The 56,937-nt window shown below is 72.2% G+C and carries 51 protein-coding genes and 3 pseudogenes (1 of these 54 only partly in view); 18 read left to right on the forward strand and 36 right to left on the reverse strand.

The genetic code is table 11. The features are described 5' to 3' along the window. Positions 1-143: pseudogene (locus AC07DA_RS33140) on the reverse strand (amidinotransferase); the annotation flags it as partial. Positions 144-701: 558 nt separating this feature from the next. Between AC07DA_RS33140 and AC07DA_RS33145 the strand changes: the two are divergent. From AC07DA_RS33145 to AC07DA_RS33165, 5 genes are all read left to right on the forward strand, one after another. After that, positions 702-1,346, forward strand: coding sequence for an MBL fold metallo-hydrolase (locus AC07DA_RS33145; RefSeq protein ID WP_479131949.1), 645 nt, complete (start codon positions 702-704; stop codon positions 1,344-1,346). Beyond that, the gene (locus AC07DA_RS33150) at positions 1,343-1,594 is read left to right on the forward strand and encodes a hypothetical protein (protein WP_479131950.1); all 252 of its coding nucleotides are present in this window, start codon (positions 1,343-1,345) and stop codon (positions 1,592-1,594) included. The genes AC07DA_RS33145 and AC07DA_RS33150 overlap by 4 nt, the downstream gene beginning before the upstream one ends. Further along, the gene (locus tag AC07DA_RS33155) at positions 1,576-2,064 is read left to right on the forward strand and encodes a fumarylacetoacetate hydrolase family protein (protein WP_479132007.1); all 489 of its coding nucleotides are present in this window, start codon (positions 1,576-1,578) and stop codon (positions 2,062-2,064) included. The genes AC07DA_RS33150 and AC07DA_RS33155 overlap by 19 nt, the downstream gene beginning before the upstream one ends. A gap of 100 nt (positions 2,065-2,164) precedes the next feature. Then, positions 2,165-2,590 carry a MarR family winged helix-turn-helix transcriptional regulator gene (locus tag AC07DA_RS33160; protein WP_479131951.1) on the forward strand — a complete coding sequence of 142 codons (426 nt, stop codon included), beginning with the start codon at positions 2,165-2,167 and terminating at the stop codon, positions 2,588-2,590. Between the two features lie 50 nt (positions 2,591-2,640). Continuing rightward, positions 2,641-3,645 (forward strand): D-cysteine desulfhydrase family protein, encoded by a 1,005-nt coding sequence (locus AC07DA_RS33165; protein ID WP_479131952.1) that lies wholly within the window; start codon positions 2,641-2,643, stop codon positions 3,643-3,645. A gap of 61 nt (positions 3,646-3,706) precedes the next feature. Here AC07DA_RS33165 and AC07DA_RS33170 read toward each other — a convergent pair whose 3' ends face one another. Continuing rightward, the gene (locus AC07DA_RS33170) at positions 3,707-4,297 is read right to left on the reverse strand and encodes a TetR/AcrR family transcriptional regulator (protein WP_479131953.1); all 591 of its coding nucleotides are present in this window, start codon (positions 4,295-4,297) and stop codon (positions 3,707-3,709) included. 68 nt (positions 4,298-4,365) lie between these two features. On the opposite strand from AC07DA_RS33170, the gene AC07DA_RS33175 reads away from it, so the two are divergent. From AC07DA_RS33175 to AC07DA_RS33190, 4 genes are all read left to right on the forward strand, one after another. After that, the gene (locus AC07DA_RS33175; protein ID WP_479131954.1) at positions 4,366-4,755 is read left to right on the forward strand and encodes an ester cyclase; all 390 of its coding nucleotides are present in this window, start codon (positions 4,366-4,368) and stop codon (positions 4,753-4,755) included. A 21-nt stretch (positions 4,756-4,776) separates the two neighbouring features. After that, on the forward strand, positions 4,777-4,923 hold the full coding sequence (locus AC07DA_RS33180; RefSeq protein WP_479131955.1) for a hypothetical protein: 147 nt from the start codon (positions 4,777-4,779) through the stop codon (positions 4,921-4,923). A 254-nt stretch (positions 4,924-5,177) separates the two neighbouring features. After that, positions 5,178-5,816 carry an HD domain-containing protein gene (locus AC07DA_RS33185; RefSeq protein WP_479131956.1) on the forward strand — a complete coding sequence of 213 codons (639 nt, stop codon included), beginning with the start codon at positions 5,178-5,180 and terminating at the stop codon, positions 5,814-5,816. A gap of 149 nt (positions 5,817-5,965) precedes the next feature. Next, entirely contained in the window at positions 5,966-6,988 is a 1,023-nt protein-coding gene (locus tag AC07DA_RS33190) for a GlxA family transcriptional regulator (protein WP_479131957.1), read from the forward strand. 329 nt (positions 6,989-7,317) lie between these two features. Here the strand turns inward: AC07DA_RS33190 and AC07DA_RS33195 are convergent. From AC07DA_RS33195 to AC07DA_RS33210, 4 genes and pseudogenes are all read right to left on the reverse strand, one after another. Then, a pseudogene (locus tag AC07DA_RS33195) lies at positions 7,318-8,567 on the reverse strand (aldehyde dehydrogenase family protein). A 6-nt stretch (positions 8,568-8,573) separates the two neighbouring features. Next, complete coding sequence (locus tag AC07DA_RS33200; RefSeq protein ID WP_479131958.1) at positions 8,574-8,735, reverse strand: hypothetical protein; 162 nt, start codon at positions 8,733-8,735, stop codon at positions 8,574-8,576. 33 nt (positions 8,736-8,768) lie between these two features. Further along, positions 8,769-9,594, reverse strand: a pseudogene (locus AC07DA_RS33205) (AraC family transcriptional regulator). 161 nt (positions 9,595-9,755) lie between these two features. Then, entirely contained in the window at positions 9,756-9,983 is a 228-nt protein-coding gene (locus AC07DA_RS33210; protein WP_479131959.1) for an MmyB family transcriptional regulator, read from the reverse strand. Positions 9,984-10,335: 352 nt separating this feature from the next. On the opposite strand from AC07DA_RS33210, the gene AC07DA_RS33215 reads away from it, so the two are divergent. Continuing rightward, positions 10,336-10,911 (forward strand): dihydrofolate reductase family protein, encoded by a 576-nt coding sequence (locus tag AC07DA_RS33215; protein WP_479131960.1) that lies wholly within the window; start codon positions 10,336-10,338, stop codon positions 10,909-10,911. Here AC07DA_RS33215 and AC07DA_RS33220 read toward each other — a convergent pair. The 4 genes from AC07DA_RS33220 to AC07DA_RS33235 form a co-directional block, all read right to left on the reverse strand. Then, positions 10,893-11,603, reverse strand: coding sequence for a helix-turn-helix domain-containing protein (locus AC07DA_RS33220; RefSeq protein WP_479131961.1), 711 nt, complete (start codon positions 11,601-11,603; stop codon positions 10,893-10,895). The two genes, AC07DA_RS33215 and AC07DA_RS33220, sit on opposite strands and share 19 nt — an antisense overlap. Positions 11,604-11,861: 258 nt before the next feature. Beyond that, positions 11,862-13,007 carry an SDR family NAD(P)-dependent oxidoreductase gene (locus AC07DA_RS33225; RefSeq protein ID WP_479132008.1) on the reverse strand — a complete coding sequence of 382 codons (1,146 nt, stop codon included), beginning with the start codon at positions 13,005-13,007 and terminating at the stop codon, positions 11,862-11,864. Then, positions 12,896-14,170 carry a zinc-binding dehydrogenase gene (locus tag AC07DA_RS33230; RefSeq protein WP_479131962.1) on the reverse strand — a complete coding sequence of 425 codons (1,275 nt, stop codon included), beginning with the start codon at positions 14,168-14,170 and terminating at the stop codon, positions 12,896-12,898. The genes AC07DA_RS33225 and AC07DA_RS33230 overlap by 112 nt, the downstream gene beginning before the upstream one ends. Beyond that, positions 14,133-16,223: a polyketide synthase dehydratase domain-containing protein gene (locus AC07DA_RS33235; protein ID WP_479132009.1), complete on the reverse strand. Its 2,091-nt coding sequence runs from the start codon at positions 16,221-16,223 to the stop codon at positions 14,133-14,135. The genes AC07DA_RS33230 and AC07DA_RS33235 overlap by 38 nt, the downstream gene beginning before the upstream one ends. Before the next feature lie 246 nt (positions 16,224-16,469). Here AC07DA_RS33235 and AC07DA_RS33240 point away from each other — a divergent pair, with 246 nt between their 5' ends. After that, the gene (locus AC07DA_RS33240) at positions 16,470-16,886 is read left to right on the forward strand and encodes a CBS domain-containing protein (protein WP_479131963.1); all 417 of its coding nucleotides are present in this window, start codon (positions 16,470-16,472) and stop codon (positions 16,884-16,886) included. 98 nt (positions 16,887-16,984) lie between these two features. Here the strand turns inward: AC07DA_RS33240 and AC07DA_RS33245 are convergent, their stop codons facing one another. Next, the gene (locus AC07DA_RS33245; RefSeq protein ID WP_479131964.1) at positions 16,985-17,176 is read right to left on the reverse strand and encodes a hypothetical protein; all 192 of its coding nucleotides are present in this window, start codon (positions 17,174-17,176) and stop codon (positions 16,985-16,987) included. An 88-nt stretch (positions 17,177-17,264) separates the two neighbouring features. Beyond that, positions 17,265-18,326: an alpha/beta hydrolase family protein gene (locus AC07DA_RS33250; RefSeq protein ID WP_479131965.1), complete on the reverse strand. Its 1,062-nt coding sequence runs from the start codon at positions 18,324-18,326 to the stop codon at positions 17,265-17,267. 101 nt (positions 18,327-18,427) lie between these two features. Here AC07DA_RS33250 and AC07DA_RS33255 point away from each other — a divergent pair, with 101 nt between their 5' ends. Further along, positions 18,428-19,105, forward strand: a complete 678-nt coding sequence (locus tag AC07DA_RS33255) for a GNAT family N-acetyltransferase (protein ID WP_479131966.1) — start codon at positions 18,428-18,430, stop codon at positions 19,103-19,105. After that, the gene (locus AC07DA_RS33260) at positions 19,102-20,034 is read left to right on the forward strand and encodes a PaaX family transcriptional regulator C-terminal domain-containing protein (RefSeq protein ID WP_479131967.1); all 933 of its coding nucleotides are present in this window, start codon (positions 19,102-19,104) and stop codon (positions 20,032-20,034) included. The genes AC07DA_RS33255 and AC07DA_RS33260 overlap by 4 nt, the downstream gene beginning before the upstream one ends. Before the next feature lie 194 nt (positions 20,035-20,228). On the opposite strand, the gene AC07DA_RS33265 is transcribed toward AC07DA_RS33260, so the two are convergent. The 3 genes from AC07DA_RS33265 to AC07DA_RS33275 form a co-directional block, all read right to left on the reverse strand. Further along, entirely contained in the window at positions 20,229-20,618 is a 390-nt protein-coding gene (locus AC07DA_RS33265) for a hypothetical protein (RefSeq protein WP_479131968.1), read from the reverse strand. A 57-nt stretch (positions 20,619-20,675) separates the two neighbouring features. Continuing rightward, positions 20,676-21,752, reverse strand: a complete 1,077-nt coding sequence (locus AC07DA_RS33270; protein WP_479131969.1) for a hypothetical protein — start codon at positions 21,750-21,752, stop codon at positions 20,676-20,678. Positions 21,753-21,976: 224 nt separating this feature from the next. Beyond that, complete coding sequence (locus tag AC07DA_RS33275) at positions 21,977-22,954, reverse strand: MerR family transcriptional regulator (protein WP_479131970.1); 978 nt, start codon at positions 22,952-22,954, stop codon at positions 21,977-21,979. Positions 22,955-23,095: 141 nt separating this feature from the next. Between AC07DA_RS33275 and AC07DA_RS33280 the strand changes: the two genes are divergently transcribed. Next, positions 23,096-24,619 carry an alpha/beta hydrolase gene (locus tag AC07DA_RS33280; protein WP_479131971.1) on the forward strand — a complete coding sequence of 508 codons (1,524 nt, stop codon included), beginning with the start codon at positions 23,096-23,098 and terminating at the stop codon, positions 24,617-24,619. Positions 24,620-24,682: 63 nt separating this feature from the next. Here AC07DA_RS33280 and AC07DA_RS33285 read toward each other — a convergent pair whose 3' ends face one another. From AC07DA_RS33285 to AC07DA_RS33305, 5 genes are all read right to left on the reverse strand, one after another. Beyond that, entirely contained in the window at positions 24,683-26,437 is a 1,755-nt protein-coding gene (locus AC07DA_RS33285; RefSeq protein ID WP_479131972.1) for an amylo-alpha-1,6-glucosidase, read from the reverse strand. Between the two features lie 79 nt (positions 26,438-26,516). Continuing rightward, positions 26,517-27,341 carry a carbohydrate ABC transporter permease gene (locus AC07DA_RS33290; RefSeq protein ID WP_479131973.1) on the reverse strand — a complete coding sequence of 275 codons (825 nt, stop codon included), beginning with the start codon at positions 27,339-27,341 and terminating at the stop codon, positions 26,517-26,519. Beyond that, positions 27,338-28,321 carry a carbohydrate ABC transporter permease gene (locus AC07DA_RS33295; protein WP_479131974.1) on the reverse strand — a complete coding sequence of 328 codons (984 nt, stop codon included), beginning with the start codon at positions 28,319-28,321 and terminating at the stop codon, positions 27,338-27,340. Before AC07DA_RS33295 ends, AC07DA_RS33290 begins: the two co-directional genes overlap by 4 nt. Positions 28,322-28,342: 21 nt before the next feature. After that, entirely contained in the window at positions 28,343-29,590 is a 1,248-nt protein-coding gene (locus tag AC07DA_RS33300) for a sugar ABC transporter substrate-binding protein (RefSeq protein WP_479131975.1), read from the reverse strand. A 154-nt stretch (positions 29,591-29,744) separates the two neighbouring features. Next, on the reverse strand, positions 29,745-30,791 hold the full coding sequence (locus tag AC07DA_RS33305; protein WP_479131976.1) for a LacI family DNA-binding transcriptional regulator: 1,047 nt from the start codon (positions 30,789-30,791) through the stop codon (positions 29,745-29,747). A gap of 466 nt (positions 30,792-31,257) precedes the next feature. Here AC07DA_RS33305 and AC07DA_RS33310 point away from each other — a divergent pair, with 466 nt between their 5' ends. Further along, positions 31,258-34,911, forward strand: coding sequence for a LamG-like jellyroll fold domain-containing protein (locus tag AC07DA_RS33310; protein ID WP_479131977.1), 3,654 nt, complete (start codon positions 31,258-31,260; stop codon positions 34,909-34,911). Between the two features lie 586 nt (positions 34,912-35,497). Next, positions 35,498-35,959 (forward strand): SPW repeat protein, encoded by a 462-nt coding sequence (locus AC07DA_RS33315; protein ID WP_479132011.1) that lies wholly within the window; start codon positions 35,498-35,500, stop codon positions 35,957-35,959. 245 nt (positions 35,960-36,204) lie between these two features. Here the strand turns inward: AC07DA_RS33315 and AC07DA_RS33320 are convergent, their stop codons facing one another. Beyond that, positions 36,205-36,675: a VOC family protein gene (locus tag AC07DA_RS33320; RefSeq protein WP_479131978.1), complete on the reverse strand. Its 471-nt coding sequence runs from the start codon at positions 36,673-36,675 to the stop codon at positions 36,205-36,207. A gap of 74 nt (positions 36,676-36,749) precedes the next feature. Here AC07DA_RS33320 and AC07DA_RS33325 point away from each other — a divergent pair, with 74 nt between their 5' ends. Next, positions 36,750-37,352 (forward strand): TetR/AcrR family transcriptional regulator, encoded by a 603-nt coding sequence (locus AC07DA_RS33325; RefSeq protein ID WP_479131979.1) that lies wholly within the window; start codon positions 36,750-36,752, stop codon positions 37,350-37,352. Between the two features lie 681 nt (positions 37,353-38,033). Here the strand turns inward: AC07DA_RS33325 and AC07DA_RS33330 are convergent. The 3 genes from AC07DA_RS33330 to AC07DA_RS33340 form a co-directional block, all read right to left on the reverse strand. After that, complete coding sequence (locus tag AC07DA_RS33330; RefSeq protein ID WP_479131980.1) at positions 38,034-38,357, reverse strand: alpha-amylase; 324 nt, start codon at positions 38,355-38,357, stop codon at positions 38,034-38,036. Positions 38,358-38,795: 438 nt separating this feature from the next. Next, complete coding sequence (locus tag AC07DA_RS33335; protein WP_479132012.1) at positions 38,796-40,097, reverse strand: RICIN domain-containing protein; 1,302 nt, start codon at positions 40,095-40,097, stop codon at positions 38,796-38,798. Between the two features lie 100 nt (positions 40,098-40,197). Continuing rightward, a complete protein-coding gene (locus tag AC07DA_RS33340; RefSeq protein WP_479131981.1) occupies positions 40,198-41,628 on the reverse strand; it encodes an endo-1,4-beta-xylanase in 1,431 nt (476 codons plus the stop codon). 819 nt (positions 41,629-42,447) lie between these two features. Here AC07DA_RS33340 and AC07DA_RS33345 point away from each other — a divergent pair. Continuing rightward, positions 42,448-43,914: a non-reducing end alpha-L-arabinofuranosidase family hydrolase gene (locus AC07DA_RS33345; protein WP_479131982.1), complete on the forward strand. Its 1,467-nt coding sequence runs from the start codon at positions 42,448-42,450 to the stop codon at positions 43,912-43,914. 82 nt (positions 43,915-43,996) lie between these two features. Here AC07DA_RS33345 and AC07DA_RS33350 read toward each other — a convergent pair whose 3' ends face one another. The 12 genes from AC07DA_RS33350 to AC07DA_RS33405 form a co-directional block, all read right to left on the reverse strand. Continuing rightward, positions 43,997-44,386 carry an ABC transporter permease gene (locus AC07DA_RS33350; protein WP_479131983.1) on the reverse strand — a complete coding sequence of 130 codons (390 nt, stop codon included), beginning with the start codon at positions 44,384-44,386 and terminating at the stop codon, positions 43,997-43,999. A gap of 329 nt (positions 44,387-44,715) precedes the next feature. Continuing rightward, the gene (locus AC07DA_RS33355) at positions 44,716-46,467 is read right to left on the reverse strand and encodes an ABC transporter ATP-binding protein (protein ID WP_479131984.1); all 1,752 of its coding nucleotides are present in this window, start codon (positions 46,465-46,467) and stop codon (positions 44,716-44,718) included. Continuing rightward, a complete protein-coding gene (locus AC07DA_RS33360) occupies positions 46,464-48,203 on the reverse strand; it encodes an ABC transporter ATP-binding protein/permease (RefSeq protein WP_479131985.1) in 1,740 nt (579 codons plus the stop codon). The genes AC07DA_RS33355 and AC07DA_RS33360 overlap by 4 nt, the downstream gene beginning before the upstream one ends. Beyond that, positions 48,200-49,351, reverse strand: a complete 1,152-nt coding sequence (locus AC07DA_RS33365) for a SagB/ThcOx family dehydrogenase (protein ID WP_479131986.1) — start codon at positions 49,349-49,351, stop codon at positions 48,200-48,202. Before AC07DA_RS33365 ends, AC07DA_RS33360 begins: the two co-directional genes overlap by 4 nt. 8 nt (positions 49,352-49,359) lie before the next feature. Continuing rightward, positions 49,360-50,739: a YcaO-like family protein gene (locus AC07DA_RS33370; protein ID WP_479131987.1), complete on the reverse strand. Its 1,380-nt coding sequence runs from the start codon at positions 50,737-50,739 to the stop codon at positions 49,360-49,362. Then, entirely contained in the window at positions 50,736-52,217 is a 1,482-nt protein-coding gene (locus AC07DA_RS33375; RefSeq protein ID WP_479131988.1) for a CocE/NonD family hydrolase, read from the reverse strand. Before AC07DA_RS33375 ends, AC07DA_RS33370 begins: the two co-directional genes overlap by 4 nt. Beyond that, the gene (locus AC07DA_RS33380; RefSeq protein ID WP_479131989.1) at positions 52,214-53,068 is read right to left on the reverse strand and encodes a hypothetical protein; all 855 of its coding nucleotides are present in this window, start codon (positions 53,066-53,068) and stop codon (positions 52,214-52,216) included. The genes AC07DA_RS33375 and AC07DA_RS33380 overlap by 4 nt, the downstream gene beginning before the upstream one ends. 91 nt (positions 53,069-53,159) lie before the next feature. Beyond that, positions 53,160-53,273 carry a streptamidine family RiPP gene (gene amiA, locus AC07DA_RS33385; RefSeq protein ID WP_479131990.1) on the reverse strand — a complete coding sequence of 38 codons (114 nt, stop codon included), beginning with the start codon at positions 53,271-53,273 and terminating at the stop codon, positions 53,160-53,162. A gap of 57 nt (positions 53,274-53,330) precedes the next feature. Next, positions 53,331-54,152, reverse strand: a complete 822-nt coding sequence (locus AC07DA_RS33390) for an ABC transporter ATP-binding protein (RefSeq protein WP_479131991.1) — start codon at positions 54,150-54,152, stop codon at positions 53,331-53,333. A 20-nt stretch (positions 54,153-54,172) separates the two neighbouring features. Continuing rightward, complete coding sequence (locus tag AC07DA_RS33395) at positions 54,173-55,180, reverse strand: FecCD family ABC transporter permease (protein WP_479131992.1); 1,008 nt, start codon at positions 55,178-55,180, stop codon at positions 54,173-54,175. Further along, complete coding sequence (locus AC07DA_RS33400) at positions 55,177-56,322, reverse strand: FecCD family ABC transporter permease (protein ID WP_479132013.1); 1,146 nt, start codon at positions 56,320-56,322, stop codon at positions 55,177-55,179. The genes AC07DA_RS33395 and AC07DA_RS33400 overlap by 4 nt, the downstream gene beginning before the upstream one ends. A gap of 104 nt (positions 56,323-56,426) precedes the next feature. Beyond that, positions 56,427-56,937, reverse strand: partial view of an ABC transporter substrate-binding protein gene (locus tag AC07DA_RS33405; RefSeq protein ID WP_479132014.1) — the 3' portion only. 419 nt of this gene lie beyond the right edge of the window; only the last 511 of its 930 coding nucleotides appear in the window; its start codon lies off the right edge, out of view — the gene reads right to left on this strand; the stop codon is at positions 56,427-56,429.

Here is a 56,937-nt window from a genome sequence, read left to right on the forward strand (position 1 = left end):
GGCACGTTGCAGGTGACCACCTCGTGGTCGGACGGGATCGTCGCCCCCTCCAGACGACCCACGATGATCTCCTCCAGCGGGTCCCACTCGGTGTGGGAACAGACCGGTGAAATGAGCGGCTTCGCCCGACCGCTGTCGGCCATCGCCACAAGCCGCCGGTGCGAGGCGTCCACGCTTCGGTCGGCAGCGTCAGCGCGCAGGTCACCGAAGGAACGCCGGCCATCCCTCACAGAGCACCCCGGTCCTCGTCGTAGGTCATATCCCCCATCATCTACAGGCCCCGGCCGGATGCGCCCCGGATGCTCCGAATGGCGGGCAGCGCGTGGGCTCTCGTCGGGATGCGGTGCGCGGCTGCGAGGCTGGTGCGGCCCGTCGACGGCAGCGATGCCGTCCGCAACACCGGCGGACCCACGCCGTGAGGCGTGCTCCGGGCCCGCCGGACACCTGCGGTGATGAGCCAAGCGTTCACGGTCACAGGCCGCAGCCCCGCTCCGCGAGGGTGAGGACCGGGCCGCCTGCGGGGGCCCGGTCCGTGCGCCCCCGCGTGCACCGCCGGAGCTCACGAGCGCGCACCGCGGCACGCCGCCCGCGGACAGCGTCCAAACCACCCCGGACTCGACGCCCACGAGTGCCAAAAACATGTCATGCAGCCATGTTGTACAGTCTAGTTGTAGACCGCTGGTTCCGGGAAAGGACCTTCCATGCGCTTCACCAAGTACGCCCACGCCTGCGTCGGCCTGGAAAAGGACGGCGTCCGTCTCGTGATCGACCCCGGCACCTTCACCCCGGAAGCGGCCGAGGCCGTCTCGCGGGCCCACGCCGTACTGATCACCCACGAGCACTTCGATCACTTCGACGAGGAGACCGTCGCCGCAGCCCTGCGGGCCCAGCCCGACCTGCGCGTCTACGCACCGGCCGCGGTCGTGGACACGCTCGGCGGCCACGACGGCCGCGTCCGAGCCGTCGCCGCCGGTGACACCTTCACCATCGGTTCCTTCACCGTCGCCGTCCACGGCCAACGCCACGCGCTGATCCACGTGGACATCCCCTGCCCCGACAACGTCGGCTACCTCATCGACGACGGAGCCCTCTACCACCCGGGGGACGCCTACTTCGTCCCGGCCGCCTCGGTGCACACGCTGCTGCTGCCGACGAGCGGCCCCTGGACCAAACTCGGCGAAGCGGCCGACTACGTCCGCGCGGTCAAGCCCGAGCAGGTCATCCAGATCCACGAGCTCATGCTCAGCGACCTCGGCCGGCAGTCCACCGCCACTCTCCTCGGCGAGAGCGGCCTGACCGGCATTCCCCTCACATGCTTGACCCCCGGCACCACCATCCAGCTGTGACCCGGACACCACGAGGAACAGCCGTGCGCTTCGCCACCCTCCGCATCGACGACACCCTCACCGCGGCCCGCGTCGAGGGCGACCGCGCCGTCCTCGTCGACGCCGCTCATGCCGTCGACGCCTGCCTTCGGCGCGAACACCTGACGGAGACCGGAGAGGTCGACGCGCGAACCGCTCACTACGCCCGCGGATCAGCGACCGCATCGACGGCGAAGCCGAACTGGCCGTCATCGCCGGACGACGCCTGAGCCGCGCCGGCGTGACGGAGGCGAACGAGGCCATCGCCGGTTATACCGTCGCCAACGACATGTCCCTGCGGGACTGGCAACACCGCACCACCGAAGCGCTCCAGGGCAAGGTCTTCGATCGCTCGACCCCGCTCGGCCCCGTGCTGGTCACACCCGACGAACTCGACAACGCCGCCGACCTCACCGTCACCTTCACCGTCGACGGCGTCGAATGGCAACGCGGCTCCACCAGCGACCTCCTGTTCACCCCCGCCGAACTGCTCGCCTACTGCAGCACCTTCCTCACCCTGGAACCCGGTGACGTCATCCTCACCGGCACGCCCGGCCGGACGTCCGCAGCCGAGGCCACCCTCTCCCCCGGCCAGACACTGGTCACCGCGGTGGAAGGCATCGGAGCGGCCGTCAATCCCACCACCACCGACCCCCTTCCCGACACCCGCGCCCTGTGGCACGAGCACGGACCGCGATGACCCCACAGCCGGCCACGTCACCCTCGGCTGCCGCCTCACCCGGGCTGGAATACAACCCAGTTGTACACGCTGGTTGCACGACGCGCATAGGATGCACCCCATGAACGAGGAGGACACCCTGGCAGAAGACCTGCGGCAGGTGATCGGCGAACTGGTCCGCGCCGTACGAACCGTGGACACCATGCCCTCCGGCGAAGCCGCCATCCTCGGCCATCTCGACCGCACCGGTCCGCAGACCACGGCCGAACTGGCGCACCGCCGGGGAGTCACGCACCAGTCGTCCGCCAAAACCGTCAAGGACCTGCGCGCCGGCGGACTCGTGCGCACCGAGCCCCATCCGACCGACCGGCGCAAGCTCCTGGTGCACATCACCGACACCGGACGAGCCCGCCTCCGCAGGGAACGGGGCCAGCGCTCCGACCGGCTCAGCAGCGCCATCAACGAGACACTCAACCCAACGGAACAGCAGCAACTACGCGACTGTGTCTCCCTCTTGGCCCGCCTGACCACCCACCTACGGACCTGAACGGCGACGGCTGCACCGCCACTGGGCCACTCCACGGACAGGAGACACATATGGACTCTGGTACCACCGAACCAGAGGACGGCCGCACAACCCACCCGGCCGACCCTCCCTTCCCACGTCTGCGCCTGGGCACCTGGCCCACTCCTTTGGAACCGGCTCCCCGGCTCGCGAAGGCCCTCGGACTGCGCACTGAGGACCTGTGGATCAAACGCGACGACCTCACCGGGCTCGCGGGAGGCGGCAACAAGATCCGCAAGCTGGAATGGACCGTGGCGCAAGCGCTCGCCGAGCGCGCGGACACTCTCGTCACCACCGGCGCCGCCCAGAGCAATCACGCCCGCCTGACCGCGGCGGCCGGAGCCCGTTTCGGCCTGGACGTGGTGCTCGTCCTCCAAGGCGAACCGCCGGCCGCGGCCTCCGGCAACCTCCTGCTCGACAGCCTCCTCGGCGCCCGTCTGGTCTGGGCCGGTGACGTGGACGGCGAGGGTCTTGAGGCGACGGCCCACGAGGTCGCCGACGAGCTGCGCAGGGCGGGCGCGGCTCCCGCCATGATTCCCTTCGGCGGCTCCAGCGTCCTGGGCGCCCGAGGGTACCTGGACGCCGGCCGGGAACTGCTCGAGCAGTGCCCCGACGTCCGGCACATCGCCGTGGCCCTCGGCTCGGGCGGCACCATGGCCGGGCTGGTCGCCGCCGTGGGAGCCCGGCGTGTCCTCGGAGTGGACACCGGCGCCCGGCGGGGCGCGGAGGCGGTTGTCCACGAGTACGCAGCGGCGCTGACGCAGGCCCCTCCCGCCGTCGAGGAACTGAGGGTGCGCAGCGACCAGATCGGCGCGGGTTACGCGACACTGACCCCGGAGACGGCCGAGGCCCTGTCGCTGGCCGCCCGGTGCGAAGGCGTGGTCCTCGACCCTGTCTACACCGGCCGGGCCCTCGCCGGGCTCCGTGCCGCCGTCCGCGACGGGGACGTCCGCCCCGGTGAGACGACCGTGCTGGTGCACACCGGCGGACTTCCTGGGTTCTTCGGCCACTCCGGGATCCCAGCCGTGCTCTCCTGACGCATCGCTGCCGCCGTACCGGCGGCAGTCCGTCCAGGCCGACGCGGGAGCCGGTGGACGCTCATCGGGGTGGGTACAGCGTGGCGGTGGCCGTGTGGCGCAGGAATTGCTCAGCGCGGTCCCACGGCCAGCCGTTGTCGACCACGAGGGTGCGCCAGCCGGACGGGCCGAACCAGAACCACAGAGCGTCTGCCGTCTCCCGCGGTGTGCCCAGCGGTGGGGTCGGCAGTGAGTGCAGGTGGTGCGCCACCGCGACCAGGGCCTCCCGGTACGCCGCTGTGGCGCGCTCCCACAACGTCGCGCCGTTCTCGTGCACCGGCAACGCCTTGTGGATCGCCTCGTGCACGAGGAAGTGCCCCTCGTTGCCGGCTCGGGTGCCCCGCGCCAGTACCTCCAGGACGGCCTCGGGCCGCTCCAGGCCGAGCAGGTGCCGTACGGCCTGCTCGTGGCCGGACGCGGCCACGCCCTCGTCCACGATCCGGTCCAGGATGTCGCTCTTGCTGCCGACGCTTGCGAACACCGTCTTGGGTGAGACACCGGCGGCCGACGCGATGTCCGCGACGGTCACCAGTCCGTAGCCGCGGTCAGCGAACAGCTCGGTGGCTCGCTGGAGGATCTGCTCCCGCGTCCGCGCGGCGGCCTGGGAGCGCAAGAGGGAGACGTCGCAGCGTGCGGCTCACATGGCACGAGACGACACGAGAGGCATGACCGATCATGGGAATGACCAGCACCGAGCTCGCCCACGGGCTGTTCAGCGTTCTGGACACCGGAGACGTGAAGCTGGCCGCCGACGTGGTCGCGGCGGACTTCCGCAACCGCGAGGCAGCCGTGGCGCCCTCCGCCTGCTCAATCCCGGGCCCAGCGGGCGTGCTCGCATCAGGGGCCTGGATGCGCGCCGCTTTCAGCGAGTTGCGCTTTCCCGTCACCGGCACAGCGGAGAACGAGGGACAGGTGTGGGTCCGGCTGCGCATGCAGGGGCGCCACACAGGTCCCTTCGTACGCTTCCGCAACGGTTCACTGGACCAGGCCGTCCCCGCGACCGGGCGAGAGATCGACTTCGAGCAGATCCACGTCCTCACCCTGCGTGAGGGCAAAGTGATCAACCACTAGGCAGTACGCGATGACATCACCATGCTCGGGCAGCTCGGCGTCTTCCCACCCGGTCCGGCAACCGCCCTGCGCATGATCGCCTGGAAGCTGACCGGACGCGCCGCTCGCGCCGCAGCCGACGTCACCGCGCAGGCAGCGGCGGCCGCCCGCACGGCAGCGAGCCGCTGAACCACCTCGGCTCGTCCCACACCACTGGGCGCGACCGCGCGGGGCACACTGAACAGCGGCGATCGGCGGAGTCCCGTGTGCCTGATGGAACGGCGAGGAGTTCTCGCGGCGACGGCATTCGAGGGCTGTCACCACTCGCACGGCGTGTCCGGATCTGTGGGACACATGTCCCCTCGGACGCTACCCGCAGGGGCACCGGTGAGGAACCGTGGAGGTGAGTCGGAGCAACCGACGTCAGACCTTCAGGAGGAACAGTGCCCGAAACGATCGCCGGGATCACGGTCCCGGACACCACCCTGGCCCGCGAGGCCACCCAACTGGTGCGCCGCTCAGCCGACGACACGCTCTTCCACCACTCCCACCGAGTCTTCCTGTGGGGGATGCTCAAGAGCGCTGCCCGAGGAATCCCAGTGGACCCCGAACTCGCCTACGTCGGAGGCCTGTTCCACGATCTCGGGCTGACTGCCGACTACCGCACGAAGGACCGCCGCTTCGAGCTCGACGGTGCCGAGGCCGCGTACGCCTTCCTCCGCGACCACGGCAGAAGCGAGGAGGAGGCGCGCAACGTCTGGTTGGCCATCGCACTGCACACCACGCCGGAGGTACCCCTCCATCTGGCACCCGAGGTTGCCGTCGTGACGCTCGGTGTCGAGACTGACGTCCTGGGTCTGGCACTCGACGAGATCACCCCCGAACAGCGTGCGGAGGTCGTGGCCGCCCATCCGCGACCGGATTTCAAGAACCGCATCCTCAAGGCCTTCTACGACGGCATGGCCGACCGGCCCGACACCACCTTCGGCACCATGAACGACGACGTCCTCGCGCATTTCGACCCCGGCTTCCAGCGCCAGGACTTCGTCCGGACCATCCAGGCGAACGCGTGGCCCGAATGAGCTGATCCGCTCGGTCCGGCGACATCGCGGGTCCACGGCGGTCGGACGGGACAGGTCGGGCCGGCCGGCAAGGCAAGGCAAGGCAAGGCATGCAAGGAACTCTGCGCTCCTGGACGCGTCGGAGCCACTCAAGAAAGGAGCCGTACAGCATGACGGTCCACCGTGTGGCCTTCCTCGTGTTCGACGGCATGAAGCTGCTCGACGTCTCGGGACCCGCTGAAGTGTTCGCCGAGGCCAACCGTCTCGGCGCACGCTACTCGCTGTGCTACGCGTCGCCGTCCGGCGGTCCGGTCAGTACGTCGATCGGCACGCGTCTGTCCGTGGACGCGTCCGCGGCGGAACTCGACGCCGAGACACTCGTCGTCTCGGGCGGCGATGCCCTCGTCACGGAGCCGATCCCGCCCGCTCTGACGGAGGCCGTCCGACACCTGCACACCCGCACGCCCAGACTCGTGTCCATCTGCACCGGCTCGTTCGTCCTCGCTGCGGCAGGCCTGCTGTCAGGACACCGTGCGACCACGCACTGGCGCCACACCGAGCTGCTTGCGCGCGCCTACCCCGATGTCGACGTCGCCGTTGATTCGCTCTTCGTCGAAGATCGTGGCATCTTCACCTCCGCGGGCGTCACAGCGGGTATCGATCTCGCGCTGCACCTGGTCGAGCGTGACCATGGCGCCGATCTGGCTCGCGACGTCGCCAGGAATCTGGTCATGTTCATGCAGCGCCCGGGAGGGCAGTCCCAGTTCTCCGCACCACTGACCGTGAGCGTTCCTCGCACGCCTGCGCTCAGAGCGGTCACCGAACTCGTCTCGGCGCAGCCCGCACTCGAACACACCACGGATTCGCTGGCCGTTCTCGTCGGTGTCAGTCCCAGGCACCTCAGTCGGTTGTTCAACGCCGAACTCGGCATGACACCGTCGAGATTCGTCGAACGCATGCGGATGGAACACGCCAAAGCACTGCTCGACGCCGGTCACAGCGTGGCCGAGAGCGCCCGAGCCGCCGGGTTCGGCAGCCCGGAGACATTGCGGCGCGTCTTCGTAGCCCGGCTCGGTGTCTCACCCGGACATTACCGAGCCCGGTTCGCCACAACGCACTCGGACGCCCACCACAACGGCCCTCAGCAACCCGCGCCTGGTACTCCAGACGTAGATCGTGATCTTCATGTCTGATTCGCGGCTGTCGGGCGGTCATGGCCGGCCTGGGCTCGTGCCTGGTGGCGGCGTCGCCAGGCGGACCAGCGGATCCGGTGGACCGCATCGTGCCGCGATGATCATCCGTGGTCGCACCTGCGCTCAGCGGCAAAGTCCTTCAGGAGACCAGGCGGCGGGTGCCGACCGCTGTCCTGGAACTACAGGATCAGCCGCGGCTTCGGCGACCGACCCGGGCCAGGACGTGCAGCCGGCCCGGATCGCGGGCAATGCCGTACCGGCCGGTCACGCCACCGTGGAGCATCCGCTCGGACCACACGCCTGGACCGGGGTGGTGCCGGCCCAGCTGGTCAGACCATCACGGACCGCGGTTCGAGGAAGCCCTCCGGACCGTAGGCGCCGTACTCCCGCCCGATGCCGGACTGCTTGAACCCGCCGAAGGGGGACAGCGGCTCGTACCCACCGTTGATCGCGACCCTGCCCGCCTCGATCCGTGACGCGATGCGGCGCGCCCGCTCGGGGTCCGACGAGAACACGCAGGCGTGCAGGCCGTAGGCGGTGTCGTTGGCGATGGCGACGGCGTGGTCGTCGTCGCGATAGGTGATGACCGAGAGCACCGGGCCGAAGATCTCCTCGCGGGCGATCGTCATGTCGTTGGTGACGTCGGCGAAGACGGTCGGGCGTACGAAGTACCCGTTCGGGAGACCCTCGGGACGGCCGGGGCCCCCGGCGACGACTCGGGCGCCCTCCTCCATACCGCGGCGGATGTAGCCCTGGACGCGCTCCCACTGCCGCTCGCTCACCATCGGGCCGATCGCGGTCGCCGGATCGCGTGGATCACCGACGGGGAAGTCCTCCTGCACCTTCTTCGCGACGAGGGTGAGCACCTCGTCGAGCCGGTTCTCCGGAACGAGGATGCGGGTGCCGGCCACGCCCGCCTGGCCGCTGTTGACGAACCCGGCCATGAGCGCACCGGTGACCGCTTCTTCGAGGTCGGCGTCGCGAGGATGATCGACGGGGACTTGCCGCCGAGTTCCAGCGTCACGCGCTTCAACGTGTCGACGGCCTCGCCGGCGATGACCTTGCCCGTCGATGTGGAGCCCGTGAAGGAGATCTTGGAGACGTCGGGGCGGCGGGTGATCACCGAGCCGACGACGTCCCCGCGGCCGGTCACGATGTTGACGACGCCCTTCGGCAGCCCGGCCTCGCACAGCGCCCGGGTGATGACGTGGGTCTGCGTTGCGCTCATCTCGCTGGGCTTGATGACGACGGTGCAGCCGGCTGCCAGGGCGGTCGCGAGCTTGTCACAGATGAAGAACGCGTCCGAGTTCCACGGTGTGATCAGGCCGGCGACGCCGACCGGCGCCAGCTCCACGGCGGCTCGGCCGATCTCCCGTGTGAAGTCAAAGGGCGTCAGCGTTCTGATCATGTCGGCGAACGCGGCAGCGGGCGTGTCCACCATGAAGGAGTTGCGCCGCGGCGCGCCGTACTCCACCGTGACGGCTTCCAGAAGCTCGTCCCGGTGGGCAGCGACGGCGGCCTGAAGTCGGCTCAGTGCGTCGATCCGCTCTTCCCTGGACGTCGCCGACCATGCCGGCAGTGCGCGCTACGCCGCCGCGATGGCGGTCCGTGCGTCGACCTCGTCGGCGAGTCGGACCTGCCCTATCACCTCATCGCTGGCGGGGTTGTGCAGATCGAACAGTTCCGTGCCGTGTGGGATCACGAACTCACCGCCGATGTAAATCTCGTTGATGATATGGCTCGACATCACTGTCTCTTCTCTCGGTCCGGCCGCAGGTATTCAGGGCAGCGCGGCCGCTGCCGCACCGGCCTCGTTCCGCATGCGCATCGCGTCGCGGCTGGGTGGCACGCCGAAAAGTCGTCTGTATTCCCGGCTGAACTGCGAAGGACTGTCGTAGCCGACGGAATGTCCCACGCCGGTGACGTCGCCCGGGCGGTTCGCCAGTATCAGTCGTGCCGTTTGCAGTCTGATGTGTTTCTGAAACTGGATCGGCGTCATACCGGTCACCGCCAGGAAGTTCTTGTGGAACGCCGAAACACTCATGCCCGACAGTTGCGCCAATTCTCAGACCCGCAATAGGCGGGCGTAGTTCTGCCGGATCCACCGCACCGCTCGCGTGATGTGGTGCAAACTGCTGTCGGCCAGTCCGAGCTGGCGCACGGCGTCACCTTGCTTCCCGGTGATCAGCCGCAAGAGGGTTTCGCGTCTGATCAATGGGGCCAGTACGCCTCGGTCCTGTGGCCGGTCGAGCAGCCGCAACAGCCGCACGATGGCGTCGAGCAGTTCGCCCGGCGCGTCACTGACCGAAAGGCCCGGTCGCGCGGGATGGGGCGACCGCGGCAGGTCGGCGCGGCATCGAGGAACTGTCCCGTCACCGGTAGTCCACCGATGCGATGAGGTACTGCCCGGCCCCGTACTCGTACACGTGGTCACCCAACGCCAGTCTTTTGGTGCCCTGCGCGACGAGGGCGAGGACCGTACCGGACATCGAGGCTCCCGGCGACACGACTCGGTCCGCCTTGCAGATACGAACGCCGCCGATGGCCGTGGTCAGGTCGGGGCGGCCATGGCGCTCCAGCACGTCGCGAAGCTCATCCAGTGACATGTCACGATTGCAGCACAGGGGCGCGGCGTCCTCGCCACGGCGAGAGGATCGTGCAAGAGGTCACGACTTCCGTGCCAGGCGCCACGCCGGGCCGGCGCGTGCCGTCTCCTCCCCGTCGCCGATGTTCGCGGTCAGCGAGTCGTCTCAGTGGATGAGGCCTCTCACTGCCTGGCGCTGGGTTGTCTGACGCCCAGGAGGTCAGGAAGCGGAGCGCCTCGTGCGATGCAGATCCCGGTTCGGCCCACCAGGTGCGGAAGCAGGTACACGTAGTTGCGCCGCGCGGCCGGGATGCGGGCGAAGTCGGTGGAGAGCGCGGTGGCGGCGTGGTTCCAGGCGAGGATGTCCATGCGTTCGCCGAGAACGAGGGCGGGAGTGCCGGTGAGCCGCATCGGCGCGGTGCCGACGATGGTGTTGGACCGGGGCGGCCGGACGGTGCAGAGCCTGTGAAGGTCCCGGGCGCGAGCGTGACGCGGCGACCGAGCCCGTCGTTGAACCGGTCATCGCGGCATGAACATCCGACCCCCCGCGGATGCGCGAACACAGGGCCCGGGCACACCTCGTCGTGAGCCCGGGCCCTGCTGCCTGCCCACAGCTCCGTCCAGCGTGTTCCTCACGTGCGCCGGGGCGTGGGCACGAGGACTCCCCGGCAGTTCCCGCGCGCTGTCGTTTCCGTCCAAGACACCCGTCCCGTCCGCGGCCTAGCCTGATCCCAGGAGTTCAGCCCGTGATCAGGAGACACAGATGCGTAAGTTGGTCTACACCGGTTTCATGTCGCTCGACGGCGTTCTGGACTCGCCCGGTGGGCCGGAGGAGGGGCACCGCAGCGGCGGCTGGGTGGTGAAGGACTTGGACCTCGTCCCGGAGGCCTGGTCCCTGAAGGCCGAGGAGCTCGCGGACACGACGGCGCTGATGTTCGGCCGCCGCAGTTACGAGGCCTTCGCGTCGGTGTGGCCCGCTTCGGAGGACCACGCCTCCTACAAGGACCTGCCCAAGTACGTGGTGTCGAGCACCCTGTCGGACGACGCCCTGGTCGGCGGGTGGGGGCCGTCGACGATCCTGCGCACCACGGAGGACGTCGCCGAGCTCAAGGAGAGCGAGGGCGGCTCCATCTACATCCACGGAAGCGCCGAACTGGCGCGGCGGCTGTCGCAGGCCGGCCTGATCGACCAGTACAACCTGCTCGTCTTCCCCGTCCTGCTCGGCGCCGGCAAGAGCCTGTTCCACCGGGCCGACCGTGACAAGCAGATGCTGTCGCTGCGGGAGTCGGAGAGCTACTCCAACGGGATCCTGAAGCTGGTCTACGACGTCAAGCGCTGATCCAGGGCGAGTGCGATCGCGCCGCCCGTGCCGTCGCGCAGTTGTCCGGCGGTGCGGCCCACGAAGGCGCGCAGCGCCCGGGCGAGGTGCGGCTCGTCGAAGTAGTCGAGCTTGACGACGACGTCGGCGGCCGTGTCACCGGCCGCCAGCAACTCCGCCGCCGTACGGGCCCGCTCGATCTGCCGTACCGCACCCCGCGTCAGACCGGTGGCGGCCCGGAAGCGGCGCTCCACGGTCCGTCCCGACACCGCCGGTTCGTGACCTCGCAGCACGTCGGCGACGAGCGGGTCACGCACCACGATCCCGGCTTTGACCAGCCGCTCCACCAGGGCCTCGGCGTCATCGGCCGCCGGGGTCCGCCAGCGGGCGCCGTCCAGCCGGAACGTCCGGCGCGTGGTGTCGGGGAGCTCCACGCCGCCGTCGACCAGCGCCGGTGCGGGCAGGGCACGCAGCGAGGAGCCCAGGGCGAACTCGATGCCGGTGAAGGCAGCGCCTTCCGGGACGGGTGCCGTGCTCGACCGGGTCTCCGGGCCGGTGACGGCCGCGTACGACCGGCCGTCCTGCTGCCAGAACACCAGGCCCCAGCGCACACCCGCGACGGAGGTCATCGTCGTGACCTGCTCGCTGGTGCAGGTCCACACGCTGTCGACCCACGGTGAGTCCGACCGACGTGTATCGAAGCGCAGCTCCACGCCCGCAGGATACGCCGGGCGAGGGCGCGGGCACCGGCCTGCCCGACGCCATCGGGGTCAGCGCCTGCTCCGCCGCGCGACCGACCGCACCCACGGGGAGCCCCGGACAGGCGCGTCGCCGCCTGGCCGGCGGTGACGGACGAACGCCAGAGGTCGACCGCGGGCACCGGCCGTGTGCGGTGAGCCCCGCTCCCAAGTTCAGTGCATGGAGCGTGACGGCCACTTCTCGGTGCCCGTGGTCGCCCCGGTCGAGCGCGGTCAGAGCTTCAGGGCACGGTGGACGCGGTGGGCGATGCCCTCGACCGTGGCGGCGGCCATGAGGTCCATCATCGACAGGTCGCAGCGGAAGGTCTGCTGGAGAGCGACGGCCAGTTCCGCGCCCATGAGCGAGTCCAGCCCGAGATCAGCCAAGTGTGCCGCGGGCCGCACGCGGTCGGGGGAGGTTTGCCGGATGCGCGCCGTCGCGTCGACCAGCGTCTCGGTGATCAGGTTCAGGCGTGCCCGGTCGCCGTCGGCGCTCTTGAGTCGCTGCCGCAGGTCATTGGCCTGTGCGCGGCCGCTCAGGCCGCCGGTGGGAGTCAGTTGGCCGCCGAAGCGCGGAACGCAGACGGCTGGAAGGAGCTGGGTGAGCCTGTCCCGGTCCATGACGCCGACCGCTGCCTGGCCTGCGCTCCCGCGCAGGTGGCGGTCCAGGGCCGCCAGGGCGGTGGCCGGGGTGATCAGTCCGATGCCGGAGCGGGCGATGGTGTCGGTCATCCGGGACCGGGCCACGTATCCGGTCTCTGAGATGCCGCCCCAGGCCAGTGCCAGGCCCGGCTCGGCGTCGTCGCGGCGCCGGCGCATCAGTGATTCCATGTACAGGTTGGCCGCAGCGTAAGGCGCCTGGTGCTGGTTGCCGATCAGCGCGGCGACGGAGGAGTAGACGGCGAAGAAGTCGAGGCCGCGGCCTCGGGTGAGCGTGTGCAGGTGCGCGGCGCCGCGCACCTTGGGCGCCAGGACGGCGGCGAAGCGTTCGGCGGTGAGCTCGCTCAGTGGTGCGTCGTCCAGGTGCATCGCGGCGTGCACGACGCCCCGCACCCGACGGCCCCGCTCGTCCGCCTCACTGAGGATCGTCCGCACGGCCTCGGGGTCGGTGATGTCGGTGGCGTGCACGTCGGCGGTCACACCGTCGCGGTGCAGGTCGGCGAGGAGTCCCGCCGCCTCCGGGGCGTCGGCACCGCGGCGGGAGACGAGGGACAGGTGGCGTGCGCCCCGGGTGGCCAGGTGGCGGGCGGTCGCCGCACCGAGGCCGCTCAGCCCGCCGGTGACGAGGTAGGTGGCGCCGGGGTCCAGGCACGGTGCGGGCCGGGGTTCCTCGACGGCGACGGGCAGGCTGTCGCTGAAGGAGACGACGACCTTGCCCAGATGGCGCGAGTGGCGCAGGGAGTTGAAGGCTTCCCTGACGCGGGACGCCGGGTGGCTCTGGTGGGGCAGGGGCCGGTAGGTGCCGTCGGTGACCGGGCGGTGAGGGTGCGGAAGGCGGCCGCGGCCTGCTCGGGGGCGTCGGTGATCAGCCGGGTGATGTCGACCCCCAAGTAGGTGAGGTTGTTGCGGAAGGGCCTCAGAAGCATCGGGGCGTTGGCGTAGATGTCCCGCTTGCCGAGTTCGACGAACCGGCCGCCCGGCTTGAGGCATTCCAGGCCGCGCGCGATGGCCTCACCGGCCAGGGAGTTGAGGACGACGTCGACGCCGCGGCCCTCGGTCGCTTCCCGTACGCCGTCGGCGAAGGACAGGTCGCGGGAGGTGAGGACCGTGTCGGCGCCCAGTGCGCGCAGCAGGTCACGTTTGGCCGGGGTGCCGGCGGTGGCGATCACCCGGGCGCCGATGTGGCGGGCGTGGGCGTGGGCGAGGGCGGCCAGGCCGATGCCTCCGGCGCCACCGTGGATGAGCACCGTCTCCCCGGATGTGAGGCGGGCGAGTTCTCCCAGGCTGTGCTGGACGGTCAGGTGGACGGCGGGCAGGGTCGCCGCCTGGTCGAACGTCATGTCGGCGGGGACGGGGCCGATCTGGTCCACGCGTACGCGTACGTGTGAGGCGAGGGCGCCGTGGGCGAAGGCGAAGACACGGTCGCCCGCCGACCAGCCGATGACGTCGGGTCCGGTGGCCGTGATGACGCCGGCGCATTCCAGGCCGGGCAGCGGGCCGGTCGGGGTGGCCGGTTCGGCGTCGGGGGGCAGCATGCCCTCGGCGAGCATCACGTCCCGGTAGTTGAGGGCGGCGGCCTTGACACGGACGACCACTTCGCCGGGGCCGGGTTCGGGCGGCCGGCACGGTACCCAGGTCAGCCGGTGGTTACGGCCCGGACGGCTCAACCGCAGCCGGTAGCCGTCGTGTGGCTGGGCGGGCCGGGTCGCGGCGGCGAGTGGGCGCAGCCGGGGAACGAAGCGACCGTGGTCCTCCAGCACGATCTCGTCCTCCTCTGCGGAGTCGAGGAGTTCGGCGAGGAGCCGGGCGGCATCGGCGGCGTCGTCGCCGGACGGGACGATGCTGCTACGCCGGACGGTGAGGGAGGGGTGCTCGTTCGCCACGACGCGGCCGATTCCCCACAGCGCGGCGGCGCGGGGGTCGCCGTCGGTGTCCGACGGAGCGGGGTGCAGCCCGGTGGGCGGGGTGATCAGCCACAGCTGTGCAGCGGTCGGGCCGCCGCCTGCCGCCGCCGTGGCCGCCACGTCCCTCACGAGACCCGCGGCCCGCGTGATGGCTTCGGTGTCGGACAGGTCCTCGTCCCGGCCCAGGAGCAGTACGGTGCGCGGCGACGGCCGAGCCGTGAGTGGTGCGGTCCAGGGGTCGGTGTCCGCAGGTGACAGGGGCTTGAAGGCCGTCGAGCCCCCGGCTGCCTGGAGGGCGGTCGTCAACGCCGAACCAAGGGGCCGGCCGGCGGAGTCGGCGACGACCAGCCAGCCCTCCTCCGTGCGCGGTGCCGTGGCGGTGGCCGCGGGGGTGCCAGGCGTGTGTGGCCGTGCTGCGCGGCGCGCGACGAGCAGGCAGTAGTCGTCGGCGGTTTCGCTCTGGTCGCTTCCGGTGTCGATGACGGTGTCGAAGCCGCAGCCGGACAGCAGGGCGGGGCAGGAGGGGGCCGGTGCCGGACCGGTCGTCGGTGTGGGACCAGTACTCCGGCAGCAGTCCGAAGCAGGGGCCGAGGATGTCCTCGTCGTGGCTTTCCACCGCCGGCAGGTGCCCACCGGCGCGGAGCAGGTCGGCCAGGCGGGTGCACGTGGCGCGCAGCTCGCTCGTGGCGTGCAGCACGTTGGCCGCCACGACCACGTCGAACGATCCGTGCTCGAAGCCCTGCTCGGCCGGGTCGCCGTCGAGGTCGAGGGTGCGGTAGTCGACGAAGTCGTACTCGGCGAACCGGGCCTGCGCCCGGGGGAAGAAGGCCGGTGTGATGTCGGTGAAGGTGTAGCGCGTGAGGTGGGGCGGGAGGACCGGCAGCAGGGCCGAGGTGATGCCGCCGGTGCCACCGCCCACCTCCAGTACGCGCAGCGGCCGGTCGGCCGGCCAGGTGCGCAGCGCCTCCTGCAGCACGAGGCGGGCGTAGTGGTTGTGGGCGCGCATCTGCGGGGTGTCGGCGTAGAAGGCCTCGACCAGGTGGCGGTCGGCGTCACCGAACAGCACCTGACGGGCGTCGGCGCGGCCGGTGAGGATGTCGGCGAGTCGGGTGCCGCAGCGGGTGTACAGGGCGATGGCCGTGACCCACTGCGGGAACCGGTCCGCGCACTGCCGCAACCGTGCTCCGGGCGTCGCGTCGGCCTCGGTGAACTGCCACTGCCGCCCGGCCGTGGTCGGCGACGGCAGTCGGCGCAGCAGCCCGGCGCGCGTGGCGAGCCCTGCCATCAGCCGTGCGTAGGAAACACCGTGCTCGGGGCGCAGCCCCGCCCGCACCAGGTCGTCCGGCCCGAAGCGGTCGGTCCCGGGCAGGAGCTCCCTGAAGGCGGCCGCCGCGTAGTGGCCGACCACGGTCTTCACCATGGGGGCGAACCGCGGGTAGTCGTCCGCCTGTTCCGCTTCGACGGCGGCGCGGGCCGTGGCGGTGGCCGACACGAGCCGCGCCGGATCGGGCAGCGGTAGCGAGGGCTCGGCCGGTGGCTGTCCGGGCCGCGGCGCATGGCGCAGGACGGTCGTCAGCTCCTGCGGCTCGTTGCGGGTGGGCACGGCGTGCAGGCGGCAGCCGGTCAGCTCGACGGCCACGGTGCCGTCCGGCGTGCTCACCGTGACGTCGATGACGGCGTCCGAACCGGTGAGGTGACGCGGTTCCACGTGGATGCGTCCGTGCTCGGCTGGTTGCCGCCACACGCGGGCGGTCTCGATCGCGGTGGGCAGGAACATCCTTCCGTCCGCGGCCCCGGCCAGCAGCGGCGCGGCCGCCTGCAGCGCACCGTCGCAGACGACCGGGTGTGCCACGAACGCGGCGTCGGCCGGGGTGTCCGGGGCGGGCAGCCGGTAGGAGGCGGTGACGGTGGTGTCGGACACGGTGAGGCCGGTGAGGACCTGGAAGGCCGGTCCGTAGCGCAGTCCGGCGCGGGCGGCGTGCCCGTAGTGCACGGCGGCCGGCAGTTCCGTGCCGGCGATGCGGACGTCCAGCGGTGCCCGCTGCGGGGTGGGGGCGGTGAGCCGGCGGACCCGGCCACGGGCGTGCGGGGTCCACTGTGCGGACGCGTCGGTGCGGGCTCACCGCGCCGGAGTGCCTGCCGTCATCGCCCTCGCCGAGCCCAGGCAGGCCGGCAGCTGCCGCCTCGGGCGTGGCGGTCCAGCATTCAGCATGTTTCACCATCCCGCCTGCGGGTTAACCAACAGCATCACCATTGATCGCGGCTTTCTGGAGGAAGCATGACCACAGCCCGGGAGATCATGACCGAGGGCGCGGAGTGCGTGGGCGCCGAGGACACCGTCCTGGACGCGGCCCGCAAGATGACCGAACTCGGCGTGGGCGCGCTGCCCATCTGCGGCACCGACGACCGACTCAAGGGCGTGCTCACCGACCGGGACATCGTCGTCAAGGTTCTCGGTGCCGGCAAGGACCCGGCGCAGGTCAAGGCCGGGGATCTCGCCCAGGGGGAAGCGGTCACCATCGGCGCGGACGACGACATCGAGGAGCTGCTGCGCACCATGGCCTCCCACAAGGTGCGCCGCCTGCCCGTCATCGACGGCCACCGCCTGGTCGGCATCGTCGCCGTGGCCGACATCGCCCGTGCCCTGCCCGACCGAGCCGTCGGTGACCTGCTGGAGGTCATCTCCAGCGACTGAACTTCCACGACCGCGGGAGGCGGGGCCGAAGCCGGCGGCTTCGGCCCTTGCTGACCGAAGACCTCGCGCAATCCACGGACGCGTAAGCGAGTCGGGCCTCAGCTGCCGCCCGACTTGATCCATGGCCATGTGACGGAGCAGACCAGGACGGGTGCGACGAGCATGGCCAGCAGCCACAAGCCCACGCTCGCCGGAGAGTAGACGTAGTGTCGCCACGGCTCGGGCAGGGGCGATGGCGCGACGAGGAGCGCGATCAGGGCGGCCCATGTGACCAGGACTGCCGTTGCCATACGTACCGCCACCACCCCTGCCCCCTCCCCCTCGACGACTGCTGGTCCCTTCGCCTCGAATGATAGGGCGACTGAGATGACCTCGCGTTCAGGGTTTCGTCCCGCCACCGGTCCCCCGCAGGTAACGGGCCTGACGGTCGAGGAATCCGGCTGTGTACAGCTTCCGTGGTGCGAAGACGGCGGTCGCGGTCAGACGCAGCGGTGAGCGTTCGGTGGCGTGGTCCACCATCGAGTGCGTGGCGTCGGGGTAGTGCTCGACGCTCAGCGTGGAGGCGGGGATGATCTCGCGGTACACGGCCTCCGTCTCCCTGACGTCCACGTTCACGTCGTGGCCGGCCAGCACGAGCAGAACCGGGGTTCCCCTCATGGCGCGCAGGTCGGCGACCGCGTCAGCGGTGTAGTTCTTCGCGATGAAGCGCCAGCGGCCGGGTGTGACGTCACCGGTGTCACCGACCGTAGCGCGGTACTCCTCGTAGGAGGCGCCTCGCCGGAGCAGGCGCAGAGTCGTCTCGCGGCGGCGCATCGCCTTTTCGACGCGCTCTTGGCCGGCGCCTTCCCCGCGGAGTTCGGCGAGCAGGTTGGGGCGGCCCTGCCGGACCCAGTTGACGGCTGGGGAGACGGCGATGACGAACTGAAGTCGCCGGTCCTTCGCGGCGACCTTCGGCAGCACCCATCCGGCCTGGCTCGCTCCCCACAGTCCGATGCGACGGCCGTCGATGCCGGGATGACCGCGGGCCCAGGCGATCGCGGCGAGGGTTTCCCCGGCGCGGTCGTCCATGCTCTGTTCGAGCCAGTCCCCCTCCGATCCGGCCACGCCCGGCTTGCTGAACGACAGCGACGCGTAACCCGCTCGCGCGAACGACTCCCACAGAGGCCGGTAGAAGGTGTCGTGGGTCGCGTCGATGGGCCCGTCCCCGTGCACGAAGACGACCAGGCCGAACGGCCCGTCGCCCGCGGGTGGTCGGGCCAGCACCCCTTCCAGCCGGTGTCCGTGGTGTCGCAGCACCACACGGTCCTCCCGGAGCGCGTAGGTGTTCTGCCACGCTACGACCCCGCCGAGACCGCCCGCCGCCAGCAGGACGCATACCAGGGTCCACAGCAGGCGCCGCCGCCCACGCCGCGCGCGGATCCCTCCCCCTCGTCTCAGCACGAGCCTCTCCGATCTATCGTCTTAAGAACGCTCGTAATGAGCATGAACGTATTACTATCGATATCCCAAGGTGACCGGGAACGACAAGAGGGAGCAGCCGCATGGATCCCACGAGGGCCCAGGACCGCGCCACGGAGGAGCGGCCGGTGGAGAACCGGCGGACCCGGGCCGTGGCGTGCCGGCGCGGTGTGCCGGAGGGGAGCGAGGAAGAGGTGGCCGCGCTGTACTGGGAGGCCTTCGGCCGCAAACTCGGCCCTGCCCTCAACCCCCCGGACACCGGGCGGGCCTTCATCGCCGCGCACGTGAACCACGACCGGGGCGTGACCGCCCTCGTCGACGGGACGGTCGTCGGCGTGGCGGGCTATCAGCTCGACGGGCGCGCGCTCACCGGCGGCAATGTGCGCGACGTCCTGTCCACCTACGGCCTCTTCCGCGGCCTGCCCCGGCTCGCCGTCCTGGCCCTGTTCGAACGCACCCCGCAGGAGGGGGAACTCGTCATGGACGGCATCGCGGTGGACGCACGCCACCGGGGCGCAGGGATCGGCAGCCTGCTGCTGAAGCAGGTCGCCGCCGTCGCGGCGGAGAACCGCTGCCGCCGCATCCGTCTGGATGTCATCGACACCAACCCCCGTGCCCGCGCCCTGTACGAACGGCACGGCTTCGTCGCCCGGCACACCGAACAGACACCCTTCCTGCGCCGCCTGATGGGGTTCGGCGCCGTCACGACCATGTACCGCCCCGTCACCGGGGCCGACCGGGGCGACGGAGGTGTGCGGTGACGGCCCATGACGCTCCCGCCGGCCATACCTCCGGCGCCGAGCGCACACCCGGGCCGGCAGTCCCCACCCGGCTGCTGGTGCACGCACTCGTGCGGGAGGACGGCGCAGTCGACGCCGGTGAGCTCTACAGCGTCGCGCAACTGCTGGGCATGACCGACCAACAGGTGCGGCTGTGCGTCAAACGCCTGGTCTCCGAGGGCCGGTTCACCCAGGACGGCCGCGGCCGCAAAGCCGTGCTGCGGGCCGTCGCCGACCCGACCGGCGCCCTCGCGCCGAACGCGGAGTACGTACGCCACGCCTACCGGCAGGACGCCGGACACGCCCCCTGGGACGGTGTCTGGCACCTGTTCGCCTTCGCCATCCCGGAATCCCGTCGCACCGCCCGCGACGCCCTGCGCGACACCCTCCTCCACGTCGGCGCAGCCCCCCTCCAGGGTGGCCTCTACGTCACCGCGAACCCGGTCGGCGACATCGTCGAGGCCCATGCCCGCCACCTGGGCGTCTTGGACTCTCTGACCTTCCTCACCAGTACCGACCTGCGCGTCGGCGCCCTGACCGACCCCGCCGGGCTGGCCTCGGCGCTATGGCCCCTGAAGGAGATCGCCACCGGCTACGAACGGCTCACCGCCTTCGCGCGGCATTGCCTGACCGAGCTGGGCGCGCGGGAAGGGGCCGACGGCACTGAGCGCGTGGCCGCCGGGCACCTGGCCATGGCCGTGCGACTCGCCGCCGAGTTCACCAGGGCCATGCTGCCCGACCCGCTGCTCCCCCCGGAGCTGCTGCCGCAGCCATGGCCCGGCACCCGGGCACGCCGCCTCACCGCCGACTGCTGGCAACGCCTGCGCCGGACCGGCTACGACGGTCCGGAGGGCCTGCGCCTGTTCCGGCTCTACGGCGACGCACTCGGCGCTCCGCCCGAGGACTCCTGACGGCACGGGCACCACGATCGCCCGGGACGCCTCACCCGACCGGCGTCTCCTCCCGATCCGGCACAGCGCTGGGCGGGTGGCGGCGGTGTGCCCGACAGGCTCCTGCGCGGGCGTCCCGCATCAGCCGTCTCGGCCTGCCACCTCGCGGATCCAGCCCGAGCAGACGGGCACACTCGCAGCCCAGGGACGCGGCCTTAAGGCCCGGGTTCGCTGCGCGGCTCCGTACGGTGGTCGAAGTACGCCCACGCGAAGATCCCGAGCAGCGCCACGACGCCTACGGTCGGGACTTGCACCGCCATGGGCGCGTTCCGGGTGAGGAACCCGGCAAGTCCCGCTGCCAGCCCGCCGCACAGCATCACCATGCGGCTGGCGAAGCGTTGCCCCGGATCGATGCCCTCACGTTCGGAGAACAGACCTCTCAGCGCCGCTCTCGCCGGGCGCGCGACGCCTCTGCGCTTCTTCGACCGGTACTCCAGCCCGTAGCCCATCAGCAGGTAGAGCGCGACGGCCGCGCCGACCCATGCCCAGTCGGACGGGTCGTCCGTGCCGCCGCGCGCCAGTGAGACATCCAAGGCCGAGCCCATCCATGTCCCCCTTTCCGTATGGGAGCCGGATGCCCTGCCCACGAGATCACATGTGCGTCAACTCGCCCTCCCACGCGATGCCTTGGTTCCGACCCTCTCCCGTGACCACACCCGGCGGGTCCTGCCGGCACCGGCGCTGACCGTGCGCGCGTCACGCCCGACGTGCCCGTTCATCGCCGAGCGCAGCCGGTGGTGGAAGGTGAAGCCCGGAGCCGGCCCCGCCTGCGCGGACCGCTCCCTCACGTCGGCCGTCTTGCACAGCGCGTCCCACACCCGGTCCGGACACTCCCCGCGCCGCCAGAGGAAGTCGCAGTACGGGACGTGCGCGATCTCCAGGTTCAGCCAGCCGTCCTTGCTCAGCACGCCCTTCCACTCGGCCAGGCGGAGCTTCATGTAGCCACGCGACCGGTGGGACTTGTCGACGCTGGTGATGCCGAGCACGCGGACGAAGCCCGGAGCGTGCTCCAGCACGATCACCGGACGCTCCTTGTACGTGTTGTCCTCGTGCGTGAGCTCGGCCGTCCACACATCGCCCACGGCCGGTGGCCAGGAGGTCACCCCGGGCGGCGCGGGACGGGCCGGTGGCCCGGCCCTGAGCCAGCGCACCAGGCGAGCGGCCGCGGCCAGCGCGCAGCCGGTGGCCAGGCCTGCCAACGCCCACCACAGGACGGCGAGCAGGAGCGTCCCGGCGGTGGCGGTGTCCGGGTCGGGCGCGAGTCCGCCCCCGTCGTGCAGGATCCAGTAGCCGGTCACGCCGGCCATCAGCGCCTTCCACAGTGCGGTGAACAGCAGGACCAGCGGGAAGTAGCCGTGATCCACGATCCGCGTCAGACCGAGCACGGCGGCGGTCGTCGCGTAGATCATGGTCACCCCGGCCACCGGGTGCTCGGTGACGGGGACCTGCAGCGGGCCCATGACGGCCGCCACCACGCAGCACACACCCACGGCCCGCGCCGCGATCAGCAGTCGGTTCTCCTTCCACCGCGCGGGCGCCACCATCCGGACCATCGGCCGGACGACCAGGACACACAAGACGAGCAGCGCCACGCACACCCAGGTGTTCCTGGTACTGGTGAAACCGACGCGGACCACCACGAACATCAGCACCCACAGCGCCCACGAGCCGAGTCCCACGGCCAGTGGCGCTCCCGCCGAGAACTCGGGCGTCTGCCGCTTCGATCTCAGCCGCGGTGCTTGTATGCCTCCCACCAGTGGCGTGCTCAGGCACACCAGAAGTACCGCCCCCACCAGCATCGCTTGCACGTTCCCCGACCCCCCGGGCTCTTGTCGCTGCCAGCAGCATGACCCGTAACCGGCCCGCCCGGCCTTGTTTCGCTCTTCCCTGCCCGCAGGGCCGGTCAGCCTGATATGGGCACGGGGGGCGGCTCGCCGAGGCCGGGTGCGGTGCCGGTTTCCTGGCGCAGTGCCGCGCGCAGCCAGTTGTCCGCGGAGCCGGGCGTCGGCACGGAGCTGCTGCCCGGCGGAGTCAGGACGACGGCCGTGAGGTGCCAGTACTCGTCCAGGCGTGGATCGGTCGCGAGTCGGGCGGCCAGCAGGCGGCGGAAGTCCCGGGTGTCCCGGCAGCGGTAGGCCCCGGCGTACGCCGCGACGTAGGTGTCCAGGGCCTCCCCCGGACGCGGGTCACGGCCCCTGCGCAGTTCCGGCGCCGCACGTTCGTACGCCTCGGCAAGGCCCTGGTACAGGGTGGCGGCGCCGCCGGCTCCCGCGACGCGGTGCACCTGCGGCTGGGGCTGTCGGCCGCCGGGGCAGGGGGCCGTCGTCATCGCGTGCAGCCGTGCGAACGCCAGCACTTGGGCCGGCCGCGGTTCGTCGGGCGGCTGCGGTACGGCCACTTCCAGGAAGGCCGTGACGGCGCGGGCCGGCATCCTGGGTGGCAGCCAGGACCGCCAGAACCTCGCCAGTGGTGCGGTACTCGGTGGACTGTCCAGCGCGCCCAGCAGACCGAGCCGGCCGGCGCGCTGGGCGGGCGGGCAGTCCCGTACCAGTTGCAGGGCCGCTTGCCGCCAGCGCAGGGCCTTGCGCTCGTCGCCGAGTTGGCGCAGACGGCTGTCGACGGCGCTCTCCAGCACCCGGCCGGCCACGTCATCGTCGTCGTCCAGGACGCGGCGTATCGCGGGCAGGGGCAGGTCGAGGCCGCGCAGGGAACGGATCAGCCGCAGCCGCTGCAGCGCCTCCGGCCCGTAGCGGCGGTGTCCGCCACTGCTGCGGGCGGCCTCGGGGAGCAGTCCCTGCTCGGAGTAGAAGCGGACGGTCTTCACGGTGGCACCGGCGCGCTCGGCGAGTTCCCCGATGCTCCACAACACCTGGCGTGGCATGAGCGGTTGAACCTCCCTCAGGGGGAGTTCCTACGGTACCGGCGTGCGGGCCGGGCGCGACGTGAGTGGCGTGGCCCGCGGACCAGGCATGGCGTGGGCGAACGGCCCGGCGCCATGCGACCGATCGGGGAAGGATTCGTCGTGCGCGTGTTCATTCTGGTGGCGGGTATGTTCACCGGCTCCCACGTCTGGGAGGAGACAGCCGGGCGGCTGTCCGCGGCGGGCGGCGAGGCGCACGCCGTCCCGCTGAGCGGTCTCGACCCGGCCCGGCCCGCCGCGCCGGACGGCGTCGGGCTGGAGACGCACATCGAGGACGTGGTCGCGGCGATCGACGCGGTGGACGCGGCGCCCGGGCAGGAGATCGTGCTCGTCGGCCACGACTACGGCATCCACCCGGTGCTGGGCGCCGCGGACCGGCGGGCGGAACGCGTCGCGCGCGTGGTGTACCTGGACTGCGGCATGCCGCAGAGCGGCGTCCCGGCGCTGGCCGCCGTACCGGACCAGGCGCTGCGCGCGCAGCTGGCCGAGAAGGCCCGGAGAGGTGAGCGCGGAGGCGTGCTGGCACCACCGGCGCCCGGCGCGTGGGAACGCTGGGGCAGCACCGCGGGTGTCGGGGAGAGGGAGTTGAGGCGACTGGTCGCCTCGGCGGTGCCTCAGCCGCTAAACACCCTGCTGCAGCCGCTGCGACTGAGCGGGGCGGTGGCGGCGGTGCCCGTCACCGGCGTGCTGTGCACGGGGAATGGCGCCGGCATCGCTGCGGTGCAGCGGCTCGTCGACTTCGGTGACCCCGCGCTGGCCGTCCTGACCGAACCTCAGGTCACCTTCTTCGAACTCGCCACCGGGCACTGGCCGATGCTGTCCTGTCCCGGCGCGCTGGCCGATGTCCTGCTGCGGGCGGCGGCCGGGGAAGGGCACCGTCTACGGCCGGCCGGCGACGGTGCACGGGTGCCCGCCCACCTGCGTCCGTTCCCGTGGGACCTGACCGGGCCGCCCCGTGAGCGTCACGGTCCCGTCGACCTGTACGTCCCCGGCGGCGAGGGGCCACGTCCGGCCGTGGTGTTCGTCCACGGCGGACCCGTTCCCGCCGGGGCGCGGCCGGGCCCGCGCGACTGGCCCACCCTGGTGGGCTACGCCCGCCTCGCCGCCTCGGAGGGCCTGGTCGGGGCGACCCTCGAACACCGCCTCCACGACCTCACGGACTACGAGCGCGCCGCCGCGGACGTCGCCGCCGGTGTGGAACGGGTACGGGCCGATGCCCGCGTGGACGCGGACCGGATCGCCCTGTGGTTCTTCTCCGGCGGCGGCCTGCTCACCGCCGACTGGCTGGCCGGGCCCCCCGGCTGGCTGCGCTGCCTGGCCGCCGCCTACCCCGTCCTGGCTCCCCTGCCCGCCTGGGGGATGGCCGACAGCCGCTTCCACCCCGCCCGCGCGGTCGCCCGGGCCGGAGACCTGCCCCTCGTCCTCCTGCGCGCCGGACGGGAGACACCCGAGATCGCCGCTACCGTCGAGGCCTTCGTGACCGCGGCCCGGGCCGGCACGGCCCGCCTCGAACTGGTCGACGTCCCCAACGGCCACCACGGTTTCGAAACCCTCGACTCACCGCAGGAGACCCGCCCCGCCATGCGGCGTGCGATGCGCGCCGTGGTCGCCCACCTGACCGGGTGAGCGCGCGGAGCAGCAGCAAGGGCGCAGGACCTGGTCCCTGCGCTGGTCAGCCCGCCGTGTCCGTCAGCCGCCGGGGTGCGTGGCGGGTGCGGTGCGGCGGAGCTCGTGGGCTTCGGCGAGGAGGAGGTAACCGGCGGCGGTCCACGTGTAGGCGCGGTCGCGCAGGCCCTGGCCGGTGAGGGCGTCGAAGTTCTCGGCGAAGCCGTGGGCCTCGCACAGGGCCCGGAAGCGGGCGCTGATCTCGTCCGCGAGGCGGTGGTGGCCTGCCCGGCGCAGGCCGTTCTCGACGAGCACGGTGGACGGTGCCCAGATCGGGCCGCGCCAGTACCCGTCGGCCAGGTAGTGGGGTGAGGTGGGTTGTTCGGTGGCCAGGCCGTGCGGGGTCAGGTGGGTCTCGATCCGGTCGGCCAGCGCGGCGCCGATCTCCTCCGGCAGGTGTTCGCCCAGTGCCACGGGCATCAGGTCGAGGAGGCTGGCGCTGGTCCAGCTCTCCCCCGTGCCGGGCGAGCGGGCGACGAACCGGTCGCCGTCCCACAGTTCGTCGAGCATCGCCGCCTGCGTCGCGTCGGCCGTGCGCACCCACCGGCGCGCCGCGTCGTCGAGGCCCAGTTCGTCGGCCAGATCGGCGAGTTCGCGCAGTTGGAGGGTGAGGAAGGCGGCCAGGTCGGCGGAGACGACCACACGCGCGGGGTCGAAGGTGGTGGCGTTGTCCCAGCCGCTGTCGTTGCCGTGCTGGTAGTGCGGCAGGGCCGCGCCGGGTGCGCGCCGTGCGGTGAGCCAGAAGTCCGTCCAGCGGGCCAGCCGGTCGTACGTCTCGGTCAGTTGCGCCCGGGTGAGCGGCTCGGGCAGGCGTCGGCGCAGCTGCCCCAGGGCCCAGCCGTGGATGGGGGGCTTGACGAAGTTGTGCAGGACCTCGGAGTGGGTGACCGAGTCCGGCAGGGCGCCGGACTCGTCCTGGTGGTCGAAGGGCAGGGAGAACTGGTCCCAGGCGAGTGCGGGATGTCCCGGGGCCAGGGCGAGCGCGTTGAAGCAGTGGTCCCAGCTCCACACCTTGTCCATCCAGTGCTTCGACATCAGCACCGCGGGCCGGGTCACGAAGCCCCGCGGCCGGACGGTCGCGGACCACAGCACGTAGGCGGCGAGTTCCGCGGCGGGGGTGGCCGACGAGCGCCAGGGCGCGACGGTGTCGGTGAAGGCGGCGAAGTCGGCGCGCGCGGCCTCCACGACCAGGTCGAAGGGCGCCGAGGGGGCGTAGGGGCGGCGCGCGGTCTCGTACTCCTCGACGGCGGCCTCCCAGACGCCGGTCCCGGCGCCGATGGCGACACCCCGATCGGCGCCGCCCAGCGCCTGCGCGCCGGTCACGTCGGTCGCGGTTCCGGACAGGACCGTGACGCGGTAGCGCCGCCCGGTCTCGTACGAGGTGAACACGTACGCCTCGGTGCCCGGCTCCCGGTAGAAGTAGGTTCCGCTGAACGGGGTCAACGTCCGCGCGGCGGCCCGGATGCCGAGGGCGAGGCCGTTTCCCCGCAGGCGCACGGTGTCCGGCGCCTCGTAGGCGAGGTCGACGCGCCCGTCCCGGCCGGCCCAGCTGAGCAGGCCCGGGGTCGCCTCGACGCGGGTCTCCGCGCGGCAGCCCGTCGCCGCGTCCTGGGGCACGAGTCGCAGCACGGCGTGCATGCCGTTCTGGTGCGAGACGAGGTGGAGGTCCTCGGCGTACGTCTTCTCCGCCACCACGGGCGAGACGTCGAACCAGGAGCCGTGCGTGCTGAAGGGGATGTCGTGGACGGAGAAGGCCGGGCCGGATCGGGCGGCGGTCATGACGGGGCACTCGTTTCTCGGGCAGGGATGATCGGCGCTGCCACCGGGAGCGGTGGGGCCGTGACGCGGGGGGGGTCGGTCAGTCCTTGACCGCGCCGGCGGTCACGCCCGCGGCGACGTAGCGCTGGGCGAGGACGAGGATCACCGCGGCGGGCAGCGAGGCGACGACGGCGGTGGCCATGATGGCGTTCCACTCCTGGTTGTTGTTGCCGATGTAGTGGTAGATGCCGAGGGTGATCGGTTCGTGGGCGCCGCCGTTGACCAGGGTGCTGGCGAACACGAAGTCGGACCAGGACCACAGGAAGGCGAACAGCGAGACCGTGACGACGGCGTTGCGGCTCATCGGCAGGACGACCGACCAGAAGGTGCGCAGGGCCCGTGCTCCGTCCACCTGCGCGGCCTGGAGCAGTTCGCCGGGGATGCCGGACATGAACGCGGTGAAGATGAGCACCGCGAAGGGGACGGCCAGTGTGGAGTCGGCGACGATCAGGCCGGGCACCGACTGGAGCAGGCCGAGCTGGAGGTAGATGGCGTAGAACCCCATCGCCATGATGATGCCGGGGATCATCTGGGCGGCGAGCAGGACGAAGTGGAGGATGCCGCCACCGCGGGGGCGCAGCTTGGCCAGGGCGTATCCGGCCGGCGCTGCGAGGGCCACGGTCAGCAGGACGGTGCCCAGGCCGATGACGAGGCTGGTGCCGAGATAGGGCAACTGCTCGTCCAGCACCTTGTGGTAGCCCTCCAGTGTGGCGTGGGCGGGGATCAGGTCCGGCGGGCTCTTGCGCATGTCCTGCTCGGGTGTGAGGGACACGTTGAGCATCCAGTAGACCGGGAAGAGCATGACCAGGGTCAGCAGCAGGCCGACGCCTGTCTTCCACCACGTGCGGCCGGTGCGTCGGTTCATGACAGTGCCTGCTTCCGCTGGACCCGGACGTAGATCAGGCCGAAGACCAGGGCGGCGACGACGAGCAGGTTGCCGACGGCCGCTCCGGGGCCGAAGGCGGGCACGAGGTTGCCGAAGCCGAGCTGGTAGGACCAGGTCGCGAGGGTGGTGGACGAGTCCGCCGGGCCGCCCTTGGTCATGATCCAGATGATGTCGAAGACCTTCAGCGTGTAGACGAGGCCCAGCAGCAGGGTGATCGCGGAGACCGGCCGCAGCAGCGGGAAGGTGACGCACCGGAAACGCTGCCAGGCGTTCGCCCCGTCCAGGGCCGCCGCCTCGTACAGCGAGTCAGGGATCGACTGCAGGCCGCTGTGGAGGACGACCAGGTTGAAGGGCACGCCGATCCAGATGTTCGCGATGATCACGGAGGTGAGGGACCAGGACGGTGAGGTCAGCCAGTTGACCGGGGCGATGCCGGCCGCGTGCAGCGCGGCGTTGACGATCCCGGAGTCGCTGTTGAGCATCCACGACCAGGTGGAGGCCGACACGATCAGCGGCAGCAGCCACGGCACCAGGAACAGGGCACGCAGGGTGGCCGAGAGCCGGAAGTGCTGGTTGAAGAAGACCGCGAGGGCCAGACCGAGCGCGTACTGGAAGACCAGGCACACGGCGGTGAACACCGCGGTGTGGAGCAGCGCCGGGGCGAAGGTCGGGTCGTCGAAGACGGTCAGGTAGTTGTCGGCACCCGTGAACGGTGCGTCGCCCTGGACGAAGGAACGGACCGTGTACTGGCGCAGGCTCAGGTCGATGTTGCGGTAGAGCGGATAGGCGTAGAAGAGGCCGAGGTAGAGGGTCACCGGGGCGAGGAACCCCCAGGCGGCCCACTGCTGGGGGGTCGGACGCCGGCGTGCTCGCTCGTGGTCCGGGGCAGGGGCAGCGGTGGCTGCTCCCTTCCGGACCGGTACGGGCCGGTGGTCCGGCAACTGCGTCGTGTGGTTCATCCGCGGACCGGCCATCCCCCGCTACCGGACGGCGGACTGGGCCTTGGCCAGCGCGTCCTTCGGTGACTGGGCACCGCTGAGGGCGGACTGGACGGCCTTCCACAACTGCTCGGAGATCTTGGGGTACTTGGTGCCCAGGTCGTCGCTGGTGCGCCCCTTGGCCGCCTTGACGGCGTCGATCCAGGGCTTCAGCGCGGGGTTGGCCGCCACCTGCTTGTCCTGGACCTCGCGGGTGGGGGCCACGTAGGACAGGGTGGTGTCGGTGTCGTTGAGGTTCTCGCTGCTGGTCAGACAGGTGACCAGCTTCTGCGAGGTGGCGTAGCGGCCGGTGTCGCCCTGGACCGGGACGGTGACGAACTCGCCGCCCGTGGGGGCCGCGGCGTTGCCGCCCCCGGAAGCGGGGATGGGCAGGACGCCGTACGCGAAGCCGGCCTTCTCCGCGTTGGCCAGCTGCCAGGTGCCGTTCTCCGCGAAGGCGTAGTCGCCGGTCGCGAACTCCTGCCAGCTGGTCGTCTGGGTGTTGCCGATGACGGAGTTGGGGGCGTAGCCCTTCCGCAGCCAGTCCTTCCAGAGGGACAGGGCGGCAACGGCCCGGTCGGAGTCCAGTTCGGTCAGCTTCGCGCCCGCCCCCCAGAACCACGGCAGGAACTGGAAGCTCCCCTCCTCGGTGCCGATCGCGGAGAAGGTGATGCCCTTCTTGCCGGCCTTCTCCACCTTGTCCAGGGCGGCCGTCAAGGACGGCCAGTCCCTGATCGAGGCGATGTCCACCCCGGCTTCCTTCAGCACCTCCTTGTTGTAGTAGAGGGCGAGGGTGTTGGCGCCGATCGGTGTGCCGTACGTCTTGCCGTCCGACTGTCCCGCGGCCAGGAGGTTGGGGTCCACCTTCGAGGTGTCCAGCTTGTTGTCGTCGGTCGTGGTGAGCACGCCCGCCTCGGCCAGGGTCGACACCACCGGGTTGTCGACGATGAGGACGTCCGCGGAGTTGTCCTGCTGTGCGGCCAGCAGCGCCTTGGTGGAGAGGTCGCTGGTGTCGAAGGCGGTCCGCTTGATCTTGACACCGGCCTCGGTGCCGCAGGCGTCCAGCAGCTCGGCCCAGGCCGAGTCCTTGCCGAACTGCGGGTACGGGTCCCAGACGGTGTACGCGCCGCTGTCGGCGCCCTTGGTGTCGGTGCTGCCGGAGCCGGAGCCGCACGCGGTGGCGGTGGTGGCGACGGCCAGAGCGGTCAGCGCCGCCGCGGTCAGGCGGCGCTGTCTGGAGGATCTGCTCATCGGTGATTCCTTAGTGGTCGGCCTGCGGGTGCCGAGGGCACGGGCGGCTGGAAGCGGGCATGTCGAACAGCACGGGTGGGACGTTCGGGCGTTCGACTGGGTGCGGCGGGAGAGTCGGCGAGGTCTCCCGCGCGTGACCTGTCAGGGCGTCGGGTCAGGGCGTCGTGTCGGGCCGGGCGTCCGCGGTGGGCGTGCCTCCCGCGGGACCGGTGCTGGCCCGCAGCGAGATCGGCGGCGTGAGGAGCTGGTGCCGGGGCACCGCGCCGGGCTGGTCGAGCCGCTCCACCAGCAGGTCGACGGCACGCCGGCCCAGCTCCTCCGCCGGTACGTCCGCCGCGGTGAGCTGCGGGGTCACGGTCTCCGCCCAGCGGGCGGCCACGACCCCGGTGACGGAGAAGTCGCGCGGCACGTGGCGGCCCGCCTGGGCGAGCCCTCGGTAGAGGCCGCCCAGGGCGGCCTCGTTCAGCGTGACCAGGGCGGTGGTGGCCGGGTCGTCGTGCAGGATCTGTTCCACACATGCCTGGCCGGATGCCGCGTCGTCCCCGCAGCAGTACGTCCGCACCGTCAGCCCCCGCTCGGCCGCGGCCTTGGTGAAGCCGTCCAGTCCCCGGTGCGCCGACTCGTATCCCGTGCGCAGGAGTTGTTCGGGCCGGTTGACGAAGGCGACCCTGTGGTGGCCGAGGTCCGCGAGGTGGTGGACACACGCGGCCGCCAGCGCCGTGTGGTCCAGCCCCACCCACCAGCCGTTCTCCGGATGGGCGGTGCGGCCGATGGCGACGGAGGGGAAGTCCAGGGAGGCCAGGTGATCGACCCGGTCGTCCTCCAGTCTGATCTCCATCAGGATCGCGCCGTCGACCCGTCGCTCCCCCAGCATCCGCTGGAACGAGCGGTCGCTGTCCACCCCGCTGGGCGAGAGCAGCACGTCGTAGTCGTAGGCCGCGGCGGCCTCCACCACACTGCCGATGAAGTCCAGCTGCATCCCCGTGTAGTGGTTGCCGGCCGGCGGGAAGACCAGGCCGATCGTGCTGGTCCGGCCGTTGGCCAGGGCGCGGGCACTGGCGTTGGGCCGGTAGCCCAGTGCGTCGATGACCTCCTGGATCTTGCGCCGGGTCTCCTCCGAGACCGGGCGCTTGCCGCTCAGGGCGTACGACACGGTGCTGCGCGAGACACCGGCCCGTCGGGCGATCTCACCGATGTTCACGTGGGAACTCCTTGCTCGAACCGGTTCGACATCTCCGGTGAGATGGCGCCTGCCGGCCGGGACGGTGTGGGGCTGAGTCGAGGAGCGACGCCGACTGTCGAACCGGTTCGCGTGGAGTGAAGGTAGGAACAGCTCGCCCGCCTGTCAACACCTTGGACCGGACACCCGCGAGCGGGGTGAAGGGTTCAGGGAACCTTGCGCCGAGGGATTGCTGGCCCGGAGCCCCGGTGCTAGCTTCGCCGAACCGGTTCGACGAAGTGATCCTCCGCGCCCCAGGCCCGATCCACCCTCCTTGGCACACGAAGCCGCCCCCCCCCCAACCCCTCGATGCCGCCTTCACCCGCACCACCTCGTCGAACCGGTTCGACCCGTCGCCTCGGAGGCCCCCGTGCAACGCGCGCGGACGAGCGGCCGCACGAGGCGGGACGGAACCGAACCCGTTACTCGAGGATTGAGGACGCCATCCATGCCATCCGCTGACAGACCCGCCCGGCGCCGGACCCCGGCCGCCGTGGCGCTGACGCTCGGCGCGAGCTTGCTGGCCGCACCCGCGGCCCCCGCCCAGGCGGCCGACGCGCCCCAGCCCGCCGCCCGCTACACCTTCGACCAGGACGACCTCGCCTCCGGCCGGATCAGCGACAGCTCCGGCAACGGCCTGACGGCGACTCTGGTGAACGGCTCCACCGCCCGGTCCGTGGCGGGCGCGGACGGCGGCCAGGCCCTGGCCCTGCCCGGCGGGGCGCCCACCTCCGACGGCGCGTACGTCCGGCTGCCCCGCGCGGTCGTCGGCGACGCCACGGACCTGACCGTGTCCGCCCGCGTGCGGTGGAGCGGCGACACGTCGTCCTGGCAGCGGATCTTCGATCTGGGCAGCAACACCACGCGCTACCTGTTCACCACCCCCTCCAACGACAGCGGAGTGCTGCGCACGGCCCTGACCACGGGCGGAGGGGGCGCGGAGGCACAGGTCTCCGGGTACGCCGCGCTCCCCGCCGACCGGTGGCGGACCGTCACCGTCACCCTGGACGCCGCCGCGGGCCGGCTCACCACCTACCTCGACGGCATGGCGGTCTCCTCCACCGCGACCGGCGTGGAGGCCAAGCAGCTGCTGGACGGTTCCGCCACCGCGGCCGGCTACATAGGCAAGTCCTTCTGGCCGGACCCGCTGCTCAAGGGCGCGATCGACGACTTCACCGTGTGGCACGCGGCCCTGAGCGCCGAGCAGGTGGCCGGCACGGTCGGGGCCGTGCCGGCTCTCCAGGAGCTGTCGAAGACGTCCTTCGAGGTCCGTACGACGGCCGGGACGGCCCCGGCCCTTCCCGTCGCCGTCCGTTCCTCGTTCTCCGACGGCTACGACCGCGACACGCCGGTCGCCTGGGCCGCCGTACCACCCGAGAGGTACGCACGGCCCGGCACGTTCACGGTGGCGGGCACCGCGGCCGGACGCACGGTGCGGGCGACCGTGGAGGTGATCCGCGAAGGTCAGCTCACCGTCGATCTCGGCTCGGACACCGGCGCCTTCCACGGCGGCGCCTCCGGCACGCTCTACGGCCTGTACGGGCCGGACGTGCCCGGCAACAACCTGATCGAGGGCATGGGCCTGCGCACGGTGTCGACGAAGGCGCAGGACGGTCCGCAGCACCCCGGTGCCGACGCCCTGGAGGTGGTGAAGCCGCTGGCCGACTCCACCGACGGTGACGTGTACATCTACATGACCGACATCCACCGCGGCTTCCCCTACCAGTGGCCCGGTGACACCCCCCGGGAGAAGCTGAGGCTCTATCAGGAGAAGATCGCGACCCAGGTCGACCAGGTCCTGCAGCTGCCGGAGAAGTACCAGGACAACATCGTCTTCGTGCCGTTCAACGAGCCCGAGGGCAACATGTTCGGCACCGGGGAGTGGAGCTACGACAAGGTCAGCTGGCTCGACGACCCGGACGAATTCTTCGCCGCCTGGGACGACACCTACGGGCTCATCAAGAGGAAGATGCCCGGCGCCCGCATCGCCGGCCCCAACACCAGCATCCTGTACGAACAGGTGAAGGGCTTCCTCGCCCACGCCCTGGCCGCCGGCACCCTCCCCGAGGTGGTCACCTGGCACGAGCTGAGCCACCCGGAGGCGGTGCGTGCGAGCGTCGCCAAGTACCGGGCCTGGGAGAAGGAGTTGTTCGAGGGCACCGACAGGGAGGGCACCGAACTCCCCGTCAACATCAACGAGTACGCCTTCAACTACCACACCTCCGTGCCCGGCCAGATGATCCAGTGGGTGTCCGCGATCGAGGAGTCCAAGGTGGACGCCGACATCGCCTACTGGAACATCGACGGCAACCTCTCCGACTCCGCGGTGCAGTCGGGCCGCGGCAACGGCCAGTGGTGGCTGCTGAACGCGTACGCCTCGATGAGCGGTCACACGGTGAAGGTGACGCCGCCGTTCCCCGGCCAGAACTACACCATGCAGGGCGTGGCCACGCTCGACGAGAGGAAGAAGCAGGCCCGGCTGATCTTCGGCGGGTCCACCGGCAAGGGCAACATCGTCTTCGGCGACGTCCCGGAGGATCTCTTCGGGAACAAGGTGCACGCCTGGGTGCGCGAGATCGAGTGGAGCGGGCAGGTGGGCGACTCCCCCGGCCCGAAGCTGCTCACGGAGACCGAGCTGGCGGTCGGCCGGGACGGCACGGTCGTCGTCCCCTTCGGCGACGGTGGGCTGCCGAGGCTGAAGGAGTCCTCGGCCTACGAGATCATCCTCACCCCGGCCGGAAAGGCGAAGGGCACACAGTCCCCACCCGTACGCTGGCAGGGCTCCTACGAGGCGGAGGACGCCGCGCACACCGGGGCGCCCTACTTCCGGAACGGCCCGGAGGGCTCGCCGCGCGACGTGTCGAAGTTCTACACCTCCGGCGGTCACAACGTCGGTGGCCTGCGCACCGGCTCGGACCTCACGCTCGACTTCACCGTGGAGGTGCCCGAGGACGGCGTCTACGACCTGAGTGTCTTCGCCAACTCCCTCAACACCTACGACAGTGTCGAGGAGCAGGGCCCCACCAACGTCTTCCTGCGCGTGGACGGCACGGCGGACAGCGAGCAGGAACTGCACCTGCCGCTCGGCTACAAGTGGGTCGTGTGGGATCACGCCGACACCGAGGTGAAGCTCACCAAGGGCAGGCACGTCCTCACGCTCGCCGCCAAGAGCCTCGACGGCAAGCGCGCCACCAAGGGGGACGCCATCGTCGACCGCGTCACCCTGTCCCTGCCGAGGGCCTCGGACGGCACACAGGTGTACGAGGGGGAGCTGGCCTGGGCGGCCGGCGGAGCGCGCCCCGTCTACGACCTGCCGGAGCGGGCGGCCACGGGATCGGGCGCCATCCAGCTCAAGAAGGGCCAGACGGCCACGTTCTGGGTCTACTCACCCGCCGACCACGAGGCCACGCTCACGGTCGACACCCTCGGCGGCACGGGCGCCCGGCTCTCCGTCAACGGGCACGACGTGCTGCGCCTGGCCAAGCGCCGCAGCAGCGTGGCCGTCTCCCTCTCGGGCGGTGTCAACAAGGTGACGGTGACGGGAGGTTCGACCGCCACGCTCATCGACCGTCTGGGGGTCACGCCCACCGGGAACGCGCTCCCGGTGCGCACCTACGAGGCGCGGGACGCGAAGCTCGCGGGCTCGGCCACGCTCACCCCGCTCTCCCTGGCCACCAACGGTACGGCGATCACGGGTATCGGCGGTGATCCGGGCAACGGCAACACCGCGACGTTCACCGTCGACGCCGACCGGGCCGGCCTGTACGCGCTGCGCGTCCGCTACTCCAACCCCGAGCAGTCCCCGGCCACGCATTACAACCCGGACCCGCTCGCCCGCCACGCCGACATCACCGTCAACGGCGGTGACATGCGGCGCGTCACCTTCCCGCACAGCTTCCACCGGAACAACTTCTGGGAGCTGACCGTCCCGGTCCACCTCAAGGGCGGGAAGAACACGATCACCTTCCGCTCCGAGGAACTACCGAACTTCGACGGCACCACCTACGCCTCGGACACCTTCCCCGGCGTCCTCCTGCGCTCCCGCTACGCGCCCCTGATCGACCGGATCACCGTCGCGCCCTACGCACGGGCCGTGCGGTGAGGTGACCGGCACCGGCGACGACACCGCTTCGCCGCCGGTGCCGCCGAGTACGCGCCCGGGTTCCGCCCTGATCGGCGGACCCGGGCGCGGCGTCCGGGCAGTGATCCCCGCCGCGGTGGACCGGCGGTGCCAGGTCGAACGGGGATGCATCCGCCCTTCAGGACGTCCCGGGCGGACGGATGCACAGCTGCGTGCCCTCGCGAGAACAGCGGCCATCGCCTGCTTTCCCAAGCGACCCCCTCGCAAGGCGGCAGGTTTCCCGGCATGCCGGTGCAACTGCAGTCCGACGTGACCTCACAGTCGCACCACATATGCGACAAGTCCAGGCTGCTCCTGTACGGCGGCTCTCGTCGGGTCCGGCCGCCGGGGCGCCGCAGCGACACTCCGAGAGGGCGCCGCTACAGAAAGTGTGGCTTCAGATAGTCGCCGTTGAGGAGGTGTAAAGAACGCATAATCAGTCACTCGGTCCGGGCAAGACATCACAAAGCACGACAAAATCCTCGGGCTGACGGGGCACACCTCGCCAACCGCGCACTGAGCAACAGATGAGGTACGAGCTATGTCCACTTCCGCTTCCCGGCCCTCCATGGAGACGCACCCGGACATCGTCGACATGCGTGAGCGCCATGAAATGGCCGAACGCGCGACCAGCACTCCCCAGGGGCAGGCCGTCGGAACGCTGGCGTTCCTCACCGGCATCTACCTCGCCGCTTCCCCGTGGATCACCGGATTCAACGGACTGTCGACGCTCGCCGTCACCAACCTGCTCGTCGGAATCGCCTACGCGCTGCTCATGAGCGGAGGCTTCGGCCGGGCATACGAACGCACCCACAGCATGGCGTGGGGCGCCTGCGCCCTGGGCCTGTGGACCATCGTCGCGCCGTGGGTGGTGGCAGGGGACGTCAGCACCACCAAGACGATCGTCAACAACATCATCACGGGTGCGATAGCCGCCCTGCTCGCCCTGGCCGCGAGTGCCGCCACGCGCGCTGCGGAGACCGGGAAGTCCCGAGCCGGCATGACAGCACCGTCCACCCCGCGCAGCTGAATAGGCAGCACCGCAGCGGCCCCGGTCGCTGAGCGGACCGCCCGCCGCGCCCCGGGCCGGAACGACGCGAGGAGACCGCCGCTTCACAGCAAGCGACGGTCTCCTCCCCCGTGGTGAGGCACGCAAGGCCGCGGCACCGCCGTCGACTTGGCGGCCGTGGCGGATCGTCATCCAACTGGCCCTCAGCGACCTGAAGATCATGGCGATCACCTCCGGCGGCTTCCCCGGCCGGTCTTACGTCCTGCTCACTCGGTGAGGGCCACGTGCCAGGCGTCGACGTACTGGGCGGCGTACTCCTCGCTGGGCGGGACGACGGTGATGACGTCGATCAGCACTCCGTCCGGGGCCACGATGATGAAGTGCCGCTGGCCGAACTCCTCGGTGCGCGGCGGCAGTACCTCGGACAGGCCGGCCTCAACCACGAGCCGCTGGTGTTCCGCGTCGACGTCGTCCACCTCGAAGTTCAGCAGCAGGCCTCCCCGCAGCGCGCCCCGGTGGCCCTCGGGAACGGTCGGGTGGGAGTGGCCGAGGAGGGCCAGTTCGTAGTGCGGGGCGTCGGGGCGGCGCAGGCTGACGTACCAGTCCGCCTCGAAGGTCACCTCGAACCCGAAGTGGCGGGTGTAGAAGTCGCGGGAGGCGGCCACGTCCCTGCTGGCGAGCACCGGGTAGAAGCCGCTGAGCTTTTTCTCGGGCATGGTCGTGCGGTCGTCCGTCATGGCAGGTCCTCCAGATCCACCTCACATACCCTCGGTATGTGAATCGAGGCGTTAGCATACCCTCGGTACGCGAAATGGGAAGGGCGGTGCGCTCGATGGCGGTCAGCCGGGCGGAGCAGCGGGCGGCCACGCGGCAGGCGCTGCTGGCCGAAGGGCGGCGACGGTTCGCCGCCGACGGGTATCACCACGTCGTACTGGCCGAGGTGGCGCGGGCCGCCGGGGTCACCAAGGGAGCCGCCTACCACCACTTCGACAGCAAGGCCGGTCTCTTCAGGGCCGCCGTCTGCGAGGTACAGCGGGAGCTGGGCGAGCGGGTCGCGACCGCGGCCGAACAGTACGACGACCTCTGGGAACAGCTCCGGGCCGGCTGCCGGGCCTTCCTGGCGGCGGGGACCGACCCGGCGGTGCGACGGATCCTGCTGATCGACGCACCGGCCGTGCTGGGCTGGGACGAGTGGCGGGCCATGGACGAGGAGTCCTCCGCCCGGCATCTGGCGGAGGCACTGTCGGCGCTCGTCGCAGCCGGGATCATCGCCGATCAACCGGTGGAGCCCCTGGCCCGGCTGCTCTCGGGAGCCTTGAACGAGACCGCGCTCTGGATCGCGCGGGGCGGGGAGCTGCAGGCCGCCGAGCAGGCCCTCGACCGGCTGCTGACAGGACTGCGCACCCGTGCCTGACCTCCCAGGTCGCGTGCCGTCCGAGAGTTGAGCGAGTCCCCCTGCCGACCTGAGTACGCGCACTCACGTGGCGGCGATCACCCGGCCGGAAACCGGGCGCATGGAAACCACCCCTGTCCCGGCCCGCACGTCTGCCCGCTTCCCGCGCCGCCCGCGGCTCACGCTCGCCATGGCGGCTTCCGCCGCTCTGGCACTCACCGCCTGCGGTACTGAGAGGTCGGGCGCCGATGGGCCGCACAGCGGCTCCGCTGACTCCGCGAGCGCTGGAGCCGACACGGCCTTCGCGGAAATGCTGAGCAGGGTGGCGCAGCCGTGTCTCACGAGCGCTTCACCGGAGGAGCCGGCGACCGGCCCGGCGGACGGTGCCGTCGGGCCCGGTGCGGACGGTGCCCCCGGGCCCCGTGGAGACACCGCCGAGTGATCCGCTCGAGCCGATCGCGCCGACGGCGGGACCGGAGGTGGAGCCGAACGCGCGCGACTGGTGCGCGAGTCACCTGCATGAGCCTGGACGGGCCGGCGGCCGGAGAGGAGACCGTCGTCGACACGTGCGCAGCGCCCGCGACAGGCCCCTTTCCCTCCGGCGAACGCGCACAGTGACCGCCCGCCGGTCGCCGGTCTCCTGACCGTCTCCGCCCCTGGCGCGCGCGGATCCGTTGCACCCAGGGGCGGTGGGGCGCACGGTCAGGATGTCCCGCACAGGATCAGGTGCTCGGCGCGGCCGTGCACGCCGAGATACCCCTCACCGACCGTGGTGCGAGCGCCCGGCGGCAGGGTGGAGCAACGGCTCGTCGCACCGTCCTGGTACAGCACCGAAACGCTCTGCGGAGCCGGGCAGTTGTTGGCGGCCTCCGTGTACCGCCAGCTCTGGTACATCTCCACGCAGGCAGGGGCGGCGGACCCGGAGAGCTCGGGTGCCGCGAGGACGGGTCCGGGAAACGTCAGGACAAGACTCAAGGCCGCGACGGGCCCCGCTGTCGACACCGACATCCGCATCCCCTTCAGCATGGTTTCACTCCTCAGCCGCCCATGACGACGTTCAAGTAATCGAGGCCGCCCCCGCGTTGAGACGCGGAGCGGGTTCAAGAAACGAAGCTTTCAGCGCTGCCCCACGCAGGCAAGGCGCGGCGGCGCCTTTCAGACGTGATCGCTCTTGCGGCCCATCCCTGAACTGTGCGGCTCGGATTCCTCCAACGCCGCCCGCACCGGCCCGGTGAAACTTCAACGCTTTCGGTGCTGTGGGAGGAGGTGCCGCGCACGGCCAGGCACGACGCGTCGGGTCCCGGCCGTGCGCCTGCGGCAGTTGCAAGCGCGGCCGGGCCACTGCGGTTTGCCTTTGGCCGTAAGCGGTTGGCGCGCCATGGGGGCGGGGCGGCCCGGCAGGGCGTGCGGACGCCGATGGAGTGGAGCCAGGATCACCTGGCCCCACTCCGTGGTGCGGGTGTGTCACTGGAACTGGGCGAAGAACCTCCAGATCTCTGCTTTGGTCCACGTGGTGACGCCGCTCTCGCCGGAGGAGCCGTCGACCGGGCCGGGTATGTGGCCTCCGTCGAACGCGGCCCACTGCACCGGGTATCCGGCGCGGCAGCCCGAGTAGCTGGTGGTGATGTGCGTGCGGCTGCCCGGCGCGGGCTCGCGCGGGCTCTGGGCGGCGCAGCCATTGTTGCTGACGAACCTGTCGCGCAGGGACCGTCCCTGTGCGATGCCGAGGACGGAGTCGCTGATGCCGTGGATCCCGAAGTAGGCGATGGGCTGGGTGCCGCCGCTGCACCCGCTGATCTGAGCGCCGGCGATGACCGCGACGGCCCGGAAGACGTTCGCCCGGCTGCAGGCGAGCGCGTAGCTCATGCCGCCGCCCCAGCTGAATCCGGTGGCGAAGCGCTGTGCCGGGTTGACGCAGAGGCCGCCCTCGATGCGCCGGATCATGTCGTCGACGAGGGTGACGTCCTCACCGCCCGTGTTGGCCCAGCCGTTGCCCAGGCCCTGGGGGGCGACGAGGATGGCGCTGTTGTTCGACTGTTCCTGCTGGCCGTAGTAGGACCAGGCGCTGCCGCTCGTGCCGCCCGAGGCGACGTCGCCGGCGGTTCCGCCCCGCCAGTGGAACGCGAAGATCAGCCGGTAGGGGCGGTTGCTGTCGTAGTTGGCGGGGACCCTCAGAATGAAGCTGCGGCTCTTGCCGCCGCTCTGGATGGTGTGCGTACCGCTCGTCAGAGTCGGGGCGCTGCCGCATCCGCCGGCGCCACCGGACGACAGTTTGACCATCTGCCACTGCTGGTTGGCGCCGCCCCAGTCGGAGTACTGGACGACGTTGCCCCCGTCGGCGGTGGAGGAGCCCTGCACCTCCACCGCCTTGCCGCTGGCGCGGTTGATCAGCCGGACGTGGCCCGCGTCGGAGTCGGCCAGGCGGAACTGCTGGTTGGACCCGTTGTGGTCGGCCCACTGCTGGATCGCGGCACCGTCCGCGGTCGAGGCGCCGGCCACGTCGAGGACCTTGCCCGAGTGCCGGGCCTTGAGGCGGTAGAAGCCGCCGCCGGAGTCCACGAACTGCCATTGCTGGTTGGGGCCGTCATTGCGGGCCCACTGGCCGATCCGCGCGCCGTCGGCGGTGGACGCGCCGGAGACGTCCAGGGCCTTGCCGCTGTTGCGGTTCACCAGGACGTACCAGGCGTTGGGGTCGACCGTCGCCGCCTCGGCGGGCGTCGGTTTCACCGAGGTGAGCATGCCGATCGCGAGGGTCGCCGCCACCAGGGCGGCGACCCTGGACCACCAGCGATGCCTTCGTGGAGCGGCGAGGGAAGCCGCACCGCAGGCCGTCATCGATTCGCCCTTTCGTTCGTGGCCGGCCATGTCAGGTGCGGGTCCAGCGCTGGTTGCCGCCGTTCGAGCAGGAGTAGAGCTGGATCAGGGTGCCGTTGGCGGTGCCGCCCGCGGCGGCGTCGAGGCAGAGGCCCGACTGGACCCCCACGATGGATCCGTCGGAGTTGAGGCGCCACTTCTGGTTGTCACCGCCCCAGCAGCTGTAGATCTGCACCTTGGCGCCGTTGCCGGTGCCGGCGGCGTCCAGGCACTTGTTGCCGTAGACCCTGAGCTCGCCCGCGGCGGTGTGCGCCCACTGCTGGTTGGTGCCGTTGTGGCAGTCCCACAGCTGGAGCTGGGTGCCGTCGCTGGTACTGCTGTTGGGCACGTCCAGGCAGCGGCCCGACGCGACGCCCTTGACCTGTCCGGAGCCCGCGGGGGGCGTGGTGGTACCGCCGTTGAGCGCGTTGAGGACGGCGGTGTAGGCGGGCTTCTTGCTGCCGTCGCCGTTGAACAGCAGCGGCGTCTGCTCCGCTCGCCAGGAGTCGGTGTCGCGCACACCCCAGACGGTGATGCCGAGGCAGCGCGGGACGGCCAGGCAGTCGTTGACCACGTTGGCGTAGGTCGAGGCGGGGGCGCCCTGGATGTCGAGTTCGGTGATGGCCACGTCGACACCGAGGGCGGCGAAGTTCTGCAGGGTGGTGCGGAAGTTGCTGTGGTAAGGGCTGCCGCTGTTGAAGTGCGCCTGGAAGCCGACGCAGTCGATCGGCACGCCGCGCTGCTTGAAGTCGCGGACCATGGCGTACATGGCCTGGGTCTTGGCCCAGGTCCAGTTCTCGACGTTGTAGTCGTTGTAGCAGAGCTTGGCGGCCGGGTCGGCGGCGCGCGCGGTGCGGAAGGCGACCTCGATCCAGTCGTTGCCGGTGCGCTGCAGGTTGGAGTCGCGCCGGGCTCCGGAACTGCCGTCGGCGAAGGCCTCGTTCACGACGTCCCACTGGGCGATCTTGCCCTTGTAGTGGGCCATCACGCCGTTGATGTGGTTGATCATCGCCTGGCGCAGCGCGCTCCCGCTGAGGCTCTGCATCCAGCCGGGCTGCTGGGAGTGCCAGGCCAGGGTGTGACCGCGCACCTGCTTGCCGTTCTGCACCGCCCAGTTGTAGACGCGGTCGGCGGCGGTGAAGTTGAACTGGCCCCGCTGCGGCTCGGTGGCGTCGATCTTCATCTCGTTCTCGGCCGTCACCGAGTTGAACTCGCGGTTCGCGATCGTCGTGTACGTCGAGTCGCCGAGCCTGCCCGAGGCGATGGCGGTGCCGAAGTAGCGGCCGCTCTGGGCGGCGGCGGCACCGAGCGTGCTCTCGGCGGCGTGTGCGGCCGGCGGCGCGGCCAGTGCGCCGACCGTACCGAGGACACCGGCGACCAGTGCCAGCAGCAGGCCGCGGAGCCTCCGGCGGACAACGGTTCTGGGAAGGGCATACGAGCCCATGACTGTGCCTCCAAGGTAGAAGTCACGGAAGGTCTGAAGCGCAGGGACAGTGCGCCGTCCGCTTCCGCCCGGCGGCCGGACGGAACGGGGCCGGAGCCCGGGCGGCCCGGAATCACCGGACAGCGCGGTCACCGGACACCGGGGTCACGGGACACCAAGGCCGCGGGGACAGGGCGGTCTCGGCCGGCACGGACGGCACCCGGTCGGCCGTCGCGTGACGCTCGGCGGCCGGCGGCGCTTCGGCACAGACATGGGGGGGCTCCATCGCGGCTCAGCCGGGGGGCCGCCACACGGCGCCTCGCGCACCGCTGCAACGGGACAGCGCGCAGAGCCAGGACGCACTGGTGCGGACCTCACCGGAACGAAACGGGTGGCGCAAGTGCCTTGGTACGCCGATCTGTTGTGCGGCCGGACGTGGCTCTGCCGTGCGGCACGGGTGGCCCCCACGGGCGACGCCGTTCGGCATACCGAACCACGCCCGGTTTCTCAGACAGGGATGATTGAGGCGACGGTGACGGTCGTCAACACTTTCCGCAGAAGAAGTTTCGATTCCCGGCTCGAAACAATTCGGAATCCTGGCGGGATCATCCAGCCGGTACGACGCCTGAGCGGCACCCGGCGCGTCAGATCTCCGATCCGGAGGGCGGGCGCTGTTTGTGGACAGTTCAGTTGAAAGGCTTGACCGAACGGCCCCGCATTCCTAGCTTGGGCCGTCATGACATCCGGGAATTCCTCGAAACTTTCGAGATCGGCCGTGTTCCCGGCCCTCCGCTCCCCGGTTCATCGGGACCTCACCCCACCCCCCAAGGAGGCCCTCTGATGTGGCTCCGCCACCCGTCCCCGGCCCGCCCCAGACGCTTACTCGCCGTCCTCGCACCCCTGCTGCTCGTGGCCACCTTCCTCGGCGCCCAGCCCGCCGAGGCGGCCACCGTGGATCCCAACGCCTCGTATGTGCTGGTCAACCGCAACAGCGGCAAAGCCCTTGACGTCTACAACATGGCGACCAACGACGGCGCCCGCATCACCCAGTGGTCCAGGAACGACCAGAGCCAGCAGCAATGGCAGTTCGTCGACGCCGGGGGCGGCTACTACCGCATCAAGTCCCGCCACTCCGGCAAGGTGCTCGACCTCCACAACTGGTCCACCGCGAACGGCGGCTCGATCGTCCAGTGGACCGACCTCAACGCCACCAACCAGCAGTGGCGGCTGGCCGACAGCCCGGACGGCCACGTGAGGCTCATCTCGCGCCACAGCAACAAGGCCCTCGAAGTGCAGGGCGCCTCCACCGCCGACAACGCCAACATCGTCCAGTACGACGACTGGGGCGGCACCAACCAGCAGTGGCAACTCGTGAAGGTCGGCGCCGACACCCCCGGGACGTGCAGTCTTCCCTCGTCCTACCGCTGGACGTCGACGGGGGCCCTCGCACAGCCCAAGCCGGGGTGGGTCTCGCTGAAGGACTTCACCGTCGCCCCCTACAACGGCAGGCAGCTCGTCTACGCGACGACGCACGACACGGGCACGCGTTGGGGTTCGATGAACTTCGGCCTGTTCAGCAACTGGTCGGAGATGGCCTCGGCCAGCCAGAACACGATGTCGTCGTCCACCGTCGCGCCCACGCTCTTCTACTTCGCCCCGAAGAACATCTGGGTGCTCGCCTACCAGTGGGGCAGGACGGCCTTCTCCTACCGCACGTCGAGCGACCCCACCAACCCGAACGGCTGGTCGTCCGAGCAGGTGCTGTTCTCCGGGAGCATCACCGGCTCCGGAACGGGCCCCATCGACCAGACGATCATCGGCGACGGCACGAACATGTACCTGTTCTTCGCCGGTGACAACGGCAAGATCTACCGGGCCAGCATGCCCATCGGGAACTTCCCGGGCAGCTTCGGCTCGACCTCGACCGTGGTCATGAGCGACACGACGAACAACCTGTTCGAAGCCCCGCAGGTCTACAAGCTGCAGGGCCAGAACCGCTACCTCATGATCGTCGAAGCGATCGGTTCCCAGGGCCGCTACTTCCGCTCCTTCACGGCGACCAGCCTGAACGGCTCGTGGACACCCCAGGCCGCGACCGAGAGCAATCCCTTCGCCGGCAAGGCCAACAGTGGCGCCACCTGGACCAACGACATCAGCCATGGCGAACTGATCCGCACCAGCGCCGACCAGACCATGACCGTCGATCCCTGCAACCTGCAGTTGCTGTACCAGGGGCGCAGCCCCAACTCGGGCGGCGACTACGGCCTCCTGCCGTACCGTCCGGGTCTGCTGACGCTGCGGCGCTGACGGTGTGACACGGGTCCGGCTCCGGTACGGAGCCGGCCACGGGCGGGCCCGGCGGAAGGCCGGGCCCGCCCGCGACCGCGTCTCACCCGTCGGCCGTCAGGGCCGTCACCGGGCTGACGCGGGCCGCGCGCCTGGCCGGCAGGGCACCGGCCAGACCGGTGAGGGCGGCCATGGCGACGACCGTGCCGAGGATCTGCACCACGGGAAACTCCACGGACGCGTTGGCGCCGGTCGCTGCGACCAGCAGCCAGGAATAGGGGACGGCGAGCAGCAGGCCCATGGCGGTGCCGACGAGTCCGTACAGCGTGGCCTCGAGGGTCGGGGCGATGCCCAGGCCCCGGCGGGACAGGCCGACCGCGCGCAACAGGCCGGCCTCCCTGACGCGTTCGACGACCGACAGGACGGTCGTGGAGCCGACGCCGGCGCCGGCGATGAGCACGGTGAGGCCGATCAGGGCGAGGGCGCCGCCCACGAAGCACGCCGAGGTCGTCGACGGAGCTGTCGCGTTCGTCGGCGAGCACCTCGACGTGCGCCGTGTCCCGCGCGTCGAGCGCGGAGCGCAACGCGCGCAGGGCGTCGGCGCGTCCCTGTTCTCCGGAGGTCGCGGAGACGGGCGGCCACCGGGTGGCGGGGGCCGGTGCCGACTCCGTGACCTGTGGTGCCGGCGGTCGTCGGTGGTGCCGCGGCAGGGTGTTCACGTGGGATCCCGCCGTGCCGGTGGTGACCCCGAGGCGGGCACCGATTCCTGACCCGCGACAGCGAGAACGCCCGGTATCGCCTCAACGCCTTGATCCGGTCCCTTCAGGACGTGACGGTGAGTATCCGGTTGAGCGCGCTGTCGGGACGGCCGGTGAGTTCCTCCCAGGTGCCCTCCTCCGCGATGCGGCCCCGCTCCAGGACGGCGATGCGGTCGGCACGGCGGATGGTGGCCGGACGGTGGGCGATGACGATCGTCGTGCGGCTCTCCTCGGCCAGGACGGCGGCGAGTTGGGCGTCGCCGGTGTTGTCCAGATGGGCGGTGGACTCGTCGAGCACGAGGACGCGTGGCCGCACCAGCAGCGCGCGGGCGAGCGCGATACGAGCGCGCTGGCCGCCGGAGAGCGTGGCGCCGCGCTCGCCGACGAGGGCGTCCATCGGGGCGATCCGGTCGACGCCGCACCGCCGTGCCACCTCCGCGAGCGCCTCGTCGTCCGCCTCGGGCGCGGCGAGCCGCAGGTTCTCGGCCAGGGTGCCGTGCAGGAGCGGTGTGTCCTGCCCGACCAGCACCAGCGCACGCCGCAGTTCCGCGTCGCCCACCTCACGCACGTCCACGGGTTCGCCGTCGGCGGGCAGCAACTGCACCGCTCCGGCGGCCGGGTCCCAGAAGCGGGCCAGCAGGTGGGCACAGGTCGACTTGCCGGCGCCCGAGGCGCCGACTAGGGCGAGTGTCTGCCCCGCGGGGACGGTCAGGTCCACGCCGTTGAGCACCGGTTCGCCGCCGTAGCCGAACCTCACCCGGTGCAGCCGGACGCCCAGCGGTCCGGGAGGAAGGGGGCGTGGGGCGGTGGGCGGCGGGGCGAGCGCGGGGGCCTTGACGGCCGCGCCGACGCGGGAGGCGGCGGCGCGCAGTGCGACGGCCTGGCTGAGCGCCCGGGCCGATTCCGCGACGGGCCCGAGGACGGACAGGGCAAGGGCCATGGCCGCCGGTGCCCATGCGCCGTGCAGCCGTCCGGCGGTCACGGAGTGCGCCGCGGCGGTCACCACGCCGAGGACCGCGGCCACGATGAGGAGGTCGCGGACCGCGGCGGCCACGGCCTCCCCCGTGGCCTCGGCGCGCTGGGCGTCACCCACCTGCCGCCCGCGCTCCGCGAGCGTGCGGCGGCGTCGCGCCAGGGCACCGGAAGCGAGCAGTTCGCGCAGTCCGTCGATGGTCTCCACGGTGTCGGCCGACAGTCTCGCCACGGCCGTCCGGGTGCGGCCGCCGCGCTCCGCGCGGGCGCGTGCGTCGGCGAAGGGCGCCACCGCGAGGAGGGCCGCGACCGGCAGCACGGCCACCAGCAGCCACGGCTCCACCGTGGCGAGGACGACGGAACCGCCCGCCAGGACCGTGCCCGACGCCAGCAGTTGGGCTGTGGTGTGGGCGTAGAAGAACTCCAGTGCCTCCACGTCGGCCATGGCGGTGGCGGCGAGGTCTCCGCTGCGCCGGCCGGCGACCCGGGCGGGCGCGCTGCGGGCGAGTCCGTCGAAGACGCGGACGCGCAGTGCGGCCAGCACCCGGTAGGCGAGGTCGTGCGAGAGGTCCATCTCCCGCCAGGTCATCAGGGCGCGTACGGCGACGAGGACGGTGAGCGCGGTGACGGTCGCGGTGGACGGGGCGCGCCCCTCGGTGACGGCGACGCCCACGGTGTGGGCGGCCAGGGTCAGCAGCGCGACGAGGGAGCCCTGTTCGAGGCAGGCGGCGGCACAGGTGCGGGCCGTCATGGCGCGGTGCTCGGCCAGGGCGGGCAGCAGGGCACGCAGCGCGCCGCGCCCGGGTGCGTCGCCGGCGGCGGGTCGGGCGGCGGTGGTGCTCATGCGGCGAGTTCCCCTCGGTGGACGCGGCCGGACTCGACGAGCCGGGTGTAGACGCCGCCGGCCTCGGCGAGGGCGGCGTGCTCGCCGACGGCGTCCACCCGCCCGGCGTCGAGGACGACGATGCGGTCGGCCTGCTGGACGGCCGCGAGCCGGTGGGCGACCACCAGGACGGTCCGGCCGCTCGCCGCGTGGAGCAGCTCGCGGACGATGGCCGCCTCGCGGCGCTGGTCGACCGAGCTGGTGGCCTCGTCGAGGACGAGTACCGGTGCGTCGGCCAGCAGGGCCCGCGCGAGCGCCAGGCGCTGCCGCTGGCCGCCGGAGAGGGTGGCTCCGCGTTCGCCGAGGAGCGTGTCGTAGCCGTCGGGAAGGGCGGTGATCTCGTCGTGGATCCCGGCGGCGCGCGCCGCCGCGGTCAGCTCGTCGTCCGTGGCGCCGGTCCGGGCCAGGCGCAGGTTGTCGGCGATGGTGGCGTGGAAGAGGTACGTCTCCTGGGAGACGACGGCGATGCCCTGCCGCAGCGAGTCGAGTGCGTAGTCGGTCGTGGGGCGGCCGTCGAGGGTGATGCCGCCCTTCTGCGGGTCGTGGTGGCGCAGGAGCAGGGCCAGCAGGGTGGACTTGCCCGCGCCGGAGGGGCCGACGATCGCGGTGGTCCGTCCCGCCTGCGCGGTGAAGGAGACGCCGTCCAGGGCGGGCGCCGGGGCGCCGTCGTAGGTGAAGTGGACGTCGTCGAAGCGCACTTCGGGCGGCCCCTGCCAGCGGGCGGGGGCCGTTCCCGTGTCGGGGACTGCCGGCTCGGCGGTGCGCAGGGCCGCGAGGCCGTCGGCGGCCGACGCCCCGAGGTATCCGGCGTGCCACTCACGGGCGAGGTCGCGGACCGGGCGGAAGCACTCGGACGCCAGCAGCAGCACCAGGTAGGTGGCGGTCGCCGTGGTGGATCCGGTGACGGCCGACCAGCACGCCAGGAGCGCGGCGGCCGCGGTACCGCCCTGGATGGCGAGGTCGGTGATGCCGGTGTCGACCAGGGACACCCGCAGTTTCGCGACGGTCGCGCGGTGCAGGGCCGCGGACCGCTCCTCCAGGCGTGCCCGGGTGCGGCCGACGGCGCCCGCGGCGCGCAGGGCGGGCATGCCCTGGAGGGCTTCCAGGTAGTCGGCGCCCAACTCCTCGTAGGTGTCCCAGTGCTCCTTGCCACGGGCGGCGAGGAGCCGGTCCCAGGCGCGCGGCCCGGCCAGGGCGAGGAGCAGGGCGGGAACGAGGCCGAGCAGGGCGAGGGGTTCGATCGCGGCCAGGGCGGCGAGGACCAGGGGCGGCACGGTGAGGGTGATCAGGAGCTGAGGCAGGTAGCGGGAGACGTAGGCGTCGACGCCCTCCACTCCGTCGACGAGGGTGGTGCGGACGGCTCCGGCCCGCGCGGTGGTCAGGTGGGCGGGTCCCAACCGGCCCAGGTGCGCGAGGAGTTCGTCCCGCAGGCCGACCCTGACCCGGGCCCCGGCACGGGTGGCGGTGCGCCGCTGCCACACCGCGAGCCCGGCGCGCACGGCGACGACGGCGAGCACCGCGGCCAGCAGCCAGGGGAGCCGGCCGGTGTCACCGCGGGCCAGGCCGGCGAGCGCGAGGGCGAGCAGGGCGGCCTGTGCCAGGTGGGTGAGGGTGACGACGCCCTGCAGGAGGGTGGCGGCCAGCAGGGGGCGCCGTGCGCGCCGTGCGGCGCGGCGCAGCTCGGGGTGGACGATCACGTGGTGTTCTCCTCGTCGGCGTGGCGGGTGCCGAGGGCCAGTGCGTGGACGACCCAGTCCCGGCCCGGCGCGGCTCCGAGGGCGGCGCCGAGATCCGCCTGCTGCCAGGAGCCGACGGGCCGGGCCGCCAGGCCGTGGCGCAGGGCGGTGACGTGGGCCAGGTGGACGGCGAAGCCGGCCCGCAGGTGGGCGCGGCGGACGTGCGCGGCGTCGGCGTCCGCGGGACAGCCGTGGGCGAGCAGGACGGCCCCCGCGTCCGCGATCCACGCCTGGCCGGCGGCCCAGGCCGCGAGCGTCGGGCGGGCCTCGCCCGCCGCGTACCGCCGCAGGGTGCCGTCGGGTGCCAGGCGCACGAGGCCGGGCCGTGGCGGGCCGACCGCGGCGCACCAGTGCAACAGGTCGTCGGCGGCGGCCCGTTCGGCGGTGGCCAGGAGTGTCCGCAGTACCTCGTGGGAGGGGGTGCCCGGCAGCGGTGGTGGAGTGCTGCGGCGCTCCAGCAGTTCGGCCGGGGTGGGTGTGCCCCCGGGCAGTTCCGGGACGTGGGGGCCGTGGGCCGCGGGGGTCCGGCGCTGCCCGTCGGGCGGCGGGAGGCGCACGTCGGCCAGGGGGTTCTCGGTGAGTCCGTCGAGTCGCGCCTCGGGGGTGGGCGTGCCCAGGACGCGGGCGGCCAGGAGCAGCGCCGCGGAGGCGTGCCCGGTGTCGAGCAGCAACAGGGGCCAGGCCCGGTGGCCGTAGTGGGACACCGTGCGCCGGGCGGTGACGGAGAGCCGGGCGGTCGCGCCCGGCGGCGTGCCGTGGGGGGTCCGGCCGAGGCGGTGGACGCGGTGGCGCAGCGGGTCGTAGCCGTAACGGCCGGGCGGCAGGGAGCATCCGGCGCCCACGACCAGTTCGGTGTTGACCGGGTGCAGCGCGCCGGCGGACGGTGTCGGCCGCATGCGTCCGGAGTCGTCCGAGGCCGCCAGGGACAGGCGCAGCAGGGCCCCCAGGTCGAGTTCCGCCGGGCGGGCCTGCGGGATCGGCAGGGACGGCCCGGGCCAGGCGCGCACGGGTCGTCCGGCGGGCGTGTCCGGCCCGGGGTCCTGCGGGGAGCGGGCGAGGGCGAGGGCGGCGACGAGGTCCGCCGGGTGGTCCTCGCGGGGGTGTTCCACGGCGGTCCTCACATGTGCGGTGGAGGCGCCAGCGTGAAGTCCTCCGGCGCGCTCGGCGGGGTGGTGCGCCAGCCGCGCGCGACGGCGGCTTCGGCGAGGCGCGGGCAGCCGAAGTAGCCGAAGGCGGCCGGGGCGTTGGGCAGGAGTCCGGAGACGAGGACCCGGGCGACCCGCAGGGGCGTCTCGGCCACGTCCTCGGTGGTGAGGTCGAACGTCATCACACGGTGGCCGCCCGCCCGCAGGGCGTTCTCCAGGCGCTTCCGGCTGCCGGGTTCGACCTGGTCGACGGAGACGGTGCCGAGCGCGGGGGCGGTGAACCGCCGGGCCTCGGCCGCCATCCGTTCGTCCAGCCACACCTGCACGTGGGCGCCCAGGTCGCGGACGTGCTCGAACTGCTCGCCGCACGCGTCGAGGTACCGCCCGTCGGCGCGGTGCTCCAGGTAGAGCCCGCGGGCGAGCAGCCCGGCCTGGACGGCCTGGAACACCCAGCCGTCGGGGCCGGTCAGGCCCTGGGTGAACACCCAGGTGTGGACGGCTTCCAGGACGGCCTTGCGGGCGGCTTCGGCCGGGTCGTACTTGCAGGCGAACCCGGCCGCGTACAGGCCGAGGCGCGGGTCGTGGACGAGCGCGGCCATGCAGGGGGCGAACTCCGAGGGCATCTCGACGAGGTGGACGTCGAGGGCGGAGCCGGCCAGGTCGTCGGCGAGGCCGGGTACGCTCGCCGGGTCGATGCCCCGGGCCGGGCCGTCCAGGTGCCACCACAGTTCCAGGGCGTCGCGTTCGACGATCTCCAGCAGGCCGCGTTCGACGGCGTCGTCGAAGCCCTGTCCGGTGGCGATGCCGGCGTAGTTGAGGTGGTGGGTGCGGGGCAGCTCGCGCAGTTCGCCCTGGCGCCAGTTGAGGTGGGTGAGCGCGACGGGGGCCCACACCTCCGCGGCCCGCCCGTCGGGCAGCAGTTCGGTTCCGCGCGTCCACAGGGCCGGGGTGGCGGGGGTGAGGGGGCGGTAGGGGAACTTCTCACGGGCGTACTGCCAGTCGGCGTACGCGGGCAGGTCGCCGGGGCCGTACAACCGCAGGCCCTTCTCGGACAGTTCGGCAGCGGCGGCCCGCAGGGGGGCGTCGGGATGGCCGTGCGGCGGCACACGGTTGCCGCAGTACCGCTCGATCCCCTCGGCTATCGCGGCGACGCGGGCTTGCCCGGGGTCGCCGAAGGTGGTGCCGAGGGAGACCCGGTCGGCGGGCCACAGCCCGTGTCTGCGGGCGTCGGATATCTCGGCCGTGAACGCGGTGTAACGGGGCGGGGCGCCCGCGGGGTGTTCGACGGGCTCGACCTCGCGGACGATGCCGCAGACGGGGTCGACGAGTGCTTCCAACGGCAGCGTCGTCATCGCAGGATCTCCTCGACGGGGTCGACGGGGGCGGGACGGGACGGCAGGACGGGGAGGGTCAGCGCCACACTGTGCGGGTCGACCTCCCGCCGGGAGGCGAGCAGCCGGCCGGCCGTCATGGGGTCGTCGCCGGTGTGGGGGTTGCGGGCGTGGGCCGGGAAGTGGTGTCCGGCGATCTCCAGGCGCAGCCGCGTGCCGGCCGGCAGCCGGCGTGCGAGCCGGCCCAGGCCGATGGTGAACGAGGTTTCCCGGCCCGCCGGTTCGGCACGTCGGACGACGCCGACGGCGAGTCGCTCGGCGGTCCCGTCCGGTGTGAGTGCGACGAGCCGGGCGGCCCAGTCGGCACAGGGGCTGTGCGCCGTGGCCCGCAGGCGCGCGCTGACGGGGCCGACCACGTCGAGCGGACGGGGCAGCGGCGGCGTGACCAGCAGGCAGCGGTCGGGGGGACCGCCGGTGGGGACGGTCAGGTCGTCGGAGCGGACGGGCCGGTCGGGGTCGGCGGTGAAGCCGGGGCCGTGCACCAGCCGCGTGCGGGCCGTGCGGGGCTCGCCCTCGGCGCCGGCGGGCAGCCACAGGTCGGCACCGCCCAGGGCCTGGGCGCCCCGGTGGCCGGGGGTGAGTTCACCGCTGAGGGCGCTGCGGGCCCAGCGCACGTACAGCCCGCCGAGGTTCAGCCGGTGGGCGGGGCCGGCGTCGGGCCCGGGCGCGCCGACGAGGGAGTGGCCCCAGGGTCCGAGCAGCATCCGGGCCGAGGATCCGCCCCAGGCGCGCCACAGCGCGACCGTGTCGTCGGTGAAGTGGTCGTGGTGGCCGCCCACCGCGAGCAGGGGCGACCCGGCGTGTACCGCCCTGGCCAGGAGGCGGCCGCGGTCGCGGTGCCGCCACAGGTCCGCCCAGGAGGGCAGGCTGCGGCCCAGCCGTTCGGGGAGGCCGGCCAGCGGCAGGTGGGTGAGCAGTGCGGGGTCGGCGGCGAGGGCCTTGTCCAGCGCGCGGTCGTCGGAGTCGCGCCGGTCGCCGTGGGCGGCCCACCATCCGGCGCGGGACAGCAGCCGCTCCACGCCGGACACCTCGCGCGCCGTCTCCGCCGGGCCGAGGGCGGGCACGGCCGCGATGACGGCGTCGGGCCGGGCGTCCTCGGGCACGTCGAGCGCGAGGACGAGGGCGCAGTGGGCGGCGTAGGAGGCGCCGACGGCCACCGTCCGCCTGTCGCTCCACGGCTGCCGCCGGATCCAGCGGACGGTCGCCGCCCCGTCGTCGGCCTCGTACGTGTACGGGTGCCACTCCCCCGGCGAGGCGAACCGGCCCCGCACGTCCTGGACGACGGCGGCGAACCCGCGGCGGGCCCAGCCGTCCGCCTCGGCCCCGTGCCGGGTCCGGTCGTAGGGGGTGCGCACCAGGACGGCCGGGAAGGGGCCGTCACCGGCCGGGAGCCGGACGTCGGTGGCGAGTCCCTCCACCGCCACGCTGAACGCCGTCATCCGTTCTTCTTCGGCATCGGTGCGACGTCGGGCACCGGCAGGACGGGGTGCTCGGTGATGGTCAGGGTGCGCAGGTCCACCCGTCGGAGACGGCGCCGCGCCGGCGGGTTCGCCGGATCGGGGGCGCCGGTGGCCCACCGGTCGAGGTCGTCCGCGAGCAGTGCCGTGAGGAGCGTGGCGGCGGGAGCGCCGAGCCGGACGGGTGCGCCGCAGGTGCGGGGTCCGCTCCAGTACGCGGCCAGTTCGCGGTGGGCGGGCGTGGCGGCGAGCCGCCGGGACCGGACGTGGGCCGACGTGACGTCTCCGGGAACGGCGGCGAGCGGCTCGACGTAGGCCTGCCAGCCCTCGCGGTGGCAGCGCAGCCAGGCGACGCCGTGGTCGGGCAACCGGTCGGCGGCGTCCCACAAGCCGTCCGGCACGGGTCCGTCCAGGCACCACACGACCGCGGCCGGGTCTCCGTCGAGCAGGTCCTCGAGACCCACGGGTGCCCGGTCGGCGGCGGTCACGGCCCCGGTCGTGCGCGGCCTCGCGCCCAGGGCGGCCAGCTGGGCGGCGAGCGGTTCGGTCAGCACCGGGTCGCCGAGGATCCGGACGTCACGGCGAGCGGCGGGCCAGGCTGGTGGCCGCGCTGCTTCCGCCAGGTAGCCGGCGTCCTCGAACCCCCGCAGCACGCGCTCCAGTTCGCCCTCCACGGGGGCCGCGGCCCCTCCGCTGAGCAGGGACAGCAGCGCGTCCTCGTCGACGCCTGACGTCCTGACGCTGAAGAACTCCCCCGCGGGGGTGCGGACGGCGAGGCCGCGCCCGGGCACGGCGACGACCTCGGCGCCGGGGACGAGTCGGCTGCGGGACACGGTGTTCCTCCTGTCGGCGGGACTGGGACGGGCGTGGGCCCGCCCGGAAGGCATCGGGCGGGCCCACGGTCGAGGGTGGTTGGGCCCTCGCTTACTCCTCGGTGTCCTCGAAGGGGTTCTCGACGAGCGCGTTGGAGTGGGAAGCGGAGGCGTGAGCCAGCTGGCCCGGGTCGGCGATCGGCGTGAAGATCTGCTCGTTTTCCATGAACTCTCCTTCATCAGCAGGGAGATACGGCGTTCGGTCGAGCGCCGTGACCACACCCTAATGAATCTGATTTTCATATTCTAGAGCGGGGAGAGGGTGATCTGGGTAACACACCGGCCAGCCGCCCTCGGGGTCCCGGCCGACCCGGCCGGCCACCTTCAGCACCTCGGCCAGCAACCGCGGTGTCACGACCTCCCCGGGCGCTCCGTCGGCCACCACACGGCCGTCGCGCAGGGCGACGACGCGTTCGGCGAACCGGGCCGCGTGGGCGAGGTCGTGCAGCACCATCACGACGGTCAGCCCGCGCTCCTCGCGCAGCCGCACGACCGTCTGCAACACGTCGAGCTGGTGGTGCAGATCCAGGTACGTGGTCGGCTCGTCGAGCAGCAGGACGCTGGTGTCCTGGGCGAGCGCCATCGCGAGCCGGACCCGTTGCCGCTCGCCACCGGACAGCGCGTCGACATCGCGGTCGGCCCAGTCCTCCACCCCGACGTCGCGCAGCGCCCGGTGCACGACGGGGTCGTCGCCCTCGCGCAGCATGCCCAGCGGACCGCGTGCCGCGTACCGCCCCTGACGGACGAGGTGGCGCACGGTCATGCCCGGCACGGCCGGAGCGGACTGGTGCAGCAGCGCCACCCTGCGTGCCGTGGCGCGCCTGGAGAGGCTCGCGAGGTCGTCCCCGCCGAGCAGCACCCGCCCCTCGCCGGGTCGCAGCAGCCCGGCGGCCAGTCGCAGCAGGGTCGACTTGCCGCAGCCGTTCAGGCCGATCAGGGCGGTCAGTTCGCCCGGCCGGACGGTCAGGTCGACACCCCGCAGCACGGGTCTGCCGGGATAGCCGAAGTGAACCCCCTCGAAGTGGATCCCCACGGACTCGGTCATCCTCAGTCCTTACGTCAGCTTCAGAACGTACGGTTCGGCGTGCGCCGCACGACGACCAGCAACAAGGCGGCGCCGAGGCATGCGGTGAGCGCTCCGACCGGCAGCGTGAGCCGCCCGGCGTCGAACACCGCCCCCAGCAGCCGCGAGGACAGCTGCGCCGCAGCGTCCGCCCCGCACACCACGACCGCGCCGGTCAGGGCGGCCCCGGGAAGACTCGCCCGCAGGTCCGCGCCGAAGACGGCCACGGCCAGGTGCGGCACGAGCAGCCCCACGAAACCCAGTGCGCCCACGGCGGCCACCGCGCCCGCGGTCAGGGCCACCGCACACAGCAGGGCCAGGGTCCGGGCCCCGCGCGCGGACAGGCCGGCGGCGAGGGCGATGTCGTCCCCGCAGCGCAGCAGGGTCAACGGCCCGGTCAGCAGCCAGGCCGCGGCTCCCCAGACGACCGCCCACGGCCACAGCAGGTGCCAGTGCTGCCACACCCGGCCCTCCGTGGTGCCGACCAGCCACTGCACGACGCTGCCCAGTTCGCCGGGCTCCACGAGCAGCACCATGGCGGTGAGCCCGCCCAGCACCGCCGACACCAGCACTCCGTGCACGGCGGTCTGCGCGGGATCACCGCGCCCGCGTCCGGCGAGCAGCCAGAGCAGGGCCGCTCCGGCGAACCCGCCCGCGCACGCGGCGAGGACCACGGCCAGCGGCGCGTCCCACCCGGCGAGTCCCAGGGCGGTCGCGGTGACGGCGCCGAGCACCGCGCCCGGGGTCACGCCCGTCACCTCCGGCCCGGCCAGGGGATTGCGCAGGGCCGACTGCAGGACGAGCCCCGCCACGGCGAGGCAGGCACCGGCACAGAGGGCCACCAGGAGCCGGGGCAGGCGCAGTTGCAGGAGGATGTGGCGTTCCGTCGCGTCACCGCCACCGTTGAGGACGTCCCAGGCCGTACCCGGGGACATGCCGCGCCCGGCCACCACCTCCACCGCCGCGCACACCACGGCCAGTGCCGCGAGCGCCGTGAACCGCCGGGTCACCGCGTGTCCTCCGTTCCTGTTCCGGTCCGCCCCGCAGCGCGGGAGCGGCCACCGCCCGGCCCACCCGGCCCGGGGCCGCCCACGGGGGCGTGCTGCGACACCCGGGCGCCGGGGCCCTCGTCCGCTCCGCCGGGTGCCGTCCGGCGCGGTCCGGGCAACGGCTCGCGCGCCGCCGGCGAGGCCGGGGCACGCCGGTCCGCGCGACGGCGGCCGCCCGACCGCATCAGCGCGACGCCGGCCGGCACGCCGAGCAGGGCGGTCCAGGCGCCGGCGGGTGTCTCCACGGGCGCCAGCGCCAGCCTGGCCGGGACGTCGGCGGCCGTCACGACGACGGCGCCCCATGCCGCGGACCACGGGAGCCAGCGCACCGCGCCCGCCGCGGGATCGAACCAACGGCTCAGGTGCGGGGCGAGGAAACCCACCCACGCGACGGGCCCGCACACGGCCGTCACCGGGGCGATGAGCACCACGGCGATGGCCAGCGCGAGCAGCCGGGCGCGATGGGCCCGCACGCCCAGCGCCTCGGCGTCCTCGTCACCCAGCCGCAGCACGGACAGCACCGGCGCGCACAGCACGAGCGCGGGCACGGCGACGAGGAGCCACGGCCACAGGCCGGTCACGTCCTCCCACGTCCGGGCGGAGAGGGAGCCGAGCAGGTAGCGGTAGATCAGCTGGAGGTCCAGCTGATCGGCCATGACCATCAGGACGAGCAGCGCGGCCTGCAGCGCGGCCGCCACCGCCGCGCCGGTCAGCAGCACAGCGGACGGACTGCGGCCGATCCCGGCGACGAGCAGCGTCAGCCCTCCGCCGAGCGCAGCACCCCCGATGGCCAGCAGGGGCTGGGCGGCGGCGGGCAGCGAGAGGGACAGCACCAGCGGCGCGGCCACCCCCAGCGCCGCCCCGGACGACACGCCCAGCATCTCCGGCACCGCCAGGGGATTGCGCAGGGCCTCCTGGAGCACCAGTCCGGCCGCCCCCAGACAGGCTCCGGCGACGAGCGCCAGCAGCAGGCGGGGTACGCGGAGTTCGGTGACGACGATCCCCGTGAGGGTGCTGTCCCCGTCCAGGACCGCGGCGGGCAGCCGGTGCGGGGGAACGTAGGGGGTGCCGAGAGTGAGCGCGCACACCGAGGAGACGGCCAGCAGCCCGAGTACCAGGAGCGGTTGCCACCTCCGCGCACCGCGCGGGGGCCGCTGTCCGCCCGCCGCGGCGCGATCGGCCGCGGCGGGCACCGGGAGCAACTTCCTCACCGCAGCGCGGCCGTCGCCTCGTCGAGGACGATGCCCAGTGAACGGGTGCCGCGCCCCTTGGCCCACACCTCGGAGTTCACCTCGTGCACGTCACCGTTCTTCACTGCCGGGATCTTGCCCCACAGGGGGTTCCCGGCCAGCTTGTCCGACAGCTTGCCGTCCGCGTCGCCGAAGCTCATCGTCTCGACGAACAGCACGTCGACGCCCTGGGCGAGGATCTCCTCCAGGCTGTAACTGCCCTCCACACCACGCGACTTCCACGGGTAGTCGGCGATCTTCGGGAACAGGCTCGCGGCCACGTCGCCCTCCGGCGTCGCGACGCCGAAGTTCTCGTCACTGCCGTAGATGATGAGCGCGGTCTTCTCGCTCGGGGTCTTCTCGGCCTCGGCGAGCTTCGTCCGGAAGGTCCGCTCCGCCTTCTCCCCCTCGGCGGTGCGGCCGGTGAGCGCGGCGACGTCGCGCAGGTACCCGACGCTGTCCTGCCAGGTCTCGGGCTGCATGGCCCAG

The organism is Streptomyces sp. NPDC044921 (genome assembly GCF_056432865.1).

Coding starts and splice junctions, on each gene's coding strand:
- AC07DA_RS33145 (WP_479131949.1), top strand. CDS start 702: ATGCGCTTCACCAAGTACGCCCACGCCTGCGTCGGCCTGGAAAAGGAC.
- AC07DA_RS33160 (WP_479131951.1), top strand. CDS start 2,165: ATGAACGAGGAGGACACCCTGGCAGAAGACCTGCGGCAGGTGATCGGC.
- AC07DA_RS33165 (WP_479131952.1), top strand. CDS start 2,641: ATGGACTCTGGTACCACCGAACCAGAGGACGGCCGCACAACCCACCCG.
- AC07DA_RS33175 (WP_479131954.1), top strand. CDS start 4,366: ATGACCAGCACCGAGCTCGCCCACGGGCTGTTCAGCGTTCTGGACACC.
- AC07DA_RS33180 (WP_479131955.1), top strand. CDS start 4,777: ATGCTCGGGCAGCTCGGCGTCTTCCCACCCGGTCCGGCAACCGCCCTG.
- AC07DA_RS33190 (WP_479131957.1), top strand. CDS start 5,966: ATGACGGTCCACCGTGTGGCCTTCCTCGTGTTCGACGGCATGAAGCTG.
- AC07DA_RS33200 (WP_479131958.1), bottom strand. CDS start 8,735: ATGTCGAGCCATATCATCAACGAGATTTACATCGGCGGTGAGTTCGTG.
- AC07DA_RS33210 (WP_479131959.1), bottom strand. CDS start 9,983: ATGCGGCTCACCGGCACTCCCGCCCTCGTTCTCGGCGAACGCATGGAC.
- AC07DA_RS33215 (WP_479131960.1), top strand. CDS start 10,336: ATGCGTAAGTTGGTCTACACCGGTTTCATGTCGCTCGACGGCGTTCTG.
- AC07DA_RS33240 (WP_479131963.1), top strand. CDS start 16,470: ATGACCACAGCCCGGGAGATCATGACCGAGGGCGCGGAGTGCGTGGGC.
- AC07DA_RS33245 (WP_479131964.1), bottom strand. CDS start 17,176: ATGGCAACGGCAGTCCTGGTCACATGGGCCGCCCTGATCGCGCTCCTC.
- AC07DA_RS33255 (WP_479131966.1), top strand. CDS start 18,428: ATGGATCCCACGAGGGCCCAGGACCGCGCCACGGAGGAGCGGCCGGTG.
- AC07DA_RS33265 (WP_479131968.1), bottom strand. CDS start 20,618: ATGGGCTCGGCCTTGGATGTCTCACTGGCGCGCGGCGGCACGGACGAC.
- AC07DA_RS33275 (WP_479131970.1), bottom strand. CDS start 22,954: ATGCCACGCCAGGTGTTGTGGAGCATCGGGGAACTCGCCGAGCGCGCC.
- AC07DA_RS33285 (WP_479131972.1), bottom strand. CDS start 26,437: ATGACCGCCGCCCGATCCGGCCCGGCCTTCTCCGTCCACGACATCCCC.
- AC07DA_RS33290 (WP_479131973.1), bottom strand. CDS start 27,341: ATGAACCGACGCACCGGCCGCACGTGGTGGAAGACAGGCGTCGGCCTG.
- AC07DA_RS33295 (WP_479131974.1), bottom strand. CDS start 28,321: ATGAACCACACGACGCAGTTGCCGGACCACCGGCCCGTACCGGTCCGG.
- AC07DA_RS33300 (WP_479131975.1), bottom strand. CDS start 29,590: ATGAGCAGATCCTCCAGACAGCGCCGCCTGACCGCGGCGGCGCTGACC.
- AC07DA_RS33310 (WP_479131977.1), top strand. CDS start 31,258: ATGCCATCCGCTGACAGACCCGCCCGGCGCCGGACCCCGGCCGCCGTG.
- AC07DA_RS33315 (WP_479132011.1), top strand. CDS start 35,498: ATGGAGACGCACCCGGACATCGTCGACATGCGTGAGCGCCATGAAATG.
- AC07DA_RS33320 (WP_479131978.1), bottom strand. CDS start 36,675: ATGACGGACGACCGCACGACCATGCCCGAGAAAAAGCTCAGCGGCTTC.
- AC07DA_RS33325 (WP_479131979.1), top strand. CDS start 36,750: ATGGGAAGGGCGGTGCGCTCGATGGCGGTCAGCCGGGCGGAGCAGCGG.
- AC07DA_RS33330 (WP_479131980.1), bottom strand. CDS start 38,357: ATGCTGAAGGGGATGCGGATGTCGGTGTCGACAGCGGGGCCCGTCGCG.
- AC07DA_RS33340 (WP_479131981.1), bottom strand. CDS start 41,628: ATGGGCTCGTATGCCCTTCCCAGAACCGTTGTCCGCCGGAGGCTCCGC.
- AC07DA_RS33345 (WP_479131982.1), top strand. CDS start 42,448: ATGTGGCTCCGCCACCCGTCCCCGGCCCGCCCCAGACGCTTACTCGCC.
- AC07DA_RS33355 (WP_479131984.1), bottom strand. CDS start 46,467: ATGAGCACCACCGCCGCCCGACCCGCCGCCGGCGACGCACCCGGGCGC.
- AC07DA_RS33370 (WP_479131987.1), bottom strand. CDS start 50,739: ATGACGACGCTGCCGTTGGAAGCACTCGTCGACCCCGTCTGCGGCATC.
- AC07DA_RS33375 (WP_479131988.1), bottom strand. CDS start 52,217: ATGACGGCGTTCAGCGTGGCGGTGGAGGGACTCGCCACCGACGTCCGG.
- amiA (WP_479131990.1), bottom strand. CDS start 53,273: ATGGAAAACGAGCAGATCTTCACGCCGATCGCCGACCCGGGCCAGCTG.
- AC07DA_RS33390 (WP_479131991.1), bottom strand. CDS start 54,152: ATGACCGAGTCCGTGGGGATCCACTTCGAGGGGGTTCACTTCGGCTAT.